The following is a 57,671-nucleotide window of genomic DNA, read 5'->3' as shown; positions in this document are numbered from 1 at the left end:
TGTTGGCACAGCACCAGTATCTATTGGTCCAATGTATGTTTTTAGAAATGTTGCAGAAAAATTAGAAATTACTGTAAATGGCACAGGTGGTCGATTCTGGAAAGGTGGAACTGCGGGTAACCAAAGCTATATGGGAGGATTGATTTATATCTTTCATAATACTATTTTCAATAACAAGGCGGGTATAGATGGATTAGGAAATAAACCTATGAAGAATATTACGTCAAGAAATAATATTCTTGCTGTTAGATCTTCAGGAAACAATAGTATATCAGCAAATGATGGAAATAATAGTTACAATTATGACTTATACAATGGTAAAATACCAAACGGTACAGAAGCAAACGGTATTAAAGGTAATGCAACTTATGAAAATGGTGCTGGTTTCAATTCACAAAATAACACAGGTAATTTTAAATTGTCCACATCTAGTTTAGGGTTTGATGCAGGGATTAAAATAGCCAATTTTAATGATAGTTTTAATGGGAAAGCTCCTGATATGGGTGCTCACGAAAATAATACTTCTAATTTTTCTTATGGCGTAAATGCCAATTTCTTACCTGATTCCTCTCCTACTGATCCTGTTGATCCTATTGAAGATATCACTTCAAGAAATTGGCATTTAGAAAATAAAGCTACAGATCAGTGGGTACGTCCTTTAGACTGTGCTAGTGATATTGGTACTCCATTAGTAGTAACTCCTAAAGGAAACACAGGTAATTGTAGTATGTTTACTTTTGAAGAAACCGACACTGGATATTATTTTATCATTAATAAAGCTACAGAAGGTAGATTGAAATTTTTTAGAGATTCTAATAACGGAAATGATACTGTGCCTGTAGAATTAGTGAGTGATGCCTATACTGGATGGAATCCGCAATGGAAGCTTATCGACGCAGGAGATGGATATTACCGAATACAAAACAGAGTTACGGGCAACTGGATACGTTCTCAGGGATGCTCTGGTGATGAAAACACGTTAATTACTCAGGTGTCTACTGGATTTTCAGGGGATTGTACCAAGTGGAGATTGGTTGATGCAGGGGTCAGAAATAAATCAATAGAACATTCTAAATCATTAGGTAATACAGTATTCTTATACCCCAATCCTGTGAATAAACAATTATTTTTAGAATCTCATAATTCCTTAAAAAATATAGAATTCATTAAAATCTATGATGTGCAAGGAAGGATTACAAAAGATATCTCTAACAGCGAATTAAAATTGAATACCCTTAGATCTATTGATGTATCTGGAATTAAGAATGGAATGTATATTCTGTCTATAGGTTTTATTAAAGGAGAAACAGAAAACTCTCAGTTTGTTATTAAACATTAAACAATAACACTAAACTTTAACTAGCCTTCTTGAATTTTTAATTTTAAAAATTCAAGAAGGCTATAATTTTATAGGTCTTTTAGATTTATAAAAAAGATTTAGTTAATAAGTTTTCTCTCTCATTATAACTTATTTATTGTTTTGCAGTAGAATATTTGTAGATTATCCATACGTCGTTAAAGTCTGAAAATAATAGATAAGTTAAAAGTGCTTTTTTTATTAAAATATTCTTAATTTACAGTTTTAGAATGTAGAATATGTTAATTGCTCGATATGTATTTTTTCTTTTTATTGTGTCAGTTAATGCACAATCTTTAGAACCTCTTCCAGATAAATATAAAAGCGAATCTTATGATTTAAAAAATGATATTTCTAATGTTGAAGAACTGAAAAAACTGAAGCCTTATTACCAGTTAGGAGTTCGTTATATAAAAAAAGATTTAAATTTATCTTTACATTACTTTCGATTATTTATAGAAGAATCCAAAAATTATGAATCAGAAGAATTGTTTGCAGATTCATATTTACGGATTGGAGCCATATTATATGCTAAAGGAGAACTGCAATCATCTCTAAAACATTATGATTCTTCTGAATACTATGGTAAAAAAACTAAAGACACAATTAGTCTTATTGCTACTAAAAATGATAGAGCATTATTATATAAAAACACAGGACATTTAAGGAAAGCTGCCAAAGACTATTTTGACATTCTTAAGTATATTAACAATCAAGAAAAGTATAGATTTGAGGCTATTTTTGTATACAACAATTTAGGGATACTGTATCAAAATCTCGATGAACCGAAAAAAAGTATCGTTTATTTAGTAAAGGCCTTAGAAATAAGTAAAAAAATTAAAAATCAAGAACTTGTATTAAAATCTTTATTGAATTTAGGGAATGCCGAAGCAGATTTAGAGAATTATGACAATGCCTTCAATTACTTAAATGAGGTATTAATTATTGCTGATTCTTTGAATAACCGTAATTTATTAAGAATGGCAAACAACAATGTAGCGTATTATCTGTATTTAGATAAAAAGTATAAAGAAAGCATTTTGTATGCCAAAAAAGCATTAGAATATAGAGCTGGAGATATAAGGTCACTAGGTTCAGATACTTATCATACTTTAGGGATGGCCTATATGGAATTAGGTAATTATAATCTTTCGGAGAGCTACTTATTAAAAGCTTTAGGCATTTCTGAGAAACATAAATTAAAGTCTATTTTTCTAGAATGTAAATTTGGGTTATATCAACTAAAACAAAAAATGAGTGATTACAAGTCTGCTCTGAAATTGTATGAGGAATATGTAGTGATTAAAGATAGTTTTTATGGTGGTATGGTTAAAAAAGAAATAAAAAACATGGAATCTAACCTAATACTCGAAGAAAAAGAGCAGGAACTTCAGAATTTATCTCTTGAAAAAAAGATAAATGAAGATCTATTTTCTAAAAAGATTAGAACTATTTTACAAATATTAGGATTGATGATTTTCGCTTCAATAATTCTAATCCGTTTTTATTTTTTGAAAAACAAGGCTACCATAGCAGAAAATCAAAAAAAGCTTACAGAGAGTAAGATGCAGCTTCTGCGATCTCAAATGAACCCTCATTTCATTTTTAACACGATTGGGGGTATACAAAACTTTATACTAAAATCAGAGAAGTATAAAGCGTATGATTATCTAACAATGTTTTCAGAATCTATTCGTTCGATTTTTGAAAACTCAGAGAGTCCTTTTATTCTTTTCAGTAAAGAAATAAAGTTAATTAGAGGGTATGTAAACTTAGAAATTATTAGATTTAGGAATAAGATTGAATATATCGAGGATATTGATAAAAACTTATTAGAGGAAGATGAAATGGTGGCAGCTATGATGTTACAGCCTATTGTAGAGAATGCAATAATTCACGGGTTAAGTAATAAAAAAGGTTCGGGATATATTAAGTTCAAGGTTATAAAAGAAAAAGAATATCTTACTTGTATTGTACAGGACAATGGAATTGGAATAAAAGCTGCTCAACAAATCAAAAAAAACAGACCAGAAAATCATCTTTCAGTGGCAACGATAAACACAAATGAACGTATGAAGATTTTAAAAAAAATGGGATATCAAAGATCTCAAGTTACCTATCAAGATCTTTATAATCCGGAAGGAAAACCGCAAGGAACTAAAGTAACAGTTCTTCTGCCTATAAAAAAATAGTATGGAAACAAAAATAACTTCATTGATTGTAGATGATGAATTAAATGTTGCTGAAAATTTGGCAGGGATACTACGAGATTTTTGCCCAAATATAGAAGTCGTAAAAATTTCAACGACTATTTCTGAAGCAAAAAAAGATATCGCAATTGTGCAGCCTAAGTTGGTTTTTTTAGACATTCAGATTGGGACAAGAATGATTTTTGAAATGCTAGAATCCATAGAAATTGATTTTGAGATTATCTTTATTTCGGCTCATAATTATGCACTAGATGCTTTTAAATTTATGGCTATTGACTACCTCCTTAAACCTGTAGATATAAAAAGTCTTGTAAAAGCTGTAGATCGGGCTATTTTCAATAAAAAAAATCGGTTATTTTCTAAACATTTTGAAGAATTATTAACGATAGTTAAAAAAGATGATAGTACACTGCATAAAATAGCTATACCAAACACTAATGGATATCAAATGATCAGAATTAGTGATATACTGTATTGCCTTGCAGAAGGTAGTTATACACTCATCTATCTTGTCAATAAAAATCATTTAGTTGTTTCTAAAAACTTAAAGTTTTATGAAGATTTATTGACAAGGTATAATTTCATACGTATCCATAATTCTAGTTTAGTAAATAGCGCTTATATCAAAGAAATCTCAAAATCTGAAGGAGGTTTTGTTATGATGGATGATGGTAAAATCCTTTCAATGTCTAAATCTCGAAGAGAAGAAACCTTCAATAAGCTTCATTTGAAGTAGTTTTTAAATTTATCTTTTTGGAATACCAATTAAGAATACACAATTATAAATTCATGAATATCAGTTATCAATTTAGGTTAAGAACTCATCCTTAAGTTACTTAGATTTGGGAAAGAATATAGATTAAATTCACTTTAAATTTTAAAACCTAGATTATTATGAAAACGAAATTTTTAACTTTAGTGGTAGCACTATTTATCGGAGCAGTTTCTTATGCAGGTTGTACAGTAACTACAGATTGTGGTACTTTTGAGTTTCCTAATGAAACTTCTGTTAGTACAAGTACTCAATCTGCTCCTGGAGGAGTATTGATTACCGTTAGAGGAGCAAACGGTAATGTATTACTTAGACAAACATGTCCTACAGGAAGAGTAAGTAGTAATTGTTCTTCTGGTAATGATGGAGATGTAGATATTTGTGATATTTTACCTCCATTTTTAGCTGATCTATATGGATGTAACTAAAATTTGATTAATTTTAATTTTGAAGATTAATAAGATTTGACTTATTAAATCTTTCTACTGACTTCTTGTTCTTCGTGTTCAAGAAGTTAGTTTTTTTAGAACAATAAACAACCCTTAAAACGTGAGTTCGGCGTGATAAGATTCACGTCAGTCAGAGTGTGCACCTCGGGAGATGTATCGAAAACCTGTCTGTCGGATAGCAGACTGGCAAGTAAATTTTCAATCAAAAGCCTAATTTCGATACCTTACACAGGCGGGCAAGCTAATTTTTCTCCTGTCATCTCGAATGGAGTAGAAAAAACTATTAAAAACCACTTAATTTGACGACTTTTTAAAATTAAATGCTTATATCGAGCTCAAGTTTAAACATAATGATTTAAGGAACAAAAACGATCAATAATATAAGCCACTATTATTTCAAATTTCTAATTGCTCAAATAACTTGTTTGTTGAGCTTTTTTTGTGAATTAATTGACATAATCGGGGTTTAATACTATTTATTCATTGGGATGTTTTAATTAAAAACTAAAACAGGATATCTATCAATTCATAGGAAAATAATCCAACAAACAACTTTAGATTTACAGAAGTAAGCTTTTAAAATATCTATAAAGTTGTACTTGCAAAGTTCCTAAATAAATACTCTTAAAAACTAAATTATGAAATTTTTAAAACTAACTTTCATCATTGCCATTGCATTCTCTTTTACGCAATGTGAACAAGAAAATGAAATTGTTGACTCATCAGATGCTACTATAGTAGACAATACAACTTTAGAAAAAATAGCAAAACTAGGTTTTGATACGCAGAATTATCCTGTATTAAAAGACGGAGAATATTATACCGTAGAAGGAGATATCAATATTCCAGAAAGTTACCTTGATGAAATAGACAATCAAAATCAATCTAAACAAAGGCGGTGGGTGAATATAGTCAGCTGCAATGAAATAAGATATATTACAGTATTTAATAACTTACCAGCTGGATCAGCCAGAAATTCAGTGAGTTTGGCTATGAGACATTGGAATGATATTACCAAATGTGATATACGGTTTGCCGCTACCTCTAATATAAATAATGCGGAAGTAATAATAAGTAATGGTCCACTCTCACAAGGTGTGGTAGGAAGAGGCACTTTTCCTTCTAATGGAAAACCGGGGAGATATATTCGATTAGATTTAAATCAGTTTAGCTCCTATAGTTATGCTCAATGGAGATCAACTATTGAGCATGAATTAGGGCATAACATCGGTTTTGCACATACCAATGGATCTGCACAAGGTGGTGGTCCTCTCCCACAAGAAATATTAATTCAAGGAACACCTGTTAACGATCCTAATTCGTTAATGAATGGTCGCCGAGGAGGAACTGTTAGATCATTAACTGGTGATGATAAAAGAGCTGCCAGATTACTGTATAACACCAATTTTTCTGGGAGATTATGTAACTAAGTCTCATAAAACTTTATTTCTTGATCTGGGAATATCGTTTTTCTGTACCGCAAAACAATTCTTTAGCAAGAAGCTAAAATTTTACAAGTAAATATAGAGGTTGTCTGAAATTAATTTTGAGATAACCTCTTAAATATAAGAATCATAAAGAATGCTCTTATAGCGGTAGTTTATTTGATTAAAACTATCAGCATCTCTTTATAAATAACTAAAAAGAAGATACTTGAAAAAAGTAATTATTTTAATACAATTATTGCCTTGCTTTATCCTAGCTCAATCTTATGATTTCGAAAAAGACCAAAACGGACTCGCTCCTGCTAATATAACTGCAGTAAATGGACTAGTTAAGGTTTCAATTCATTCTACAGAAGGTAAATCTATGGAAGGTCTGGTTGCCGGGTCAGGAAGTACTGCAGTTGCCAATATGGACCTGTTTCCTGCAGCGCGAAACTATTCAATTATCTGGAAAGAAACGTATACTGTTGCTAGGAGGTCTGGATTTATTCTTCGTGCAAATGGTTCGAACTCTATAACAACAGGTTTAATGAAGGGATATCTGTTTCAAGTAAACAGCTCAACTAATAATGTCAGGATTTATAAATCAAATGCATCTAGTTTTACACTATTATCTTCGGAAAGTTTGACCGCGCCTGGGGTTAATAGTCCTCGCTGGTATAAAGCTACTGTTAATGATAATGATCTTATTTTAGACTATTCCAATGATGGTATGAGTTTCACTAACCTAATTACTACAACCGACAACACTTATAATTCTGGAAAAGTTCAATATAGCATTGGTTTTGGTAAAGGGAGTGGAAATTTGTATGTGGATGATATAAAATTTTTATCTGTAGAAAATAATTCCATAACAATAAACAATATTAGTCCATATCAGGTTTTTCAGCGAGATCACTTGGGAAAAGCAGATCTATTTATTGAGGGGAATTATAAGGGAAATCCTTCTGGCATAGAAGCAAGATGGAGTAACAGCGAAATCTGGACTTCTTTATCATTAAACACTAATGGTCAAGGCACATTTTCAGGTTCTCTAAAAAACCAGAATCAAGGTCAGGGAACACTATGGGTTCGATTTTCTGATAATATTTCTGTTACTATTCCAGTCAGAAATGTAGGTATAGGAGATATCTATGTCATTGCAGGTCAAAGCAATGCCTCTGGCAGAGGAGAAACATACAATAGTTATGCTCACCCAATACTAAAGGCCATTGTATTCGGCAATGATTATACCTGGAAAGAGCTTACTGATCCAGTAGATAGTAATGTTGGACAAATTGATCATGTAAGTTCCGATGGAGCAGCAAAAGGTTCTCCTTGGCCTTTTATAGCTACACGTATTATGCAATCACAAAATGTTCCGGTTGCGTTTATTCCAGCTGCCAAAGGAGGATCCAGCATTCTGCAATGGCAACCTGATCAAGATCATTCAAACCCTAATACACTATATGGCTCAATGAACCAACGAATAAAAGATACTGGAGGAAAAGTAAAAGGTGTTTTGTTTTTTCAGGGAGAAAGAGATGCAGTTTCAAATACTTCTGAGGTAAATTATGAAAAACGATTAAATACTTTTGTAAGTACAATTGCTTCTGATTTTCCGGGACTCAAAGTCCTAACAGGACAAATTGGTCATGCGAATAATATGGGGTTGAATGCTGTCAGAAAGGCTCAATTGAAGGTAATTAATTCTAATCAAAACGCTCTTTTAGGCCCCGCAACATATGATATAAATTTATCAGACGAAAATGGGGATTTTTTGCACTTTAAATCAGATAAGGACATGTCAGAATATGCTAGGAGATGGTTTATGGCAATAAACGAAGCTTTCTATTTTGGAGACAATGGTTATGGACCAATTGTAGATAAAGACAGTATAACTTATAATCATATTTTTAATAAAATAACTGTTCCGTTTAATGATGCAAAGTTTAGGGCGATTCATAATGAATCCTCAGTATCTCCTGACTCTTTTAAACTAAAAAATAATGGCTTGGTTTCAATCAGTTCTATTAATATAAATGGAAATGTTTTAGAGATAATACCTTCATCAATTTTGGATATCTCAAAACCTATTTGGTTATCTTATGGATTGTTAAATGATGGCGTGAGTAACGCTATATATGACAATGAAAAACTTCCTGCTCAAAACTTTTACGATGTATTGGTACAAATAGAACAAACAGGAAATGAAACTTTTGGTACTAAAAATAATTATTTAATATATCCTAATCCTACTAAGGATGAGTTGTTTATTGCTTTTGGTTTTCCTATTAATCAAGTTAAGGTAAAGATATACAGTAGTATGCAGATAGAGGTTTTGTCAAAATCTATAATAGTGGATAAAGATTTAATAAGACTAAATATCTCAAAATTAAAAGCTGGAATATATTCTATTTTCATAGATACTAAAGAAGGTACGATTTCAAAGAAAATAGTCAAAAACTGAATGAACCTTCTTCCTTGACGAATACAAATAGTTCCAATGAATGAAGATCTTATTTAAGCCATTTAAAAATAGACCATGGTAAGATATAAATATCAAATAATACTCCTTGCACATAATTGTTTTGAATATCTATAGGATATTCCCGATTACCTATGTTTCTATAATCTCCAGTTGTGGATCTTCTCTTTCTAACTATCAATTTGTGTCGAGTAACTATCAATTTACCTTGAAGTAACATTGTTAATTTGTTTACTTTTAATAAAAAAAGAAGAAACTAATGAATAGAAAAGAAAAATTAATGTTGACTTACTTCTGATTATTAGTCCTTTTGTTTCTAAAATGGATTAAGTAGAAAATACAGAATTACTTTAGATAACAAACTAAGCCTTCTATAGTGAAAAGCATTATGAATCACTATAACTATTTCACATTTCAAAGAAGAATTATAATCTTACTTAATAGGTTACATACAAATGTATTTGATTTGTACACTTGATTAAATTCAGAATACCAACAAACTGATATTTAAATCGTAAAGCTTGTTGAAATTGATTATTGATTTCATCTTAAACTCTTTTTATAAAATAATGAAATACGGTCAAATCACATATCATACAATTAGCTCTAATGAGCTCAAAATAGACAAAAAGATATTAGAATTAATATAGGTAGCTAATTTATTATGGTGTTTTATAACAGACCCTAATTAAGTCTACAATCACATACAAATTTCTGTTGTGTCGACTTTTAATAGTATATAGATTAGAGTTATTGCAGTAATAATGTGTAAGTATTAACTTTTTAAAAAAACACCAATATTTTTGGTGCTATAAATGAAAAAGAAAATTAACTTTTAAAATCAAAAAAAATGAAAAATGTATTTAGTAGGCTAAAAATTTTAGCTTTTATCATGGTAATTATCTTTGCTTCCTGTAGTAGAGATGAAGGATTCGATGAAAACACCCAATCGGAAGAATTGCAACAATCAAACCTGGAAGAAAAATATTTTTTAGGTAAGAAAGTAAAAGTTAGAAAAGAAGAAGATGGAAGCTATAGTCTAGGAGGAAGCGATGTCAGACTATTTGAGGAACAATTATCGGATAAACCAGTTGCTATTTCTAAAAATCCTATACCCGGAGCGGATAATCAAAAATTGGTCTTAGGAGGTTCTGTACGCAAATGGCCTAATAACACCGTTGTATATCAGATACAGGGATTAAGTAATAATGTTCGTAATGAATTGCAAAAATCTTTTGATGAATGGACAAGTAAAACAAGTATTAGATTTAAGCAACGAACCAATGAATCTAATTATGTGACCATTAGTAGCAATGGACAAAACTGTAACTGTGGAGTCGCTACCTTAGGTATGAATGGATCAAATGGATTCATTAGACTTGGTAGTGGTTCAACGGCTCTAGTGATCATTCATGAAATTGGTCATACACTCGGATATTTACATGAGCAGAATCGCCCTGATAGGGATCAATATATCATTATCAATTACCAAAATATTATAAATGGAGCTGCCAATCAATTTGGAGTTGATCAAAATGCACAATTGTTAACAGGTACATTTGATATCAACTCTACCATGATGTATGGTAGTTATACGTTTAGTAAAAATGGGCTTCCGACTATTACCGATCGTCAAGGAAATATTTTACCAGCCAGGAGAGCAGCCTTATCAAATTTAGATATTCAGGGTACCAATCAGGCATATCCTGGAGATGGAGGTGGCGGACCTATAGATCCAGATCCTAGTGGGCCTTGTGATGGGGTGTCAGAATGGAACCCGAATACAAACTACTTCGTTGGCGATAGGGTAACCTATCAGGGTAATTTATACGAAAGAGATTTTTTCAACTGGATTTTTATAAGCTCTTGTAATTAAGCAAACTTGAATATTTTACAAGTCTAAATAATTTCATAATGTTTTTGAAATAGGCATATGTAGTTGTCAAAGTAAAAATCTTATGTCATAAAGTCCATTCATTATAATAGTAACCTATTTATCAAGAATAGTTTAATACATCCTAAAACTCGATACTTACAATATTATTAAGATTTCACGAACTCGGGTTTAAGGATGTGTTGAATATTCTTTACTCTAATTAAGAAAATCAATTATGACTACTGTTACAGTTAAATCACTAAACATTCACTTTTAAAACCTAAAAAAATGAAAAATTCAAGTATTTATAGTTTATTGATCTATAGTTGTAGTTCTGATGAATCTTAGTCTAAAGAAATTTATCTATCAGAAATCTCTTCTAATACATTCAACGGAAAGATTATTGAAGAAGTTTTTGGAGTGAAAGGAATAGAGGAATCTTCTAAATTATTTTCTGATTTTTTAATCAAAAATAGAAGCAATAAGAATAGTAAAACTTGGAACAAAGGAAGCAAAAGGAAATATTTTTGATTTCAATGGACCTAGCAGGTCATTTCTTGATGAATTAAGCGTGTTTTTACCAAATGCTATTGACGTAGATGAAGAGAATTTAAGAGATAATATAATGGGAAATGTAACCTTGCTAATAGTCCTGAGAGGAAACCAGTATATTTTATTATTACTTAAACATCGGATCAAATTCTTGTTAAAATTTGGTTCTTTGTCAGGTGCTGCTGCTCAACGTGTAAAGGTAGACAGAAGAGGAAGAATTACTTTTAAAGGAAATGCGGACTTTAGTCCAGAAAGATTTCTTGTTCGTGGCTCAAATAATCTGGATGAAGCATTTCCGCCTTTAGTAGTTATATCTGGTGCCGTTGGAGATTCTGAATACTCTTCGTAAGTAGTACTCTCAGCGGAACAGTGATCAACTGCCAAATAGAACCATAATAGTAATAATCTCGCTTTGAGATAATCTAGAAGCCCTCTTACGCCTTTTAACAACTTTGTGATCTTCAAGCTATTTTTATCAATAATTTGTTCATTTCTATGCAAAAATCATCAATAAGATAAAAAATATCGATAATTCTATTTGTAGAAATCATATGCAGAAAACAATTTAAATGTCTGAATGTTAAATTCTTAAATATGTTTGTTTGCTACTTTTTCTACAATAGAAAAACATTATTTCTTAAACCGAACTCACGTTAAATTATATGATATGTTTTTTCAAACCTAAATATTGACTATAGTCAATATTTGATGGTCGTTTTAGTATTAATTTTGATTTCATTAACCATAAATATAAACACAAATTATGAGGCTTTATTTATCAAAATTGTTTTTGTTTTTGTTTTTGTTCCAAATAGCGAGCTCTCAAGAATGGAAATGGGAAAATGTTAATCTACAAGGAATGGGCTTTGTAACAGGTATTATAGCTCACCCTTTATATGAGGATGTTGTATATGCCAGGACTGATGTTGGAGGTGTTTTTAGATGGAAGAATTCATCATCCGAGTGGGTTCCATTAATGGATGGTAAAAATATAGGTTATAGTGTAGAAAGTATATCTTTAGATAGACAAAATAAAGATATACTCTATGCTAAAATGGGTAATAGAGAAGTTGGGCAATTGTATAAGTCGACTGATTTAGGAAATAGTTGGTTACCTATTCCTTTAAATGTATATGTTGAAGGTAACGGCGAATGGAGGCATTCAGGGGAGAGATTGAGTGCTCATGGGGATTTATTATATTATGCATCTAGAAGAGATGGTCTATGGAAATCTACAAATCAAGGAGATAGCTGGTTTCAAATCTCTAAGGATAAAATTCCTTTTGGAGAAGAAGGAGGACAAGTTTTCTCGTTGATTCATCCTATAGAAAACAATATAGTTTATGTAGGAGTACAAGGATTTGGAATTTATAAAACCGATGATTCAGGTGTTAGTTGGTCATTATTACGAGGAGGTCCAGATATAAAGCTGAAACCTATTCATGGCGCTTTGTCCAATGATGGAGTTCTATATGTTACTTATGCCGATGGTCCTTCTGCTAATCGAGAAGGTAAAGTTTATAAATACTTAGGAGATGGGGATTTGATTGATGTTACACCTTCCATAAAAGAAAGCCAAGGTTTTGCAGGGATATCTGTAAATCCTAATGATAGAAATGAAGTTTTTACATTTCAATGGAATTTTGGAAACAATAAAGGAATGCATAGAAGTATAGATGGGGGTAATTCATGGGATTCATTAACTTTTGCTTCAGATAATATAGAAGAACCAGGTTATTATCCTTCTTGGTCGGCATATACCTATGCTGGTCAAATCTTGATAGATCCAACGAATCCTAATCGTGCTTGGATCACTACTGGTTTTGCAGTTTATAAAACAAATAATAGAAAAGCCTCTAATCCTGAATGGAAGGTTGAAAATCAAAATTTAGAGGAATTTGTATGTATTTCAATCGTATCACCACCTCAACAACCTAAAGAAGTTATATTAGGAGTCGCAGATATGGCAGGTATGTCCCTAACAAAATTTAATGAGGTTCCAAATAATAAATTTTATCCTAATGAATTCGGAATCATATCAGATATTTCTTTTTGTGAGACGGACCCTAAACATATTGCATATGTTGGGAGTTCTCAATACGGTTCTGTTACTGCTTATACGGGTCTATCAAATGATGGAGGGAATACTTGGGAAAATTTTGCATCTATACCGACAAATATGCAGAACGGTAATATAGCATTCTCTTCAAGTAACCCAAATATAATGGTATGGGTACCTATGAGCCAATCGAATTTAGGTTTACCTTCTGACCAATGGCAAGTAGATGCTCGTTATACAACAGATAGAGGGAGAACTTGGAAAAAAAGCAATGGTTTGCCTCAAAGAATAGAATCATTGAGACAATATTGGTTTTGTAGTAAATCTCTTATTGCAGACCCTATTAATGGTAACACATTTTATTTATATGATAGAAAGAATATCTATAAAAGTTCTGATAATGGAGCTAATTGGAATGTTGTTGGAAATGTACCAGTTGATTGGTATCAAGTAGTTTTAAAGGCTAAACCGGGAACTAGCGAATTATATTTTGTGAATAAAAGCGGAGGTTTTTTATATAAGTCATTGGATCAGGGAAAATCTTGGAATCCGATTTCTAATGTAACAGATTGTATAAATTTTGCCTTTGGAAAGAATAAAATTAATGATGATTCTGATGTATTGTATATAGTGGCTTCTATAGATGGTAAAAAGGATATTTATAAATCTGAAAACAATGATGAGAATTGGGAAAACACTAACGCTTATAAAACTTTACCTATGGATAAAGTATCTACAATGGATGCTAGTAAAGATCAATATGGCAAGATATACTTTGGAACAGGTGGAAGAGGAGCTTTTGTAGGTGTTCTTTCAGAATCAACGGAAATTGATCAGACCACATTTAATAATAATGGTGAAAATTGGATTATAAAGGATTTATCTTCTATTGAAGCCGAGAACTTTGATGATGGAGGAGAAGGTATTTCTTATTCAGATATTGATATTGAAAACATTGGAAAACAATACAGAGAAACAAGTGTTGATATAGAAGCTAATAGTAACGGGTTTCATATTGGTTGGGTTAATGATTCCGAGTGGTTAGAATATTCTGTGGATGTGGAAAAAGATGGTAGTTATGATTTTATTGTGAATCTCGCATCTAAGTTTGAAAATCCAGGTAAGTTAAGAATTAAATTGGATGACACTGTTTTAGGTGTAATTGATGTTGAAAATACTGGAGACTGGAAGAAGTTTGAATCTTTTAAACTAGAAAATATTGAATTAGTAAAGGGTACAAATAAAGTTTTGAGATTTGAAATGATAGATGGGTACTTTAATATTGATAGAATTACTTTTTCTTTAATCAAGTCTATGACCAATGGATTTGTAATTACTGCTCTCGGTAGATCTGGAACTGAAAAATTTGATGTTTACGTAGATGATATACAGATTAGTTCGGAAAATCAAGTTACTCAAAATTTTGAAGAATATATGTTTAATTTTGAACCTAAAAGTAAGGTACAAATTCATTTTATTAATGATGGTATCGCTCCAAATGGAATTAATAATGATTTACGAATAGATCATATAAGAGTTGGAGATAAAATATATCAGGCAGAAAATCAATCAATAAATACAGGAGGATGGAATCATGAAACAGAAAATTGTGGAGGAGCTGAGTTAGAATGGTTAAATTGTACTGGTTATATTGAATTTAGCTTAGAAAATCAAAATAGATCTTCTTTATCTGATAACTTAGATTTTGAATTCAAATTATATCCAAATCCCGTTAGCGATATACTACATCTTTCTCTAGAGAATAATCATCAAAAATTACAATATATAAACGACGTTAGTATAATCAATCTCGAAGGTAGAGTTTTATATAAAAAAGAAAAGTTAAACACAATAGATGCTGATATACAATTTAACACATCAAATCTTGAAAATGGTGTTTATTTTTTACGTATTTCTTACTGTAATGGAAAATCTATCGTTCATAGGTTTTTGATGAACGATAACTCATATTAAAAAATTCAACTTAATCAAATATACAAAAATGAAGATAATAAGAAACCTCATGGTTTACTATGTTTACTTTTTGTGACTACAGATAATATAAATTCACAGAATTCCCTCCCGAAACGTTTCTAGAATCAGATTAAATATAAATTTTTAGAAACTCCAGTAAGTTTATCAAGAATTACCGTATAAGCTAGTACACAAATATTAATTAATCTTAAAAACAATTATTTATTGTTTTTCTAAAATCACACAAAATGAAAAGATTTAAATTACCGTTACTAAGTTTATTTGCAGCTTCATTGTTCTTAGCTTGTTCTACAGAAGAACAACCTGAGGAACCGAAAGATTCTAATAAAGGTAATATTATAGCTATTAATGTATATCCAAATGTAACTTTCAAAACTTTAATAAATTCATTATATGTAAGTTCAGAAAATGGAGAAAAACCGGTTCAGGCCGATCGAACACAGACCGGAAGCTGGGAAAACTTTATAATTGAACATTTAGGCGGAAATAAAGTGGCGATAAAAGGAAATAATGGCAAATACCTTAGCTCAGGAAACGCAATGTATCCGCTAACTTGTAATACACAAAATATTGGTGATTGGGAAGTATTTGGTTTAGAATCCTTGGGAAATGATTATTACGCTATTAAAGGAAGTAATAATAAATATGTTATTTACGATCATTCAGGGGATAAATTATTATGGAGTACTTCTTATAACATTGGTGATGCAGAAATTTTTTTAATCAAAGGTGTGCCTTCAACTCCATTCGGACTTAACTCAATACAACTAATAAAGGACGATATGAGATTACCTCATCAAGGCTATCCAAGTGGGGTTCCTATAGAACTAGGCTGGGCTTTACAGCCTAGAATATCTTACGGGAACAATCCTCCGGATGATTGGAGAGCCATGTTTATTTGGGGGCAAGTATATACTGATCCCAGTGGTAATCCTTCTACAAATACCAGATTTCAGATTCGAAATTTACAAGCGTGGTATTTAAGTAAAACAGATGGCAAATGGCGGTTATGGGAAAAAACGTCATCTATTGCTGGAGCTAATTACGCAGAAGATTTTCAAGGAGATATAAATATTCCTGCTGATATTAGAGATGAGTCTAATAACGGAGGTGGAATCTCATCTACATTAAGAAGTGGATTTAATTTTCATTTTTGGCCAAATAAGAACAGAATTAGTATAGATCCTAATGACATTGCTGGAGTTTGGGTGTCTATGGAATCAAGATTAGTTGTTAATGAGATTAATAAACCTGATGATAGAAGAAATGCAAGAATGATGCTAAGTGCTGGTGCAGATTATTGGTCAAGTCTAACTGCAGAATGGGATCAATGGAAAACCAATGGAGATATCGGAATAGGTCGTTTCAGATATATTACAGAAAAGTGGCAGGTGTTTAATATGCATACTTTAAGCGATGCACAATTAGCAAATAATCCTCCTCCATTTGATAATTAATAATTTTGGAAGCAATAAGAAGATTAAATCTTTGTTAGATGGTATCTTAGATCTGAAATATACTAAATTATAAGGCTTATTCAGATAGTACTTAAAGCATTTAATATTAGATTCTATTCATATAAAATTCTTTATTCTTATTGTAGCAGGTTTGGGCGAAGCCCTGCGATTTAAGTGTAGCGTGGTTTGCTCAAAACGGCATTCTTCAAGAAAGAAGTTCAAAATCCTAAAACCTGAAAAGGAAGAAAATAATTACGGTTTTTAAATAATGGTGTGATGAAAGAATATTATTCATTTTTCAGATAAAGAAACGAATATAAATTTTGGTATCGAACCTCAATTGATTTCTTAAAATAGATTTTTTTAAATACTGTAAAGTCTTTAAGAGCTTTTTTAGTTTATAAAATTATTGTAGGTGAAATGAAACTCGAAAATTGATAATTAAAACATTCGAATTTAAAGAAGGATAATAGATCATTCAATAACCTCATTATATGTCCATCTAATAGCATCATCAATGTTATTAAAAATAAAAAAGGGTCTTTGGGCGAAATGCTTTTCAATTTCTATAGATTTTCGCGTAATCTCGTTATAAGAGATAGCACTATATCCGATAAAATTTTCAAGATAAATAAAAGGACATTCTATTTAGTCCAAAGAGTTAATACTGTGAGGATTTATTCTATTCGATATATGTAAATGGAGAACCATTTTTATAATATTTTAATATTAGGGGCATGAGTTGGTTTAACTTTTCAATACTTACAATTTCACCTTCTTTTATCTCCGCTATGATGTAATTCTTGTAGAAATAGAAAAGACCTAAATTGATTTCGAATCTACCAAGAAATAAATTTATATCATTTGTTTTCATAACAATGTTTTGTTAGGCAGTCGAAATATTTTGCCATTATTACTGTCAATATATCTGATTATTAATTATTTAACTTGTTTTTAACCTTGTGAAATAAAACAAAATTTGGTTTTTTTATGAATCGAATTATACAGATTTCTTCTTTTCACCATGAAATTTATGTTATAGACGAAAAATATTACAGCCTAAATATTTTATAAAAAACAAAAGGCTTCCAAATTGATAAAAATGAGAATAAAAAATGCTGATTAAATATTTTTTTAGAAGCTCCAGTAAGTTTATCAAGAATTACCGTATAAGCTAGTACACAAATATTAATTAATCTTAAAAACAATTATTTATTGTTTTTCTAAAATCACACAAAATGAAAAGATTTAAATTACCGTTACTAAGTTTATTTGCAGCTTCATTGTTCTTAGCTTGTAATAATGATGACACTGAGAATGTTGTAGAACAAGTAGTTATTGATGAGGTGGCTGAGGATTCATTAGAAGAAGAAGCTAAATCCAAAGGTTTGTTCCACTCATTTAGGGCTTTAAAGGAAGCCAGAGTTCTTTTAAGAAGTATTCGAAGAGATGGAGGAGTTCCTTATAACTTTTTTAGGCCTGCATTACAATTTACCGATGCACAAAATGTATTTATACCGAGCGTACTAGGTATTGATTATAGAACGGATAGATCTGTCGTGCCCGCTGGGCCTACAGCTAGATTCCCAATGTTTCAAGGTTTGGAAACGTTGCCAGATGGAAACCAAAGAAAAGGTTATTATGTCATAACCGAATCATCTGATTTTTTTATGGCTAAAAAATTAGGAGTTATTTATGCTCCTAGAATGGCGGCTTCAATTGGATCTGGTGGAGAACAAAAAGGTCATTTTAATCGAAGAGGAAGACTTGTTTTTGAAGGATCTGTTGATTTTTCTCCAAAAAGATCCTTAGTAACTGGAGGGACATCTGATGATGGATTGCTATTTGGTTTCCCACCTGCAGAGGTAAATCCTGGTGCAATAGCGGATTCTAATTGGTCTTCTTATGTTGTGCTACCTAGTGGTGTGGTTATCAACGCCCAAATGGTAGCGAACGAAACTGGAATTCATGATAGAATTCCTAACCCTGAAGGAAATGGACAAGAGCAAGAGGATGATTTAAATAATCCAAATCTTGGTATTGGTCAAGCATCGGTTGTTTTACAAATTTTGGATGGATGGCAAAATGGAAAACCATATTTCTTCCATATAGTAACAGATACATCCGATCCAGGTCCTGCGACTATTGAATTGGGAGTTTTTGCACCAAGATTAGCAAACTTACCTACTTTTGGATTATTTCCAGGAGGTTCCATGCTCCCTTTTAGTCCTACAGCTAATGGTAGAACAACGGATACAGATGGTTTAGGAGTGCAAGGTTTAAATACCGCTTCCTTAAGTGATCGACAGGCACAAGATCCAACAAATACTTTCCCAATTGATCCAAGTGACATAAGATATGCACCAATGTGGGATGCACATATTACCGAATTTACTGTTCCCGAAAACGAGCGTCCAATCTTAAAAAGTTTTGATGAAGTAAATCAACTTCTGGAAGAAGGTATTTTAATTCCATTTAGAGGCAATGCCAATCCTAGCCCATTGGCAAATTCATTATCTAATTTACTAACCGCAACAGGAGCAATTATTAACTGCCCAGTAGTTACTCAACCAGAAGAAAGTGTAATTGGTACTAAAATCGGGTTTCCAACTAACTAATTAGAATGGGCACTATCAAGGAAATTTATTAAGTTAGTTTTTGAAAATAAGCCCGATAATCGTAAATCCTGATAAAAATGACTTACAATTATTCGGGCTTGAATTATAATGTTTAATGTATTTCATTATGTCTTTATCGGTATCTCCCAGATAGTTCGTGACGTGCATTGATCGATTTCTAAATTTACTAAAGTAATAGCTGAAAATATTTTAATTTTAAAAAATACTTTGGTTAAGTGGACCTGATTATTAGAGAGAAGTTAAGGTTAGAACCATCAATTTTTGTAAAAATATAAATATTCCCAACAATTGTAGATATAACACAAGCTTAACTTTTTGAATTAGATCAAATTCGAATTAATTTTAGGTTCTTCTTAAGTAGAAAAATGTTATCCTAAGTTGCTCCAAACAAAAAACCAGATCAACGACCTGTTTTTTTGCTGTATGGGCTAGTGGGGATTCGTACTATTGTGTATTGACAGTTTATCAACACTTTTTTTCTTACGTTAGGTTAATATTTAAATCATAGGTTTGTAAATTAATAAGTTGTCCATCTATATAAAAGTTGCAAATCTTTTAATGACTGAAACACTCTAGAACAAAACTAACCTGCTCAATAAGAAAATATCATTAGAAATATAGGGAACTGAACTAAAATCAGTGACTTGCTGGTAACGCGGCTGTAGGTTTTTGTGAAAGACAAAAAATTGAATAACTGCAAGTTTGTTGATGAGAGGTTGTTACTGCTTCAAAAGTACTTTATCTAATTGTTTACAATTTTAGGTTACGCTGTAAACTTTGCTGGTAAACACTTAGTAAAGCATCATCTTTGTAGGTAGACAACCGTTGTTGTTGGATTCTGAATAATTGTAAACGTGATTTGTGCTTATGTTTTCCTTTGCCATTTTTATGATCTTTCCATTCTTGATCTGTTTTTTGAATGAGGATTTGATTTCTAATCTCACGTTTTAGGGTTTCCTGTTTGAGAAACCAATTATACGTTTTTGCAAAACCATTGCGTTTGTTTTCTGGATGAAAATACAAATGTGGGGGCGCTACCCATCGATTTGGATTGCGTTCCAAATAACGTGCAACCATATCTATTCGTTTGTAAAGAATTTCCTGATACCCTTCCCAATCTTTTTGACTTCCTTGTACTTTGAATTTACGATACACCGATGCCCAGATTTGGTTCAGAATTTCTCTTTCCTCAGGCTCACTGAGTATCTTGTCCGGATACAATACGGCTTTGCTGTAGTTCCAGAAATCTTTCACCAATCCTAATAAAAAAGCCGACTCCGACTCCTGAGCGTTTGAATTTTTCGTACGCCTGATTTGTTTTCGTGAGTCGGATGGTCGACTTTCCCTCGTGTTCATGTTTTGTTCCTGGTATGTTCCTGTAACGGAGTTGTGATTTGTGTTGTGAACTTTTTGGTGAATTCTTTCTTCTTTTTGGGTTATTAGCTTATCCACACTGCTATTATTATTTTTTTGTTCTTGTTGTTCATGAACTAAAGGGGGTAAATTTTTCACTCTTTGCTCATAAAGTGAAGATTTTGGTTGTTTTTGAATCTGATTTTCTAAAGATTTTGTTGATAACATTGGGGTAGAGAATACCTCAGGATTTATCCATAATGCAATACCTGTTTTACCTCTATGTTCTTCTTTGATTATAAACCCTGAAGCTTTGAGCCGTTCTTTGTGATTAATAATCGTTCGTACAGTGCAGCCTTTGCAACTGGCAAGGCTTGGATTGTAAGTCGTAAAAGGAGGAAGCTCCTCAGATACATCATTCCCTAGTTGAATCGCGTTGTTAAGCTGTTTTGTATACAATCTCGTTATTAACTCAGCAGTAGCTCTGTGATTGGAATTCAATCTATCTTTGAGAGCAATATGTTTGAAATTATGATTATCTACAAATTGTTTTGTTTTTGTAAACACTTTAGTAAAATCAAAATAGATTTTTGGGCTTTGATTCGTTGAGACTAACATAGGTAAAAGATTTCTCCAAAGAAAAAATATTTAATTCCATCATGAAAGCTTGCTTTTCAAAGAAAGGAACTTGTTGCTAATTTTTGCAATAGATTGTGTCTTTGAGCCTGAAAAAGGTTCAAAATGTATTAAAAATGCAGTAGATTTTAATAGTACAGAAATAAAACTTTAGTGATTCTAAGAGTTTTCCAAGTGAAAATTGTTTTACCTATGTTTTACCCCAAACAAAAAAGCCGACTCGTTAAAGTCGGCTTTTCTTTGCTGTGCGGGCGGGGAGACTCGAACTCCCACACCTCGCGGCACTAGATCCTAAGTCTAGCGTGTCTACCAATTCCACCACGCCCGCATTAAAACTTTTACAAAACTTAGGACTATCTGCAAAAGCGAGTGCAAATATAAACAATACTTTTAAAATAAAAAGTCTCAACAAAAAAAATATAAACTTTCCTATCAATTCTTATATGAAATGATGTTTTGATACATAGAGTTATTTTGGTTTTATACAATAAAGAAACTATTTTATGCTATTATTTCATATAAGAATTGGTATTAGTACTTTTAGACAAAATTAACTCAATCCAAATGCAACATACGAATTCTTACGTTCAAGAACATAAAGATCGTTTCATCAACGAACTTTTAGAACTACTGAAAATACCATCTATTAGTGCAGACTCAGTATATGAAAAAGATGTTATTAAAACAGCTGATGAAATAAAGAAAAGCCTGGAGAATGCTGGCTGCGATCTTGTAGAAATATGCGAAACTCCGGGATATCCGATTGTCTATGGAGAAAAGATGATAAACCCTGATCTTCCTACAGTTTTGGTCTACGGACATTATGATGTACAACCACCAGATCCAATTGATCTTTGGGATAGCCCACCTTTTGAACCAGTAATCAAAAAAACAGAATTACATCCTGAGGGAGCAATTTTTGCCAGAGGTTCTTGTGATGATAAAGGGCAAATGTATATGCATGTAAAAGCTATGGAAATGATGACCAAAACAAATCAGCTTCCCTGTAATGTAAAGTTTATGATCGAAGGCGAAGAAGAAGTAGGAAGTAATAGTCTGGGGTGGTTTGTAGAAAGAAATCAAGATAAATTATCAAATGATGTAATTCTCATCAGTGATACAGGTATGATTGCTAAAGATGTTCCGTCGATCACAACAGGATTAAGAGGGTTAAGTTATGTAGAAGTTGAAGTTACTGGACCCAACAGAGATTTACATAGCGGATTGTATGGAGGTGCAGTAGCCAATCCAATTAATATCCTGACCAAAATGATAGCCTCATTGCACGATGAGAATAATCATATTACAATTCCTGGTTTTTATGATAAAGTAGAAGAACTTTCTAAAGAAGAGCGTGCAGAAATGGCGAAAGCACCCTTTTCTTTGGAAGCATATAAGAAATCATTAGATATTAACGCGGTGTATGGTGAAGAAGGATATACAACCAATGAGCGTAATTCTATACGTCCAACACTGGATGTAAACGGAATTTGGGGTGGGTATACCGGAGAAGGAGCCAAGACGGTTATTGCTAGCAAGGCGTACGCAAAAATTTCGATGCGTTTGGTACCAAACCAGGATTGGAAGGAAATCACTGAGTTGTTCAAGAACCATTTCGAAAGTATCGCACCAGAAGCAGTTACCGTAAAGGTAACTCCGCACCACGGTGGACAAGGATATGTTACACCAATAGATAATATTGGATACAAAGCTGCGAGTATGGCCTATCAGGATACTTTTGGTAAGGCTCCTATTCCGCAACGAAGTGGAGGAAGTATTCCGATTGTTTCTTTATTCGAAAAAGAATTGAAAAGTAAAACCATTCTTATGGGATTTGGATTAGATAGCGATGCCATCCATTCACCTAATGAGCATTTCGGGGTTTGGAACTACTTAAAAGGTATAGAGACAATTCCATTGTTCTATAAGTATTTTACAGAGATGAGCAAAGATAAGTAGGGCGTTACCCTGATTCTAATCAGGGTCGGGCTATCCGCTATATCTTTTTTATCAAGTACCCTGAGGTTCTCGAAGGGTACTTGATAAAAAAGGATGAAAGCCTGTCCTGAGCGAAGTCGAAGGGCTCTTATCCCTAACGCAAATAGTAAGATACCTGTCAGGTTTTAATAGCCTAACAGGTATTTTTTTATTAAAATATTTGGAATTGTAATTTTTTATTCTACATTTGTAGAGTTAATTCTAACAATGTAGAGTAATGCAGTTATCCAAAGCAGAAGAACAATTAATGAAATACCTCTGGAAGCTAGAGAAAGCTTTTATGAAAGATTTACTAGACGCTTTTCCAGAGCCCAAGCCTGCAACGACAACGGTTGCTACTTTGCTTAAGAGAATGGCTGATAAAGGATTTATAGCATATACGTTGTACGGAAAGTCTAGAGAATATTATCCTCTAGTAAAAAAGACAGATTATTTTTCTAAACATGTAAACGGCTTGATAAAGAATTTTTTTAATGACTCCGCTTCACAGTTTGCATCCTTTTTTACTTCAGAAACGAACTTATCAACTTCAGAATTAGAAGAACTTAAAAAGATTGTAGACCAAGAACTTTTAAAGAAACAAAAATGATAGCGTATATAATTAAATCATCACTTTGTTTGATGCTCCTATGGGCATTCTTTAAGCTGTTTCTGGAAAAGGAAAATATTCATTTTGTAAAGAGATTTTACCTGTTATTCAGTTTGATTTTTGCATGTATCATGCCATTGATTACACTTACATATGAAGTTAAAGTCATTGCTCAGCCAGAAATAATTTCAGAAATAGCAACTCCATTACTAATAGAACCTGATACAGAAATTACTCAAACTCCTGTTGATTATCTGACTGTTATTTTGTGCACTATATACGGGATTGGTTTTTTGGTATTTGGTTTCCGATTTATCCGAAATATCACAGACATTTCTAAAAAGATTATAACGAACGAACAACTAAAAGAACCATCACATGTTAACGTATTATTGAGTAATTCAATAGTTCCTCATACGTTTCTAAGCTATATTTTCGTATCTAAAAAAGAATTTCAGGATAAAAATATCCCTGAAGAAGTATTGCTTCACGAAAAAACACATGTATTACAAAGACATACATTAGACATACTGTTTGTAGAGGTTCTGCAAGTAATTTTTTGGTTTAATCCTTTATTTATTTTTATAAAAAGATCAATAAAGCTAAACCACGAGTTTCTTGCAGACCAAAACGTATTGAAACAGCGATTTTCAATACAAAATTACTTTGAGTTACTCCTTAATTACCCCAACAGTTCTAATCAAACTGTATTATCGAGTCCTATTAATTATTCATTAACAAAAAAACGATTACAAATGATGACAAAAGAGTTTTCTAAAAAAAGAACAGTGCTAAAATTGGCTACATTAATGCCTGTTTTAGCACTATGTATACTATTTTTTAATAACGAAATAGTAGCTAAAGAAATAGTGCAGCCGATTGATGAAATTACAAGTCCAGCCATGGTGAATCCTATAACGGAAAATGGGTCTTCTGTTATAGTTTTAAAAGATAAAGAAGAACAGAGTTCTCTAAATGAAAATCAAAACAGTTTTCAGGATGGAGTAACGGATGAAATGGTAAAAGAATATAATGCTTGGGCGAAGGATTTAAACGCTAAAATCAAAGGGAATAAGCCGATTATTGTACAAGAGAGTGAGATTTATCGTATGATAAAAATTTACAGGGATATGACTACAGAGCAGCGTAAAGGAGTTGATCAGTTTCCTGATATACCACCTCCACCTCCTGTATTAGAGGCTCCAAAGGTAATGAAAGGTGAGAAAAGTGATATCCCGCCACCACCACCGCCACCAGAAGCTCCAAAAGTGAAAAAAGGTGAGAAAAGTAATATTCCTCCACCTACACCACCAACAGAGAAAAATGTTATTGAGGGGAAATCTAAAAAAACTAAAAGGATTAAGACTGACAATGGTTATGCCGAAATTCTTTTATCAGAAAAAGAAGATTGGACAGAAGAAGAAAAGGAACAAGCAGAGACTGAAAGAGAACGGGCAGAAATTGAAAGAGAACGAGCTAATCTTCAAAGAGAAGAGGCAATGCTTAGGGCAGAAGAAGCTAGAATGGAGCAAGAAATTGCCGCAGGTAGGGCAAGGCTTAGTGCAGAAGAAGCTAGAGAAGTAGCTGAAAAAGCAAGAGTACTTGCTGTCAGAGAAGCACGTCAGGCAAGATCTCTAGCTCAGGAAGAAGCTAAGTTAACTAGAGAGCTAGCTAGAAAAGAAGCCAGAAATTCTCAAGAGCATGAAGCGTTAAGAGCTGAGCAATCAGCTAGAAAAGCGGCTATGGAAGCGGAAAGAACTGCCAGAAAAGCTGAATTACAATCAAGGTCAGCAATGCTAAAAGCAGAAGCTGAATCCAGAAAAGCCATGAGAAAGGCAGAAATGCAAGCTCGTAAAGCTGAGATGGAAGTAAGAAAAAGTGCAAGACGAGCTGAGATGGAAGCCAGGAAAGCAGAACTCCAAGCTATGAGGGTAGCCAGGAACCATTCACCTGATAAATTAATAGAAAAGATGGCTAAAAAAGATGCTGATTTTTATTATAACGGGAAACAAATTTCTGCCAAAGAAGCGCTTAAACTTGTAGAAGATTCTAATAACAACCTTTCCATAGATGCATCTACAAAAAATGGAAAATCAAAAGTGAAACTTAAAGATTGATCGACATTTGGGGATCATTAAGTATACAAATTATACAAAACCTCACCTCGGTGGGGTTTTTTGCGCAACATTTGGCTTAAAATCAACGTTATACATCTATTATCTATCAAAAAACACCCTTAGATTATGTTAAAACAATTTTTTATTATGTGCTCCGGAGCAGATGCCGATATACTGGCTGATAGCTCTAATGGAGAACAAAACAAGTATGCCGGTATCGGTGCAACCGTATTTTTTACAGCGCTTATGGCGTTTTTAGCAGCTAGCTATGCTTTATACACTGTATTTGATAATTATTTTACAGCGATTTTCTTTGGAGTAGTATGGGGACTACTGATCTTTAATCTGGATCGATTCATTGTATCAACGATCAAGAAAAAAGATAATTTTTTGGATGAACTTTTGCAGGCATCACCTCGAATTGTTTTAGCAGTAATCATAGCCGTTGTTATTTCAAAACCGTTGGAATTAAAGATTTTTGAAAAGGAAATTGATCAGGTGCTGCTGGAGCAAAAAAATGATCTAACATTAGCAAATCAAGAACAAATAGCAACACAATACACACCAATTGTTGAAGGTATTGATACTGAAATAGCTGGTTTAAAACAAGAAGTAACTACTAAAGAAACAGAAGTAAATGAGCTTTATGAAACTTATATCGCAGAAGCAGAAGGCAGAAAAGGAACTGAGCTTGTAGGTAAAGGTCCTGTTTATAAAGAGAAAAGAGAAAAGCATGATGCGATGCTAGCACAGTTGGTAGAGTTAAAGAAAACAAATGCCGAAAAAATCGCAGGTTTAGAAGTACAAAAGACGGAATTGGCATCAGCCTATGATAAACAAGTAGAAGATTCTCAACCTATAATTGATAATTTTGATGGATTAATGGCAAGAGTGAATGCGCTTAATGAATTACCTTGGTTACCTTCATTTTTTATCTTTTTATTGTTTTTGGCTATCGAAACCTCTCCGATTTTTGCAAAATTACTTTCGCCAAAGGGAGAATACGATTTTAAAATCGAGGATGTAGAAGGTGAAATAAAAACCTGGACAGCACAGAAAGCAGATCAACGCAAAATACTGTTGACAACAGATCATACTGTTAATGATAGAGTATATGGTGATATAGCAGAAGAAGATGAATTGTATCAATACAAAAAGAAAATTGCAAGAGAATTAATGCAAAAGCAACAAGATGCTTTTTATAAGAGACAAACAGGAATATTGTAATGTATAATAAAAGACCTAACTGGTTTCTAAAACCTGCTAGGTCTAAAGATAAGTTTTTTCTGTCATCTCGAGCGGAGTCGAGAGCTTCGCAAGTTCATTGACACCTCGACTCCGCTCGGTGTGACATATAGTACTTTGTTTAATGAATAATATTAAAATTTCCGATCAGGGTGATATACATCTAAATTAAGGGACGTTTTTTTATCAGAGATAATTTCAGAAACTAATTTTCCTGTAGCTGGACCCATACTCCAACCCATCATCGCATGACCAGTGGCGATGGTTAGATTTTTGCATTTGCTGGATTTGCCAATATAAGCCATTCCATCTGGAGAGACAGGTCGTAATCCACAAGCAGCATCATTCTTTTCGTCATCAGTAAGAACGATATCCGGATAGTATTTATGAGCTGCATCGGCAATAGCTTGGACTCTTACTTTGTTAATATCATGATTAATTCCTGCAATTTCCATGGTTCCTGCAAAACGGGTAAATCCTTGCATTGGTGTAACTGCCACTTTAGCTTCAGCTAAAATTGTAGGCATTGTAATTCCTAAATCTCTTTTAGCGTTTATTCGATATCCTTTTCCTGCTTCCAGCAGTAATTTGATACCAAGTTTTTTACTTAGTAATTTAGACCACGAACCAGCGGCTAATATAAATTCATCTGCCGTATATGTATTTGAAGAACTTGTTACCGAAATAATTTTACCATTACTTATAGTAATATCATTGATCTTTTCGTTTTTTCGAAAGGTAACACCAGAAACTTCTAGATAAGCTATCATTTCTTCCATAAATAGATGTGGAGTGGTGTGTCCATCACATTCATACAATACCGCACCTTTAGCATGTAGTTGTATGTTAGGTTCCATTTGTTTTAATTCTCCAAGAGAAAGCGTTTTAACAGGTAAGCCTTCTTTCTTCGCAATTTCTCCTACATGAATTTCCTCTTCTAACATCTTGTCGGTTTGACAAAGCATTAATAAGCCTTTTCGTTCTAAATGAAAGTCAAAACCCTCTTGTTCTTTAATTTCGGCATATAGATCTCTACTTAATAGATTTATATCTTTAATAGAGGAAATACTGCGGGCTACATTTTCTGAAGAACACGATTTGTTAAAGGCCCATGACCATTGCAAGAAATGAGAATTTAAGCGAGGTTTTATAAACAAAGGACTTCGGGAATTAAACATCCATTGAATTCCTTTTTTCATTACTCCAGGTGCTGCTAAAGGAATAATATGGCTTGGAGTGAGATAACCCGCATTAACATAGGAAGCTCCAAAATCCATAGAAGATTGATCTATGACAGTTACATCATGACCTTCCTTATGCAGGTAGTATGCCGAACAAAGCCCGATTATTCCTCCTCCTATGATAACAGTTTTTTTCAATGTTTTAATGTATAAATGATACAATGAATTAATTAAATGTTGTGTTTTTTCTAGCTTTGGAAACTACCTTTAGAATTTCTTCTGCCTCATTTAAAAGTGGATCAATTATTTTTTCAGATGCTAATCCTGAATCTTTTAAAACTTCTAACCAAAACACAGTTTCATCCGCTTCTTCAGTTGTGATAGAGATTTTAGAATAAAATTCTTTTTTAGATCGAGCGATACAAGAAGCTCTATAATTAGCAGCGGTTGATGTGGCACTTTTTATAATTTGATAACCAATAACTCTTGTAGCTTCTGATTTTTTCAGATTATTATACATTAAAATAATATCAACGGATAGTTTTTTGGTTCGTTTTTTAAACTTTTCAATGAACTGTTGTTTTTCCATTTTTATTAATTCATTTTTGCATTAATTCATTAGCTCCTTAAATATCTATATAACCTGAAATCCATGTGCATAGGGATCATCTTTATCATCAATAATGATCGTATTGTACCCATAAATTTTTGCCCATCCCTGCACACTTGGAATAATAGCTTTTTGATTATCGAGCTCGGTTTCCTCTTCGATTCTTCCTATAAACTTAGAACCAATAAAACTTTCATGGATAAATTCTTGTCCTTTTTTTAATTTTCCTTTCGCATATAATTGCGCCATCCTTGCAGAGGTTCCTGTTCCGCAAGGAGAACGATCTATCGCTTTATCTCCATAAAAAACTGCATTTCTTCCAGAAGAACTGGGATCGATTGGATCTCCGGTCCAGAGAATGTGACTAACATCCCTAATAGTTTCATTTTCTGGATGAATAAAGCGATCTGGATATTCTTTATTGATTCGATCTCGAATCGTCTGGGAGTATTGGATTAATTTAGAAGCGGTGAAGTCCTGTATTCCATTAAAATTTTTCTGAGGATCTATAATGGCATAATAATTACCTCCATAAGAAACATCAAAGACAATTTCGCCTAATTCCGGACAATCAATCACCAAATTTTCTTCGGCTAGATATGATTTTACATTTTTGAGTTTTACCCAATCTACTTTACTTCCATTTTGTTGATATTCGATTTCGACCAATCCTGCTGGAGCTTCCATTCTTATTTTGCCTGGTATTTTAGGTTGAATTAAACCTTCTTCGATTGCAATCGTAATAGTACCAATAGTTCCGTGACCACACATCGGTAAACAACCTGATGTTTCAATAAATAAGATAGCAAAGTCATTTTTGGAATCATGTGGTTCAAATAAAAAGCTGCCGCTCATCATATCATGACCACGAGGTTCAAACATTAACCCAGTTCGAATCCAATCATATTCTTTTAAGAAATGCTGTCGCTTTTCACTCATAGAACTTCCCTTAAGATCTGGATGTCCTGTGGTTACAACTCTTACCGGATTTCCGCAGGTATGTGCATCAATACATGTATACTTCGTTCTGGACATGATTAAATAGTATCATGAGTTTGTTTACCATTTACTAAACGAGATATCTTTAGAGGGTTTTCGTTCTGAAGTTCTTTGGGTAAAAGAGAATTTGGCCAGCTTTGATAGCTTAATGGTCTTACCCAACGTTTTATAGAATCTATACCAACAGCTGTAAATCTACTATCTGTAGATGCAGGATATGGACCTCCGTGAAGCATAGCGGGACAAACTTCTACACCAGTAGGTACACCATTGAATATAATTCTCCCAACACGATTCTGTAGTGCTTCGATTACAGAAATATAGGTATCGGCTTCTTCATTTTCTGCTAGTATTGTTCCCGTTAACTGACCTTCCAGATTATTAATGATGTTTTCTAATTCGCTTATATCTGCGCATTGGACTACCATAGAAAAAGGACCAAATACTTCCTGATGTAAAGTAGCGTTTTCTAAAAAGGTTTTTCCTTCTACAGTAGTTACTGTTTGTCTTGCATGATTAACAGCGACATCATTTTCATACTTGGCAGTTACCATCAATCCATTTTGTTGTAAGGCATTGGCTTTGTTTTTTTCATAATTACCAATGATATTCGGATGTAACATACAAGAAGGTTCAATCTTTACGATTTCATCAGAAAGAACGCTTATGAATTTATCAAGCGCATCACCTTTTATTCCTAAAATCAAACCAGGGTTTGTACAAAATTGCCCTGTTCCTAATGTGATGGATTGTGCGTATGTTTTAGCGAGACCTTCACCTTTAGATGCTGTTGCTTTAGGGAGCAGTATAACAGGGTTTACGCTTCCCATTTCTGCAAAAACAGGAATAGGTTCTGGTCGTTGAGATGCTAAATCAAAAAGAGCTCTTCCTCCGTTAATACTTCCTGTAAAACCGACAGCTTTTACTTTTGGGTGTTTAACTAATTGAACTCCAACTTCAATTCCTGAGCTATTGAGATTAGAAAATACACCATTAGGCATTCCGGTTTTTTGTGCGGCTTTGATAATAGCTGATGCAACTAATTCGCCTGTTCCAGCATGCATAGGATGCGATTTTACAATTACAGGACATCCTGCTGCCAATGCAGCGGCAGTATCTCCTCCTGCAGTAGAATATGCTAATGGGAAATTACTAGCTCCAAAAACGACTACTGGACCCAATGGAACCATCATTTTACGAATATCTTGTTTTGGGATTGGTTTTCTTTCCAAATCCGAAGTATCGATTGTAGCTTCTACCCAAGAACCTTTGGCAACTAATTCTGCAAACATTCTTAGTTGTCCTATGGTTCTGCCACGTTCACCTTTTGCTCTGCCTTCTGGTAATCCTGTTTCTGATATATAGGTTTCAATAAGAGTTTGATCCAATGCCAAAATTTCGTCGGCAATAGCATTTAGAAATTCAGCTTTTTTAGTACCAGAAACTTTTTTGAAGGATTCAAAAGCTTTGGAAGCCAATGACACTGTTTTTTCTATTTCCTCTGAAGACGCCTCATAAAACACAACTGCGTTTTCAATGTTCAGTTTGGGATTAAAAGTGGTATATGTTTTACTTCCTTCAGAAGAAAGTTGATTTCCTATATAGTTTTTACCAGTTATCATGGGTATTGAATTAATGAGTTAGTTGTATGATTTTTTAATAAGCCAAAGCTTTATAATCTGGTAAAACAGGTCTTGTTTTTATTCCATTTTCAATAACCTCCAACACCTTTTTACGTTCTTCTCCAACCAGAGGAAGTCTGGGAGCTCGTACATTCTCGGTACCAATTCCGGTAGCAACTTCTGCTAGTTTTATGTTTTGTACTAATTTAGGGTTTATATCTAATTCAAGCAATGGTAAAAACCAACGATAGATAGCTATTGCTTCTTTAATTCTTCCCGCTTTTTGCAGTTCATAAATTGCTACGGTTTCTTTAGGAAAAGCACAAACTAATCCAGCAACCCATCCATCCGCACCCATCAATAAACTTTCGAGTGCTAAGGTATCTACTCCACTAAGAATTTTTATACGATCTCCAAATCGATTTTTTAAACGAGTAATGTTAGAAATATCTCGGGTAGACTCTTTTACTGCCTGAATATTATCCAGTTCGATAAGTTCTTCGAACATATCTAAGGTCACTTCAATTTTATAATCTACAGGATTATTATAGATCATAATAGGTAAATCGGTACTTTCTGCAACTTCTTTAAAATAAGTCACTGTTTCTCTATCTCCGGCTTTATAGCGCATCGGTGGTAGCATCATTAACCCATTTGCTCCATCTTCTTCGGCTTTACGAGCCGCTTCAATAGCGCCTTTTGTGCTTTGTTCTGCAATATTAATAATCACCGGAATTCTACTTTTTACAATATTTACCGTAGTTTTTACCAATGTACTTTTTTCAGAATTATCCAGAGTACTGGCTTCTCCTAAAGTTCCTCCTAAGATAATACCGTGAACTCCAGCATCTAGTTGTGCTTCGATATTTGTAGTAAACATTTCCAGATCCAAAGTATCCTCATTTGTAAACTTTGTAGTAACAGCTGGCATTACGCCTTTCCAATCTATAACCATTCCTTATAATTTTGGGTCAAATATATTGTCAATTTAGATGTAAGGATATCTCGAAATTATCCTATAGTAATACTATATTATCTCCTATTGTGTTAATTTGCTTAATTATGATTAATATTGAAGTAGATATTGCTATAATGAAAGTTTTACCTTTTAAAATACCAAAATCTTCAACGGATACTTTAATCGTTCAAGAAGATAAGGAAATTGTCTTATATGATAAATTTCATCAGCATGAAGAAATACAGATTTCTATTATTATATCTGGAGAAGGTAGCGTTATAGTCGGCGATACAATTACTGATTATAGACCTGATGATATTTTGGTTTTTGGTAGCAATGTTCCTCATGTATTACAAAGTGCAGTGTCAGATCAGGAATCGTATATGATTTCTCTTTTTTTTACTAAGGAATCTTTTGGGAATATGTTTTTTGAGCTCCCTGAATTTGAAGATTTATCGAATTTTTTTAGAAGTTCGGTATACGGAATCCGAGTGCTTTCAAAAAAACAAAAAATAAAAAAGCAATTCCTTAAAATTCTTAAGAAAGAGGAAAGACTAGATCGTTTTACCATTTTTCTGAAGATCTTAAAACTATTAAAAACAGCAAAGATCGAAACCATATCTTCATTTATTTCAAAAAGAGCGTATACAGATAATGAAGGGAAGCGTATGGCCAGAGTTTTTCAGACGGTGATGAATGAATTTAATAGAGATTTTTCACTTAAGGAAGTAGCGGATCTCGCTCATATGACTCCAAATGCCTTTTGTCGTTATTTTAAACAGCGAACAAACAAAACGTTTTTTCAATTTTTGATCGAAGTCAGAATTGAAAATGTTTGCAGATTACTATCTAAAGAAACAGAGATTACTATATCCGAAGCTTCTTATAATAGCGGCTTTAAAAATTTATCCAATTTTAATAGAAAGTTTAAGGAAATAAAAGGGATTACTCCTTCTAACTATAAAAAGAGATTATACGATTCCCATTTTGTTCAATAGAAAGGAAGCATTCATATTTTGACAAATACCATCTTTGAATTTATAATCAAAATATAGTTCATCATCTACAATTTGCGCATCAAAGAATCTGTTCTTTACTTCTTTTAATTCTGATGCTATTTCGCATAAGCTTAAATCGTGAGTGGCTATAATTCCAGTAGCGTTGGCTTTGACCAATCTTTCTACAAATTTACGAGATCCTGCTGCTTTATCTTTACTGTTTGTTCCCTTTAAGATTTCATCAAGAATGATAAAATATTCATCATTTTGCAATGCATCAACGATTTTTTTAAGTTGTGTTAGCTCTGAAAAGAAATAAGAAGCATCATCACTTAGTGAATCTGAGGTTCTCATACTTGTGATCAATTTGATAGGTCGATATATACAAGATTTTGCACAAATCGGCAGACCGATATTAGACATTACAATCTGTAATGCTACGGTTCTTAAAAATGTACTTTTTCCAGCCATATTAGCGCCAGTAATGATGAAAAATTCTTCTTTGGAAATAGTAATGTCGTTATCTATTCGTTTTTCTGCATTTAGCATAGGATGTCCTAATTCCTGAGCATTAAGAATTATACCTTCTGTAGTTAGTTCCGGATATACATAGTCCGGGTTGTTAAAAGCAAAATTTCCTAAGGAGTTATAGGCATCAAAAAACGCAATAACTTCGAACCATTGATCTACTTTATCATGATGAGTAGCTATCCACTTTTCAATACGGTAACACTGAAGGATATCCCAAAGAAATAGACCATTAGCTAAAACTCCAAACATCATATTATTTCGTTGATCTAAAGCATTGAGGATACTTGCAAACTGTTTTAATATTATAGATGCTTTTTCTGTTTCATTGATTACATCTTGCTGCTTTTCTTGAAGTAAAGTAGCTTCAAAATTACTTTTCTCGATCTGATCGACCAATTTATAATATTGTTCGAAAGTATCTTTTACTTTATTGGACTTGCTATATAGGATGTTGATTTTTTTAAGTTGAGATCCTGTAATTCCTAAACCAATAAAAAACCAAAGTAAAAAGACTTGGAATGTAATGATTTCCAGAAACAATAAAACTAACATCGCCACAGAAATTATAGAAACAACAGTAGGAAGTATTCGCATTATTTTAGGAACAAAAGGAACATAATGTTGTAACCATTTTCGGATGGTAGAAACTGAAGCCGATACGTCAACCAAAGATGCAATAGCACTAAATTCCTGACGCCATTCAGGTAGTTTAGACAGGTTTTTTATAGCTTCTTGTTTACGTTGTATCTCTTCAATATTGTTACTTCTTAATATTGCAGCTAATTTGTTTTTTCCTGCAGCTGTTGTCGTTCGATTAGTATATTGAAAGAAAGATCGATCTCCAAATAAATCGATATCATGGCTATATGGATGTGAAGGGTCAATATATTTTTTCCCAGTTGATAATTTATTATAATCACCGTCAAAAACATCAAGCTCCAGTTGGTTAATATCAATCAATTTCTGAAGCTTATTTTTTATATAAGACAAATCTGTGTGGCGATTTACCAGAATAATAAATCCTGTTATACCTATTACGATACTTCCTATTATAATTTGAGTATTGGGATAACCAAAATAGATACCTGCTGCAATACCTAGAAATACAAATAGTCGAATTGTACTGGAAACCGCAAGTTGTTTCTTTACTTTTTTTAATGATATCTTATGGAGATCAATTTGGGATCTATAAAATTGTTGTGGGTCGTTCATATTATATATTGGAAAAGAAAATACACTAATATAAGTTATGTTATCTCGAGCGAAGTTGAGAGATCTTTATCAGAAGTTTTCAAAACATTTTTACTACACTCAATGTGTTACTATTTTTCTTTTTTATTCCTTCTTTTTTAATTTATAAATTTTCTAATTCTTGCTTTGCTTTTTTGGTTAAACCGCTTACTACTAAGTCATAAGAATGATCAATCAATTCGCATAGCATATTAGTAGCTAAATTGCCTGAAAAGTTAACAGTATTCCAGTGTTTTTTGCTCATGTGGTATCCAGGCTCGATTTCTGGATGGAATTCTCTAAGTTCAATAGATTTATCTGGATCACATTTTAGGTTTACACTAAAAGGAAGTCTATTCAAACCTGTTAATGCAAACATCTTTCCCATTACCTTAAAAACTAGTGTTGTTTCGTCGAAAGGGAATTCTTCGGTTACTCCTTTTTTTGATAAACAATACTCTCTAAAAGCTTCTATATTCATTATTCTATGTAATTATCTATTGATGTTACCTTTGCCCATAATCATCTTTGGATCGGGTAACACATCAAATCCAAATTGTTTATATAATCCATGAGCATCTGCTGTGGCAAGCATCCATCGATCCACCTTCTGCAATTCTGGATGTTCTAAAATTGCTGTCATTAATTTTTTTGAATACCCTTTTCCTCTATGGTTTTCTGTAATGAAAACATCCATTAGATAACCAAATACAGTGTAATCAGTAAGTACTCTGGCAAAACCAATCTGTTGTTCATCTAAATAAACGCCAAAATTAAGGCAATGTTCTGTTGTTGTTCTTACTTCTTCTTTCGTTCTTCCTTTTGCCCAATAGGAATTGGTCAAAAATTGATGAATAAAGTCGATATCTAATTTCGAATTTTCTGTAGAAATTATAATACTCATCAGTTTTAATTTATAAGCTTTTGTTCAGGATCATTGTTTAACTCCAGTGCAGAATAATCTAATGTCCAACCAATAGATTCTGCAACAGTTTCCATAAGTGAAATAACAGTGAGTAATTCTCTGCCAGCAGATTCGATTAATCCGCTTTCGGGTATTTTATCGATAATAAATTGCTTAGCTTCTTGATTGATATCAGTAAGATCATTAGAAGTCATCGGATTAAGCCAGCCTTCTTTTTTATCATAATATTTAAAGTCGGTTTCTATGGTTAGTAGTTTTGGTTTTGGAAATTGAGTTAGCACGATTCTTTTGTTTTTAGTATCGCTATCTAATTTTATTTTAGAAAGATCAAAACCTACATGTGCTTTTGCATCGATAAGAATTAAGGCTTTTTTCTTTCCTCTAATGGTTTTAAAGAATTTTTCTTTTACACTTTCATAATGATAGATTTCGGCAAAATCACCTTCGACAGTAACAAGCTTACAAACACTTCTAATTTTTTCCATTAGTATAGTGGATTGAGACTGTATACTAGCCCTTTTTTTAGCCACATTAAATCTGGAAAAAATAAAATATGCCAAAACAGAACCAATCAATAAACCAATAAATAATAATTCCATATTAATTCTTTTTACCTATCTCGCCAAGGTGCGTAAATTTAAACCCTTTTTCATATTTTAATCCATAACCTAAAATTCTATCAAAGGCGGCATGCGAAAATAGAATAATTCCACATAGTTGTATAAGCTCGTTTGATAAATATATTCCAACGCAATACATGAAAATAGCTAAACCTTTATGATGAAATATATTGTAAACGACAGCGCCAATTTTATTATTAACAAGATATCCTAACATTCCTATATCCGGTACCAAAAATAAGGCCAGGAATAACCACCAAGAAAAAGGTAATAGGCTGAATAGATAAATTCCTAGCGCTAGCATAGCGAGTTCTTCTAGTCGTAAAGTAGTCTTCATTATGATTTCAGTATTTTATATAATACAGGTTTGCTTGGGGAAGCGTCATTCTCAAAGGATGCGATCTGAAGGTTTAAAATGTAATTACCATCTAGTATTTCGTTTTTTACAAAAATCATTTCAGTGATAGTGGCTTCAAGTCTCGGTGCTTCTGGATAGTTCCAAAAAGCTCTATGCGCTAATAGTTTACCCTCATCTTTTTCTTTGTCGACTGATGGCAAATCAATCAAGAGGTGAGCAATTCCTATTTCACTTATATACAACGCAGCTTCTTCTGATACATACGGCCAGTTCGTATGAGAATATTGTTTACTACATTTTTCTTCGGTATTAGGAAATGTTCGAATAATTAAAGCCTGCGGATTAGTTTGTAAAGCCGTTTTTATTTGATTTTTAGTAATTACAAAGTCGTCCTCTTGTTTCTCTGGGTGTATGGTCACAAGTTCAGCCGTAAAAAAGAATTGTTTTAATGTTTGATTAATACTGTAAAACTCGTTGGTTATATGTCCAATACATTCTGTATGTGTTCCGTGACCGTGTGGATTAAAGTAGATGTTATTAAAATTTGTAGAGGCACCTTCAGAAACTTTTCCTATCCAATCTCCATCTATAACAGGTTCAATTTTTGGAGCTGGAATATACCAGGCATTCACATTTTCATCGGTCGCTCTTAACGGGATTGATATGTCAAGAGATTCAGATAGATCAACTCTGTATGTAACATTTTTATAATGTATATTAGTAATCATTGAACTGCTAATCTGTATTTTTAACTACAAGAAACAGATAGTCTCCATCTGTGTTTTCATAGTTTTTTATAATATCGTTTATTTTGCCTGAATCTATATCTTTTTCTAAGGCATTTAGACCATTTTCTACTTCTAAAGCATTAGAAAGGGATGAGAAAGATGATATTCCATGCCTTACTTTAGGATTGAAATATAGTTTTGGATTGTGTTTTCCTGAATATAGGAAAAGATCTTCTAGATCGGGTTTAATAAAATACTTTTCTGTTTTCTCTACAACCAATCCATTTTTATGTAGGCTCTTTTCGACAGCTTCTAAAGAAGGCATTTGAGTCATGGAATCTTCTAACATTTTAGGAAAATAATAGCATAACCAATATCCTTTCATTTGTTTTGGAGTAGCTGTGAAAATAACAATATTCCCTTCTGGTTTTAAAACCTTATGTAGTGATGCAAAGCCTTCATCCAGATTATTCCAATGATGAAGGGTCAAGCTTGCTACTATTCCATCAATACTATTTTCTGGTAGATCTAAGGTTTCAGCCTTTCCAATTTTCCAGAGTACATTATTGCTAGGAGTTTTAGCCTTTTCCAGCATTTCTGAAGAAGGGTCAACACCTATAAACTGATATCCTTTTTTGTCAAATTGTTTTGTGTAATTGCCTGTACCGCATCCAATATCTAAATAAGTCCCTTTGGTTGAAGGGGTTAGGAGTGCAAGTAATCTAGTAAAAAGATAAGGGTCAGCAGTACGAGTGGTATTATAATTGGTTCCTATGACATCATATTTTTCTTGCATTACCTAGATTTTAATTTAGGAGAATAGATTACCCTAAATTTAACAAGAAAAGATCACTTGCGATACCATCACTTAAAAACTTTCCTTTTTTGGTGACTATTAATATATTTCCATCAAGAAATAAAAGATGCTCATCAAGATGTTTCTGCGCTTGTTTCAATAAATATTCTTTATAGCTAAGTCCAAAATCATTTTCTATTTTTTGCAGAGATACTCCCCAAATAGTTCTCAATCCGGTCATTACATACTCATTATATTTATCGGTAGTAGTTAGTGTTTCAATCTCTCTTGGGAGTTTATTTTCCTGAAGTGCTTTGATATATTTTATGTTGTTGTTAATGTTCCAGCTGCGCTCTTTTCCGTTATAAGAATGTGCAGAAGGACCAATGCCTAAATAATGCTTGCTTTGCCAATACGCCGTATTGTTTTTGCTAAAATATCCTTGCTTTCCAAAATTAGAAAATTCGTAATATTCGAATCCAGCATGTTCCATCGTTTCCACAAGAATATCGAAATGTTGCTGAGCCAGTTCATCCTCTACGGGAGCAATGATTCCTTTCTCAATGAAAGAGGATAAGGCTGTGTTAGGCTCTACTGTTAATGCATAACTGGATATATGAGGAATTCCAGTATCTAATGCTATTTTTAGGTTTTCCTGCCATCGTTCTAAAGACATTCCTGGAATTCCATAAATAAGATCTATTGATATATTATCGAACTCGCGAGTTGCAAGTGACAAACAATCCAAAGCTTCCTGAGCATTGTGAGCACGATTCATGAGTTTTAGATCTTCTTCGAAGAAAGATTGAATACCAATACTTAGTCGATTTACTTCGGTAAGCGTTAACGATTTTATATATGCTTCTGTCAGATCATCGGGATTAGCCTCAACCGTGATCTCTACATCATCAGCAACAAGATAGTTTTCATAAATAGTATCAATGATGAATTTTAATGCAGGAACTGTAAAAATACTTGGAGTTCCACCACCGAAATATATAGTTTCAATCACTTCATGATCATCAATTTCTGATCTTCGTAATTTGATTTCGTTACATAATGCAAAGACCATCTGGTCTTTCTTCTTAGTAGAAGTGGAGAAATGAAAGTCACAGTAGTGACAGGCTTGTTTGCAAAATGGGATATGTATGTATATGCCGCTGATAATTTTCGAGTTTTAGAGTTATGATATACGATTCTAACTTGCACATCAAAATTCGTAATTTGTAATTACTTTTTCACTCTTTTTTCATTCTGTTTTACGAAAGCTGCCCAACCTGTATAACTTTTACCTACAATATCGACTCTTCCCATATTGTAAAAATGACAAACTGCTGCTGCTAATCCATCTGTAGAATCTAGATTTTTAGGTAATGTTTTTAATTTTAAAAGACTTTGTAACATTTTAGCTACTTGTTCTTTACTAGCATTACCATTACCAGTAATGGCCATCTTTATTTTTTTTGGAGAGTATTCTGTGATAGGAACTTCTCTACTTAATCCTGCTGCCATAGCTACTCCTTGAGCACGGCCAAGTTTTAACATGGATTGCACATTTTTACCAAAGAATGGGGCTTCGATAGCTATTTCGTCAGGATGATAGGTATCTATGAGTTCAACAGTTCGTTCGAAAATTAGTTTTAGTTTTAGGTAATGATCATCATATTTGCTAAGCTGTAACTCATTAAGTTGTAAAAAAGACATTTTCTTCTTCACTACTTTAATCAACCCAAACCCCATAATGGTGGTTCCTGGATCAATACCCAATATTATTTTTTCGCTTTCCAACTAACAATGAATTTTTACAAAACTAATGAATTAAGAATAAGAAGTGGTTCTTAATTTACACGAATTACAATGGGTAATTTATAACGTGCAGTTACTGGAGTGCTGCGAGTATGTGCAGGTTCTACCTCTGGAAGATTATCAATGCTTTCCTCCAGAATATTCTTAAAATCAGGGATCTGAGATGCAATAATATTTGGAATCGAAAAATCTTCGAGTTTAATCTCTCCATCTTTAGTGATTAATAATGGAATCCAGATGGTGTCGTTAATGGCTTGTTTTACGGTGATCGTTTGATTCGCTAGATAATCACCAACTTGTTCATTTATAGTTCTTTGAAAACAAAGTTCCAGCTCATCTTCGGATACATGATTACAAGCCTTAAATAATGGAGGTTCGTCGACTTGGTTTTTATCAATTTCGCTCCACTTTTCCTTTAATACTTGTTCATGATTCTCTTTTTTAACGACCAAATCATCACAAGAATATACTGTGAAAATCAAAATAAATATATAATAAACCCTTTTAATCATTGATAATTTTATTCGCTGTAAAAATACGTGATGTATTTATAAGCACATAAAATTAAAGTTTTTTATTCAGAAGTTTATACCCAATTTTAAAGCAGGAATGGTATTAGGTGTATAATTATTAAAAAATTACATTTAAATGAACTATGAGTTACTAGTATCTTCTTTATTAATTTCTTTGAGAATCGTTTCTAGATCTTCGATATTCATATCGTTTTTCTTTACAAAAAAGGAGACCATATTTCTAAAAGACCCATTGAAGTAATTGTTCATTAACTTATTTAGGGATTGATTACTATATTCCTCTTTTTTGACTAAAGGAAAATACACGTATCCTTTACCTTCTTTACGATGAGAAACAAATTCTTTGTTTTCCAAAATTCTAATAATCGTAGAAATCGTATTATATGCTGGTTTTGGTACAGGCATTTTATCAATAATTGCGGCTACGTTTCCTTCTCTTAGTTCCCATAAGAGTTGCATTACCTCTTCTTCTGCTTTGGTGAGTTGCTTCATTTGTTAAATTATATGACGTATTATGTTTAGTTTATTATTGGATTTTTAATATGTAAAGGTCTTCTTTATACTGATCATTAAAATGAGAAAGAAACATTGCTTTAGCTTCTTCTAAAGTATCATATTTTTTCAGATATAGATACAAGTATGAATCTTTTGGGTTGACAAAATAGTTAGGTCGAATTCCTTGCTTTTCTAATCGTGTAATCCCCTGATCTAAATGACTTCTATGTTTATAAATGTTGGTTATCAGATAGTATCCATTTTTTATAGCATGGCCTTCTATATTAGATAAAGTTTCTGTTAGAACAGTATCTTCATTAATCGGGATTTGAGAATATGCAGACGCTTTTCTTGTTTCCTTTTCTGAAGGATTCTCAATATTAAAAACTATTGGGAGGGAGTATATGACATTTACTTTTTCTCCCTGAAATTCTCCAGGGATCATTTGTGGCAAAGAACTAATTACTCTATTAGCCTCTTCCTCTAGCTCTATTGCTGGACCTCGCGATTGTACATCTGTAATTCTACCTAATGTGTCAATCTTAAACCTAACATAAATCTTATTCACTCCTGTTAAATCAATAGCTTCTGCTACTTTAATATTAAAGTTTTTATTTACAAATTGTTTGATCTCCTCGGAAACACATTTTTTAATCAAACTTTGGTCTGTAAGGTTTTTACAATTCTGTGTTTTTGGAACTTTGTCTACACTAGCGAAAGGGATGTTTTGTTCTCTTTGAATTAAGATATGTCTTACATCAACTCCGTCTGTCTTAATCTTTTCTACGGTAAGAATATGCCATCCAAAAGGCGTTCTAAAGGGCTCAGAAATTTCTCCTTCCTTTAGATTAAAGGCAACTTTCTTAAAGTTTTTATGAAAAGGAGTGTCTTTTTGTACAAAATATAACCCGCCATTTCCTTTGGATCCAGGATCCTCTGAGTATAGCACAGCTCGACTAGCAAAGCTTTTCCCATTATTAATAACATCATTTTTGATCTCCAGTAGTTGATTTACAATTTTTTGATCCACCTTTGATAATGAGTCTCTATTGGTAGTTTGAATAGATTTCAGAATACTTTCGTTACCAGGCTGTTCTACTGCCGTTTTAGAAACTTCCTTTTCATTGGTATTATTATCTACTATAGAGTTGTTAATGATGGATTCTTCCTTCTCAGGAATTCTGTTATCAGTTTCTTCTATGGATAATGAATTAGTTAATTCATGAATTTCATTGGTGATTTTTTCACTGGATATATTGGCAAGGGAAACTGCTTTCTGAGAAAAAGCAGTAAAAGTTACCATAACGCCTACCAAAGGTATAATAGCCAAATATTTAAGTTTAGCGTTCGTTTTTGATTTTGTTTTTTGAAGCATGATGATTCTTTTTTTAAGTAATTTGTGATTGAAGAAATTATTGGCAAATTTCACATTATTGGTTTGAAAATTGGTATTCAATAACTGTTCGTAATATTCTCGTTTACCTAAGAGTTTAATTGCAGATGCATCAGAAATATATTCATGTAAGGCAATAATTCTGGAATGGTAGCTATAGATCATAGGATTAAACCAGAAAAAGATTTTAATGACTTCAAACCATATTAGATCTAGTGTGTGTTTTTGTTTCAGATGCACAATTTCGTGTACTAAAATTTGATCTTTTTCTGAATCAGATAATTGATTACCAATATATATGGTGTTCCAAAAAGTGAAAGCATCTTTACTATTGATCAACACTCGTACAGGATAATGGTTGACACTTCCTTTTATAGAATTCTTCTTTAAGGATCGAATAGTTAATATTTTTCTAAAAAACATAAATACAGCAATTAAAACTCCAATTGTGTACAGAACTAACCACCAATTTATATCTAGAGTTTGTACTGAAGTTGATTTTACCACCTCAATTACGTTATTGTTTATAGTGTTTTCTCCAATAAAAACCGTGGGTAAATTAATTGCATAGTCATCCGGAATTGTCTCCTGTATACTTTTTACCTTTATAAATGGTAATGTTAATGAAAGTGCTGAGGTACCTAAAAGATATACTCTGTTTACCGTAAAAAAGGTATCCTTTTTATGGAAAAGATCATACGCTAATAAAAATATTATCTGAAACAGTATGGTTTGAATGGCATATTGAAGCATATCTTTTAGTATTAGTTATTTATAGTTTGTTCTATCAATTTGTGTGTTCTTCTAGCATATCTAATGTAATAGCATAAGAAGGTACGTTGATGCCTTCTGGTGTTTTAATCACATTAAAATCGAGAATATCCTCTCCTTTTTCTACCATTAATTTCTTTTTAAAGGAAAGTTCACATTTTCCATCTTTTGAGTTTTCCTGATACCCCTCTCCATAAATAATTTTCAAGTGGTATGTTCCACCAGGAATATTTCGAGCATAATATTGTTTGTTTTTAGGTAAATATAGTGTTCTTACGACTTCAGCATTTTCGTTGGAGACTATGTCAACAATAATGTCAGCATTCTTTCCACTGGTAAATTTCAAGTAGTTGTCAATTTTATAATCGTATTTAGTATCTCCTTGGTTTGCGCAGTGAGGTTCAACTTCTTTTTGGGAAATTTCATTTGCTCTTGGTGATATTTTATCACGATACTGTTCCGCAAGTTTTTGAGCGACTTCCAGGCTTTTTTCGTCTCCACCCGTATTAATTGTTGATAGAGAATGATCATTTTTGTTTTGCGAATCTCTGGGTATAAAATCTATTTCTAACGAATATGAAGGAACGTTTTTTCCCTGATCAGTTACAATCGCTGTAAAATCAAGAATATCCTCTCCTTGTTCAAATAATAGTTCTTTTTTAAAGAAGCCTGTACAAGAACCATCAACATCTTTTTCTGCATACTCTTCGCCATAAACAACATCTATGCGATATACTCCTTCAGGAATATGTCTTATGAAAAAGGTCTGAGATCTCGGTATAACGGCTTTTCTGATAACTTCTGACGTCTCTAAAGAAACTATCTTCGCTAGTATTTCTGAGTTTTCACCAGTAGTAATTTTTAAATAATTGTCTAATTTATAATCATATTTAGAGTCTTTGTTTAGACAATCTGGTTGATTACGTACTGAAACATCATTTTCCATTATATTTTCATTTTCCTGAGTTGTGGAAGGTGGATTGGATGGAGCTCCTTCAGAATCTTTACAAGAAGTATAGGTTAGGATTCCTGTAATTACTGGGATTAAGAGTAGATATTTAAATTTGGCAATGGATTTTGATTGGGACTTTTGTAACATAAGTATTCGTTTTTTGATTAATGATTGATTGAAAAATTGATTAATGAATGTTATTTTTTCTGTCTGAAAAGCAGCATTAAGTAGTTGTTCTATATAGTTTCTTTGATTGACTTTACTAATTGTAACGGAGTCTGCGATATATTCATGAAGCAAAGTGATTCGCGCTTGGTATATATAAACCAGAGGGTTCCACCATAGTAATATCTTTAATATTTCTATACCTATTTGATCGATGGTATGTTTGTGGTTTACATGAACCAGCTCGTGTGAGATGATGTTTTTCTTTTCTTCATCTGTTAAAGAATCTCCTAAAAATATAGTGTTCCAAAATGAAAACGCATGAGAACTATTAGGAAGTATTACAATTCTTTTGTCAAATACCTTAGATATATTAGAAACATTCCTTAGGATATGTAGTTTATGAAACTTAAGAATAAGATGTACTAAGCTGATTAATATTCCAAAAGCATATATAATCATTAACCAATTTACCGAATGAGAAGATGTTTGTGTAGTGGCTTCGGTTTGATTAATATTGGTAATAATGGTTTCTGTAGAGGCTATAATAGTTCTCTCTATATTCGATACATAAATTTCCGCTGAACTCGAATTTAAAAAATCAAGTTCTATAAATGGTAATATTAAAGATAGAAACGGAGCAACAAGGAGATATAATCGGTTCCAATTAAAAAAAGTGTCCTTTTTATGTAAAACATCATATATCACAAGAAACAGGAGCTGAAATATTAAGACTTGAAGTAGGTAATGGAACATATTTTTTCTTTTAAAAAAATGTCAGAGTATAATGTCAATTCTAAATCTGTATTATTAGTCATTAGAAGAATAAAGCAGATTAAGATTGACGACTCTAATATTATTTAAGTAAACTACTATATATATTCAACTAATATTTTAGTTGAATGGCAAATATATGTATTTTTTTGTTTTAACTAAAAATTTAGTTGAAAAAATGTTTCACTTTTCTTGAGTATGTTTTTTGTAAAATCTCTTTTAGTGAGTATTAAAACAGCTTAAAAGGGTCGGGTTATAGGTTAGTGATCGTGTTTTTAATTTCAAACTGAATCAATATATTGTAAAAATCTTCAGGATCTATATCCTTTTCCGATGTCGAAGTTGCGGCAATGATATCAGGAAATGACATTAATGTTCTAAAAGCTTCTTTTTCTAATTCTGGAGAGAACCCTTTAACTTGTATGTCATTAATTTGCCCTTCATTAGAGATATTAAATCTCATATAAATACGATTCAGACCAGATTTCGCATAAGAAGATACAGATAAAATATTGTAGTTTTTTTTAACATATTGTTCAATGTCATTGCAGACACAATGTTTTCGAACACGTTCTATGATTTTGTCTTTACATTTAGTCGTAGTAGGTTTGTTTTGCGCATAGAAATTAAATCCAATTAATAAAATAGGGATAACTTTCAAGAAATGTTTCATGATGTTGGAGGGTAGATTAGTTGGTTAAAAGTTTATACTTGCCATAACAAAAGTAATTCGTCTATACCCTTTAGATGTTATCTAAAGTTTAATTATTAAGTTGAATAATAATTTATTTAACCGTAACAAAAATTAATATTCTGAGTCTAATTAGTTACTATGGATATAGCATTAGTAATTATTGGTTTTATTTTATGCCTTGTTGGTATTATTGGGAGTTTTCTGCCGGTATTGCCAGGGCCATTAACATCCTGGATTGGTTTGTTAATACTTCATTTTACGGATGTCATTCCTCAGAACTGGACTTTTCTGGGAATTACATTAGGAATTGCAATATTAGTCTGGGTATTGGACTATGTTGTTCCTGCATGGGGGACAAAACGCTTTGGAGGAACAAAATATGGAATGATAGGTAGTTCTATTGGACTTATTATTGGTTTGATATTTTTACCTCCTTTCGGTATAATCATAGGTCCTTTTGCAGGTGCTTTTGTTGGGGAGTTGATTAAAGATAGTAATGACTCTTCTAAAGCGTTAAAAGCTGCTTTTGGATCTTTTTTAGGGTTTCTTGCCGGTACTTTTGTGAAATTTGTAGTGTCTATTGCATTTATTATTCTGTATGTAAACAAGGTTTGGGAATATTGGGGAGAATTGTTTTAATATAACATTTGATATTCAATGTCAATATATCAAGTGTACTAAATAAAAAAAGAGCGTCTCCACGCTCTTTTTTCTTCACACAAATCATCTTAATTTAGGGGCTTATTCTAAAATTAAAACTCACTTTTTATAAAAACTTTCATCTTGGGGATAATGAAAGCACTAACTCATTTTCACTTTGTAAAGATACTGAAAAATTCGTAACCACCAAACTTTTTGTGTATTTTGTCGTATAAAAATCACGTTTTAACATTTTTAATTCGTTTTTTATGATTAAAAGTAAGATTAATCTTACTTTTTTAAATAACACATTCAACTTTTGGGGTTAAAAGCTTATTTAGAGGTTTAAATGGCTGTGTCGGATTAGAATTGTCGTCCCTTTATCTTATTAAATAAAACAATTAATAAACTTAAGCTTCCTGTGCTAGGTGAAGCTTAAGTTTATTCTTCGCTTTTTACTAAGTTTAGAACTTTATTTTAGTAGTTGGCTAGTTTAAACTAATATCATTTTTTCATAAGAAAAGCTACCAGTTTTTCATCAAGCTCTGTTGAAAATTCGGAGTTTGTAAAAAACACATATCCTATTTTCTTCTCTTTGGAGAATTGATATTCGCAGGTAAAACTCAAATTACCACCACTATGACCATATAGAGGGCCATGCATCGTAGGATTGACTACCATTCCTAATGCCCATGAACGATTATCTTGATCTTCACCTTCCTCTTCTTCAGGATTTTCTACGTGTACTTTAAACATTTCATCGAATGTATTCTTTTCTAAACCTTTTTCTTGCATTAAACCAATAATGAATCCAGCATAACTTATTGCTTCGGTCTGAAGGCTATAGGAAGCTCTAAAATTAGGTTTCTTTTTGTTCGCTCCCCAGCCAGGGTTTACTTTTCCTTCAAAATGACCTGATGCTCTATTCTTTGTTACGTAGTCATTCCAAACGTAATAAGCGTTATGCATGTTTAAGGGAATAGCAATTTCTTTTTCAAAAACTTTTTGAAGATCGTTCCTTTCTATATTTTTTAAATGCGCAAGTACATCTGCCAGGTATTCGAATCCTTCTCCGGAATACTTAAATCCTGTTCCAGGAGTAAACTTAATATCCAGTTTTCCATCTTCATTAAAAAATCGCCAATTGGGAAAACCAGAAGTGTGGCTTAATACCATACGAGCTGTTATAAGTTTATATCGCTCATCATGGGCTATATCGGGATAAGGTAAGTAAGTGTATAAAGGAGTGTCTAAGTCCAAAATACCCTGATCTACCATTTTTAATGTTAGATACGCAAATGGTGTTTTGGAGGTTGAACCTGCATCAAAAAGTGTTTTTTCATTCAGTTTTTCTTGAGTGTCAACATCTTTTAGTCCTAAAGCACGATGGTAAACTATTTTTGCGTCATTTATTATAGCGATCGATAGCCCTGGGATTCCTATGGAGTCCATTTGTAATTCCAGAAATTGATCCATTTCCGAAAATGAGATACTTTGTCCGCTGAAGGATGTAATAACATTGGCGCTAATTTTTTTATCACTATTCTTGCAAGAAATAATAGCGCTAAAAAAAAGTACTGATAAAAAGAAATGAAAGTGTTTCCGCTTTGTAAGTTTCATAATACTCTATTGTTTAGTTTAATTATAGAGTGTTATAAATAATGTTTGTTACAGTTTCACTACTTAATCTTGATCCGTAATAATCCTTATAAATTAAAAAAAGCCTCTCCATTTTCAGGAAAAGCTTCTCATTGGTTTACTAAACCACCCACGCAACAGGCGTGGGACAACACAACTTCGTTAATTGCAAAAAAAAGCTTCAATGGTAGTTGAAGCTTTTGCAATTTTGCGGTCTGGACGGGACTCGAACCCGCGACCCCCTGCGTGACAGGCAGGTATTCTAACCAACTGAACTACCAGACCATTGCCTTATTGCGGATGCAAATATACACCTCATTTTAATACTCACAAATGTTTTTTCCATTTTTTTTGAGTTAATTTTCTTTATTTTAGACAAATTTCTGCCTTTCAACTAAATACGTGGTTAAGATTTTGTCGAAATCCTTTGTAATATCCGCTTCCACATATTTTATTTTATACTGTGAGCATTTTAATTTAAGATCATAAAAATAAGATGAGACAGCTTTCTGATAATTTTCTTTGATATTGTCTGCATATAAGTTTACGTGTTCACCAGTTTCTACGTCGATAAATCGAGTAGGGCGATTACTAAAGTCAAAATTTAACTCTTTTGTACTATCAAAAGTATGGAACAATACTACCTCATGTTTATTGTATTTAAGATGTCTTAAAGCTTCAAATAGTTTTTCAGGACTTGATGTAGCTTGTAGCATATCCGTAAATAAGAATATTAATGATCTACGATGAATTTTTTCCGCTATCTGGTGTAAAAATTTATAGGTGTCCGTATTTTTTGTGTCGGGTGTAGAGGTTACAATTTGACTTAGCTTACTTAAAAGCATTTGGTGGTGTCTTTCACTACCTTTTTCTTGAGTGTAATAATCATAGGTGTCACTATAAATACTAAGGCCTATTGCATCTCTCTGCTTCTTTAAGATATTCATTAAACAAGCGGTTGCTAATGCAGAAAAGCTAATCTTATTTAATGATCCTAAGTGATGTTCCTTTACCTCGGGATAATGCATAGAAGAAGAATTATCAATAATTATATGACATCTTAGATTGGTCTCTTCTTCATACCTTTTAGTAAATAGTTTATCCGTCTTGGCATAGAGTTTCCAGTCAATATGTTTTGTGCTCTCACCATTGTTATATACTTTATGTTCTGCAAATTCTGCAGAAAACCCATGAAAAGGACTTTTATGCATTCCGGAAATAAATCCCTCGACTACTTGCTTAGCTAAAAGCTCAAGATTAGTAAAACCTCCAGTTTTATTTATTTCATTTTGGATATTCATCATCCTTCTTGATTATTAAGGGGTACGGAATTAATTTTATGCAAACAATATACGTATAACTAATCTATTTTATATAAAAAAAGGGTTGACAATCCGTCAACCCTTTTTTGTTTGTTATATCAATTCTTAGATCAATGAATCCAGAGCTTCTGCATATACATTTTTAGGAGAAACGCCAACTTGACGACCAACTACTTCACCGTTTTGGAAAACTAGAACAGTTGGGATATTTCTTACACCGTACTTAGCAGCAAATTCTTGGTTTGCATCTACATCAACTTTACCTACAACGGCTTTTCCGTCATATTCTTCACTGATTTGCTCAATAATTGGGCCTACCATTCTACAAGGACCACACCATGCTGCCCAAAAATCAACTAATACAGGTTTATCGCTTTTAAGTACTACTTCATCAAAAGTAGCATCTGTTATTTCTAATGCCATAGTTATTTATTATTTAAATTCTTATTCATTTTTAATTTCACAAAATTAGTCAATAATTATCCCAAAGCTTACAGTCATAATATTTGTTTTGACTATAGGGTTATTGAATATCCTGATACCAAATATAATATTAAATTATTCCGGCTAACAATAATTCTTTAACGTATTAATAAATTTATTTGTTGTTTAGAATAGAATTGGTGTACGATTAATTCAACTTTGAAAAAAAAATTAACATTATATTTACAGCTGTAATAAACAGAATGAAAGAAATTGAACTGTCATATTGTAATCTCATTTTTAAAAAATCTCATGCGATTTTAGTAATGAAAGCAAATTCTGCTATTACTATGGAGACTGCAAGAGAAATTACAGATCATCTTGAAGCGTATTATAAAGGAAAGAATTTCATATTTATTACACATAGGAAATATCCTCACGATATAGATCTAAATGTTTACAACGGGCGAATATTAAAAAATATGATTGGTTTTGCTATTGTTTCTGAAAATCCTGAGGAAATAAAGAGGGCTATGCAGGAACAACCGTTGTGGAACGAAGCTTTTACTTTTTTTAAAGAACTTAATGAGGCTGAAGATTGGGCACTTAGTTTTTTTGATTGAGTTCTTCTGATTTTTCACTTTTAACTATATAAAAAAAGCTTCAACAAATATTTGTTGAAGCTTTTTGATATTAAATTAAAGAAAAACAAAATAGTTTATTCTTCAATCTTCTTTTTAGTTATTTTGAGGTAATCCAATTTGTGTACCAATAACACTTGCATCTGGTTGTGTAATTACAGGACAGTTTATAATAGCTCCTGTTGCCGTTAGTAAATCCGATAAAGAATTGGCAAGTGGACTAGGGTTAGCATTTCCTCTGAAAGGAATTAAAATGCCTTCTTCTAAAAGTTGATTTACTTGATCAAAACTTCTTAGTATTGGGCGATCTGCTTCAGGAACTGTAAACTCTGTTACGTGTGCGTCCCACATTGGTGCATATCTTTCGTCTCTTGGGTCAATCGGAAAAGTATTTGTTGGATCTTGTACTTGTTGATCGCTTAAAGAAGCCGTATTCAAGCCTTGTACTCCAAAACCATCTGTATCCGTTGTTCTACCATTTGCTGTAGGGCTGAAAGGCAGCATAGAACCACCTGGGAATAATCCAAATGTTGGTAAGTTAGCCAATCTTGGAGCAAAAACTCCTAATTCTATCGCAGCAGGTCCTGGGTCTGAAGTATCTGTTACAATATGAAAGTAATATGGTCTACCATCTTGCCATCCGTCCAAAAGTTGCATTACAACTGAGGCTTGATTAGTGGCTAAATTAGGATTGTTTAAATCATCTTGATCTTCGATGCTGTTTCCATTCGGATTTGGAATTCTATCATGAATACCGGTACTGTTGGCTACCAATTGAGCATTAATAACTACACCACTTGGTAATACTACATATGATGACCATTTAGAATCTGCTATCGCTCCGGGATTAGCTTCTGCAGGGGGAAAACCAAATAGCAGTCCATCTGGAGCTCCTGCAACTAAAGATCTTTTTGGCGAAAAATCTACTGATCCTTCAAAAACTAATCTGCCTTTTCTATTGAAATATGCTTTTTGTTCTCCTCCTGACCCTACTGATGCAGCCATTCGAGGAGAAAAAATAACTCCTAATTTTTTAGCCATAAATTTGTCTGAAGCTTCTGTTATTACATAGTATCCTTTTCTTAAATTTCCATCAGGTAAGGTTTCCCAGCCCTGGAACATAGGAAATCTAGCTGTAGGCCCAGCGGGAACAACAGACCTGTCTATTCTGAAATCAATACCTAAAACACTTGGTAAAAAAACATTTTGTGCCTCTGTGAATCTAAGAGCAGGGTTAAATACATTAAACGGAATTCCTCCATCTCTACGAATGCTACTAAGTAAGATTTTTGCTTCTTTTAAAGCTCTTAGTGATTGAAAAAACCCTTTGGATTGAGCTTCTTTTTCTAAGGCATCTTCTGCCGTTTCGCTCGTTGTTAATTGATCTTCTGTAACTACGGTGTCATCCGTACTGCAGGCTATAAATAATGAGATAGTGAAAATACCTAAAAGTATGGTTTTAAAATTTTTCATTTTTTGTGTTTTTAATAGTTATATTCTGAAAAAATAAATAGGAAAACAATCGGCCAATCGTTTAAATAAGGGTCTTAAGATCTTACATAGTTTGAGACGACATCAATATTTTGTACTTACAAAGAGAGATCTTGAAATGAAAAGAATAATGTTTGTTTAAAATTCGATTAATTGAATAAACGATTGATAAACAGATAATTGCATGTTTTTCTGAATGAAAAAATAGTTTTGAAAGCCTATATTTTTAACAAATAATTATCATGTTTTTTCACTTTTTAAGAGTGTGTGAAAATTTTACAAATGTTAGATAACTAACATGTAAAGTGGATGCTTTTGTTTTTTTTATAGGGACGAATTGAAGAATCTATATGTTATAGAAAATCTAGTAATGCTGAACTTTGTTCCAGAAATTAATTTAAAATTTTAATTCAATTTATAATATACAGAATCATTTTCCAGAGCCATTAACAGTTCTTGAGAAATATTGACTTTTTGTTTTCTACTAGGCATATGTAATTTTAATTTTTCAGCCATTTCAAATATTACAAAGTTTAAGGTGTGATTTCCAGAATGTTCTGTTAATAGTTCTTTAAGCCCATCAATTCTCTTATCAGAAAGGTCATTGATATCTAACTGAATAGTTAATTTTCTAGCGTAGGTTTCCATCACATCGTGTAGTAATTGAAAACTATTGAACTGTATTCTTGGGTCACCTTTTTTGCCGGTATCTCTATTTACCCATCCTTCTTTTATAAAGGCTTTGGCGTATACAAATGTGCTTTGTACCAAGAAAGGTCTATGTTTTAGGTAGTCTTCTCCAAAAATTCTAAATTCGTGAGCGGTATTATAATCTTCTATGCTAAAAGTGGCCCAACCTTTTCCATTTTTAGAGGTACGGTGCTCTACACCAGTGATGACACCTCCAAATGAGATTTCTCGATTTAGATTGTTTTCTAAGTCGGCAAAATTAAGAAGTGATCCATTGCAGAAATATTTCATTTCATATTTAAAATCATCCAATGGATGACCAGAAAGGTAAATACCTACTACTTCTTTTTCTCTAGCCAGTTTTTCCATAGTTCCCCATTCTTCGCAAGGAGGAACTACGGGTTCAGGAATCTGCACATCACTAGCTTCTCCAAACAAACTTACCTGAGATGAATTTTCATTTTCCTGATATTTTGATCCATATTTCATCGCTTTTTCAAGGAATGTAACCCCATCTCCATCTTGATGAAAATATTGACCTCTATGTGTTTCGGCAAAAGAATCAAAACCGCCAGCTAGTGCTAAACTTTCAAATGCTTTTTTGTTAGCGGCACGTAAATCAATACGTTTTGCCATATCAAAAATAGATTTATAGTGTCCATCTTCCTTTCTGTTTTCTACGATAGTGGCAACAGCTCCTGTTCCAACACCTTTGATAGCTCCCATTCCAAATCGAACTGCACCATCCTTGTTTACAGAGAATTTTCTGTAGGATTCGTTAACATCAGGACCTAATACGTCTAATTTCATACGTTTACATTCTTCCATAAAGAAAGTAACCTGTTTGATATCATTCATATTATTAGAAAGCACAGCAGCCATATATTCTGCTGGATAATGCGCTTTTAGGTATGCAGTCTGATAAGCTATCCAGGCATAGCAAGTTGAGTGAGATTTATTGAAAGCGTAGGCAGCAAAAGCTTCCCAATCTTTCCAGATTTTTTCCAGACTTTCTTCAGCGTGACCTTTGGCAGCTGCTTGTTCAATGAATTTAGGTTTCATCTTATCAAGAACAGCCTTTTGTTTTTTACCCATTGCTTTACGGAGTACATCGGCTTCACCTTTAGTGAAATCTGCAAGTTTCTGAGATAATAACATTACTTGCTCCTGATATACCGTGATTCCATAAGTCTCCTTTAGATATTCTTCACAAGCTTCGAGATCATAAATAATTTCTTCAGTACCATGTTTTCTATTAATAAAACTAGGAATATATTCTAAAGGACCTGGGCGATACAAAGCGTTCATTGCGATAAGATCTGCAAAAACAGTAGGCTTTAGTTCCTTCATGTATTTTTGCATCCCGGGAGATTCATATTGGAAGACTCCAACAGTTTCTCCTCTTTGGAACAATGCATAGGTTTCCTCATCATCCAATGGGAAATTCTCTGGATCAAGATCTACATTGTGTTTAGCTTTTACAATTTTTACAGTGTCTTTGATTAAGGTTAATGTCTTTAACCCTAGGAAATCCATTTTTAGTAGTCCTGCATCTTCTACAACAGAGTTGTCAAATTGTGTACAATACATATCCGAGTCCTTGGCTAAAGCAACAGGAACGAATTTGGTAATATCATCAGGTGTTATAATCACACCACAAGCGTGAATTCCGGTATTTCTAACAGAGCCTTCTAATATTCTTGCTTGATTTAGTGTTTCTGCTTCCAGATCACTTCCTTCGGCTATATTAAGTAGTTCGTTTACTTTTTCTAATTCATCACTTCTGAATTTTTTCTTAAGTACCGCTTCTTCAACACCAAATATTTTACCTAATTTGGACATATTAGGGATCAGCTTGGCAATTCTATCAGCATCTCCAAGAGGAAGATCCAGTACACGAGCAGTATCTCGTATAGAAGATTTTGCTGCCATCGTACCATAGGTAATAATCTGTGCTACCTGATTTGCTCCATATTTTTCAATTACGTAATCCATTACACGTCCACGTCCCTCATCATCAAAATCAATATCAATATCGGGCATACTCACACGATCCGGATTTAAGAATCTCTCAAAAAGTAGATCATACTTTATGGGGTCAAGATTAGTAATCCATAAACAATAGGCAACTGCAGATCCTGCTGCGGATCCACGTCCAGGACCTACTGAAACTCCCATGTCTCTTGCTGCACGTATAAAATCTTCTACAATCAAGAAGTATCCTGGATATCCGGTTTTTTCAATTACTTTTAATTCAAAATCTAGTCGTTCATCAATAGAAGGAGTAATTTCTCCATACCTTATTTTTGCACCTTCATACGTAATATGTCTTAGATACGCATTTTCTCCTCTTTTCCCTCCATCAACTTTATCTTCTTCTGATTGAAATTCTTCAGGAATATCAAAAGCTGGTAATAGTACATCTCTGGCAAGTACAAAAGGTTCTATTTTATCAACAACCTCTTGTATGTTAATAATCGCTTCTGGAAGATCTTTGAAGAGATTTTTCATCTCTTCAGAAGACTTAAAATAATATTCTTGGTTAGGCAACCCATATCGATATCCTCTTCCGCGACCTATTGGTGTAGCTTGTTTTTCTCCATCTTTTACGCATAGGAGAATGTCATGAGCGTTGGCGTCTTCTTTCTCACAATAATAGGTGTTATTAGAAGCGATGGTTTTAATATTGTGTTTTTTAGAGAGATTAATTAAAACCTGATTTACGCGATTTTCATCTTCTTGATTGTGACGCATGATTTCTATATACAGATCATCGCCAAACTCTTGATGCCACCAAAGCAATGCTTCTTCGGCTTGTTTTTCTCCTATATTTAGTATTTTACTTGGAACTTCTCCATAAAGATTTCCAGTAAGGACTATAATGTCTTCTTTATATTGTTTAATAACCTCTTTATCAATTCTAGGAAGGTAGTAGAACCCATCAACAAAACCAGTGGAAGACATTTTTGCTAGATTATGATATCCATTTTTGTTTTTTGCAAGTAATACGATTTGATAACCGTTATCTTTTCTGGATTTGTCTTTATGGTTTTCGCAAACAAAAAATTCACAGCCTACAATAGGTTTTATCTCCACTCCTGTAGGTTCTTCTCCATTTTCTAGAGCTTCTTCGTTAGCTGCTTTTACACTTTTGTTATGATTCATAACAGCTGATACGAAATGAAAAGCCCCCATCATATTCGCATGATCGGTCATGGCAACAGCTGTCATTTTATGTTTAGCTGTTTCTTTTACCAAATCAGGAATACTGGTAGTAGATTGCAATACTGAAAACTGAGTATGATTATGAAGATGTACGAAGTTAACGGCATCAAGAGCTGCAATATTATCTTTAATCTCTTGTTGAGAAATATCAGAGCCGCCTTGTTGATCTAAAGCCTCCTGAATTTTTTGTGAGGCTTTTTTTAGGTTTATATGTTTTAGGCCTATTAGCTGAATAGGCGCTGGATTGATTTCTTTAAAGTTTTGGAAATAATCTGGTTGAACGTCCAGTTCTTCCTGTGTAAAAACTTGTTTACGGATTAATTCTAAAAAACATCGAGTAGTAGCTTCTACATCTGCAGTGGCATTATGTGCTTCTCCAAATGCAGTTCCAAAAAGAAATTCGTGTAGCTCTGTTAATGTAGGAAGTTTAAATTTTCCTCCACGACCTCCAGGAATCTGACATAAACTAGCAGTGGTTTCTGTACAGGTATCAAGTACGGGTAATTCTTGTAATTGGTTTTCAATACCAAGTCTATAGAACTCAGATCCCATAATGTTGACATCAAACCCTACGTTCTGACCTACAACAAATTTGGTTTTAGACAAAGCAATGTTGAATTTTTCTAAAACTTCTGCTAATGTAATACCATCTTGATCTGCTAACTCGGTAGAAATTCCATGAATTTTTTCAGCGTCATAAGGAATATTGAATCCTTCTGGTTTTACTAAATAATCCTGATGTTCGATACAGTTACCCATTTCATCATGTAACTGCCAAGCTATTTGTATACATCTTGGCCAGTTATCGGTGTCACTTATTGGAGCATCCCAACGTTTAGGTAAACCTGTTGTTTCGGTATCAAAAATTAAATACATAAAAAAATCAGTTTCGAGAAAGTTTAATCTTCCAGAGGAAGTGATCTCCAAAAATAACTAAAATGATAAGCTGATTGATTAAAAGTTATTCCAATTTATCAACTATCAGATATTGGACTCTTTTAATAAATGAAAAAAGTAATGCAAGAGAAGTGTTGTTTGAATTTGTGAAAAAATAAAAAGCGTTCACCAATCATATTAGTGAACGCTTTTCGAATTATAGTTGAGTTGTGATTAATATCCGTATTCGAATAATCCTTCTGTGACAACTATTCCACTTGTTGTGGTAAATTCAAAACTACCATCAATACATTTGGATTCAGTGTCATGTGATGTAATAGTAAGTGTTCCAGTTATTGCAGATGCTTTAT

General features: G+C 32.8%; 45 protein-coding genes and 2 tRNA genes (2 of these 47 only partly in view). 18 read left to right on the top strand and 29 right to left on the bottom strand.

Going from position 1 to position 57,671, the window contains the following annotated elements; all coding sequences use genetic code 11:
* The 10 genes from Q0829_RS17375 to Q0829_RS17330 form a co-directional block, all read left to right on the top strand.
* Positions 1-1,339: the 3' portion of a T9SS type A sorting domain-containing protein gene (locus Q0829_RS17375; RefSeq protein ID WP_298545579.1), read on the top strand. The gene continues 1,031 nt to the left of window position 1, outside the view; only the last 1,339 of its 2,370 coding nucleotides appear in the window; its start codon lies off the left edge, out of view; the stop codon is at positions 1,337-1,339.
* A gap of 257 nt (positions 1,340-1,596) precedes the next feature.
* Entirely contained in the window at positions 1,597-3,549 is a 1,953-nt protein-coding gene (locus tag Q0829_RS17370) for a tetratricopeptide repeat protein (protein ID WP_298545576.1), read from the top strand.
* Position 3,550: 1 nt separating this feature from the next.
* Positions 3,551-4,303, top strand: coding sequence for a LytTR family DNA-binding domain-containing protein (locus Q0829_RS17365; protein WP_298545574.1), 753 nt, complete (start codon positions 3,551-3,553; stop codon positions 4,301-4,303).
* Between the two features lie 158 nt (positions 4,304-4,461).
* Positions 4,462-4,767 carry a hypothetical protein gene (locus Q0829_RS17360; protein ID WP_298545572.1) on the top strand — a complete coding sequence of 102 codons (306 nt, stop codon included), beginning with the start codon at positions 4,462-4,464 and terminating at the stop codon, positions 4,765-4,767.
* Positions 4,768-5,426: 659 nt separating this feature from the next.
* Complete coding sequence (locus Q0829_RS17355) at positions 5,427-6,218, top strand: M57 family metalloprotease (protein ID WP_298545570.1); 792 nt, start codon at positions 5,427-5,429, stop codon at positions 6,216-6,218.
* A 223-nt stretch (positions 6,219-6,441) separates the two neighbouring features.
* Complete coding sequence (locus Q0829_RS17350) at positions 6,442-8,682, top strand: sialate O-acetylesterase (protein WP_298545568.1); 2,241 nt, start codon at positions 6,442-6,444, stop codon at positions 8,680-8,682.
* Positions 8,683-9,550: 868 nt separating this feature from the next.
* Entirely contained in the window at positions 9,551-10,576 is a 1,026-nt protein-coding gene (locus Q0829_RS17345; RefSeq protein ID WP_298545566.1) for a M12 family metallopeptidase, read from the top strand.
* Between the two features lie 571 nt (positions 10,577-11,147).
* The gene (locus tag Q0829_RS17340) at positions 11,148-11,477 is read left to right on the top strand and encodes a hypothetical protein (protein ID WP_298545564.1); all 330 of its coding nucleotides are present in this window, start codon (positions 11,148-11,150) and stop codon (positions 11,475-11,477) included.
* A 414-nt stretch (positions 11,478-11,891) separates the two neighbouring features.
* Entirely contained in the window at positions 11,892-15,161 is a 3,270-nt protein-coding gene (locus Q0829_RS17335; RefSeq protein WP_298545561.1) for a carbohydrate-binding protein, read from the top strand.
* A gap of 248 nt (positions 15,162-15,409) precedes the next feature.
* Positions 15,410-16,639 carry a hypothetical protein gene (locus tag Q0829_RS17330; protein ID WP_298545559.1) on the top strand — a complete coding sequence of 410 codons (1,230 nt, stop codon included), beginning with the start codon at positions 15,410-15,412 and terminating at the stop codon, positions 16,637-16,639.
* A 682-nt stretch (positions 16,640-17,321) separates the two neighbouring features.
* Here Q0829_RS17330 and Q0829_RS17325 read toward each other — a convergent pair.
* Positions 17,322-17,513 carry a hypothetical protein gene (locus Q0829_RS17325; protein WP_298545555.1) on the bottom strand — a complete coding sequence of 64 codons (192 nt, stop codon included), beginning with the start codon at positions 17,511-17,513 and terminating at the stop codon, positions 17,322-17,324.
* A 364-nt stretch (positions 17,514-17,877) separates the two neighbouring features.
* Here Q0829_RS17325 and Q0829_RS17320 point away from each other — a divergent pair, with 364 nt between their 5' ends.
* Complete coding sequence (locus tag Q0829_RS17320) at positions 17,878-19,257, top strand: hypothetical protein (protein WP_298545552.1); 1,380 nt, start codon at positions 17,878-17,880, stop codon at positions 19,255-19,257.
* A gap of 771 nt (positions 19,258-20,028) precedes the next feature.
* Here the strand turns inward: Q0829_RS17320 and Q0829_RS17315 are convergent.
* Complete coding sequence (locus Q0829_RS17315; protein ID WP_298545549.1) at positions 20,029-21,249, bottom strand: hypothetical protein; 1,221 nt, start codon at positions 21,247-21,249, stop codon at positions 20,029-20,031.
* A 264-nt stretch (positions 21,250-21,513) separates the two neighbouring features.
* A tRNA-Leu gene (locus Q0829_RS17310) sits at positions 21,514-21,595 on the bottom strand.
* A 236-nt stretch (positions 21,596-21,831) separates the two neighbouring features.
* On the opposite strand from Q0829_RS17310, the gene Q0829_RS17305 reads away from it, so the two are divergent.
* The 4 genes from Q0829_RS17305 to Q0829_RS17290 all read left to right on the top strand — a co-directional run bounded on the left by Q0829_RS17305 (position 21,832) and on the right by Q0829_RS17290 (position 27,198).
* Positions 21,832-23,226, top strand: a complete 1,395-nt coding sequence (locus Q0829_RS17305) for a dipeptidase (protein ID WP_298545545.1) — start codon at positions 21,832-21,834, stop codon at positions 23,224-23,226.
* Between the two features lie 256 nt (positions 23,227-23,482).
* Positions 23,483-23,854 (top strand): BlaI/MecI/CopY family transcriptional regulator, encoded by a 372-nt coding sequence (locus Q0829_RS17300; protein ID WP_118460108.1) that lies wholly within the window; start codon positions 23,483-23,485, stop codon positions 23,852-23,854.
* Positions 23,851-25,971, top strand: coding sequence for a M56 family metallopeptidase (locus Q0829_RS17295; RefSeq protein ID WP_298545544.1), 2,121 nt, complete (start codon positions 23,851-23,853; stop codon positions 25,969-25,971). Before Q0829_RS17300 ends, Q0829_RS17295 begins: the two co-directional genes overlap by 4 nt.
* Positions 25,972-26,097: 126 nt before the next feature.
* Positions 26,098-27,198 carry a DUF4407 domain-containing protein gene (locus tag Q0829_RS17290; RefSeq protein ID WP_298545541.1) on the top strand — a complete coding sequence of 367 codons (1,101 nt, stop codon included), beginning with the start codon at positions 26,098-26,100 and terminating at the stop codon, positions 27,196-27,198.
* Positions 27,199-27,350: 152 nt separating this feature from the next.
* On the opposite strand, the gene Q0829_RS17285 is transcribed toward Q0829_RS17290, so the two are convergent.
* The 5 genes from Q0829_RS17285 to Q0829_RS17265 are packed head-to-tail and all read right to left on the bottom strand — an operon-like array spanning position 27,351 to position 32,583.
* Positions 27,351-28,595, bottom strand: a complete 1,245-nt coding sequence (locus tag Q0829_RS17285; protein WP_298545539.1) for an FAD-dependent oxidoreductase — start codon at positions 28,593-28,595, stop codon at positions 27,351-27,353.
* 28 nt (positions 28,596-28,623) lie between these two features.
* Entirely contained in the window at positions 28,624-28,986 is a 363-nt protein-coding gene (locus Q0829_RS17280) for a four helix bundle protein (protein ID WP_298545537.1), read from the bottom strand.
* A gap of 45 nt (positions 28,987-29,031) precedes the next feature.
* Entirely contained in the window at positions 29,032-30,042 is a 1,011-nt protein-coding gene (locus Q0829_RS17275; RefSeq protein WP_298545535.1) for a 4-hydroxyproline epimerase, read from the bottom strand.
* Between the two features lie 2 nt (positions 30,043-30,044).
* On the bottom strand, positions 30,045-31,628 hold the full coding sequence (locus Q0829_RS17270) for an aldehyde dehydrogenase (NADP(+)) (RefSeq protein ID WP_298545532.1): 1,584 nt from the start codon (positions 31,626-31,628) through the stop codon (positions 30,045-30,047).
* Between the two features lie 34 nt (positions 31,629-31,662).
* The gene (locus Q0829_RS17265) at positions 31,663-32,583 is read right to left on the bottom strand and encodes a dihydrodipicolinate synthase family protein (protein ID WP_298545529.1); all 921 of its coding nucleotides are present in this window, start codon (positions 32,581-32,583) and stop codon (positions 31,663-31,665) included.
* Positions 32,584-32,690: 107 nt separating this feature from the next.
* Between Q0829_RS17265 and Q0829_RS17260 the strand changes: the two genes are divergently transcribed.
* Positions 32,691-33,584 (top strand): AraC family transcriptional regulator, encoded by an 894-nt coding sequence (locus Q0829_RS17260; RefSeq protein WP_298545527.1) that lies wholly within the window; start codon positions 32,691-32,693, stop codon positions 33,582-33,584.
* Here the strand turns inward: Q0829_RS17260 and Q0829_RS17255 are convergent.
* The 14 genes from Q0829_RS17255 to Q0829_RS17190 all read right to left on the bottom strand — a co-directional run bounded on the left by Q0829_RS17255 (position 33,558) and on the right by Q0829_RS17190 (position 46,334).
* The gene (locus Q0829_RS17255) at positions 33,558-35,327 is read right to left on the bottom strand and encodes a DNA mismatch repair protein MutS (RefSeq protein ID WP_298545525.1); all 1,770 of its coding nucleotides are present in this window, start codon (positions 35,325-35,327) and stop codon (positions 33,558-33,560) included. The two genes, Q0829_RS17260 and Q0829_RS17255, sit on opposite strands and share 27 nt — an antisense overlap.
* A gap of 142 nt (positions 35,328-35,469) precedes the next feature.
* Entirely contained in the window at positions 35,470-35,826 is a 357-nt protein-coding gene (locus Q0829_RS17250) for an MmcQ/YjbR family DNA-binding protein (RefSeq protein ID WP_298545523.1), read from the bottom strand.
* Between the two features lie 12 nt (positions 35,827-35,838).
* A complete protein-coding gene (locus tag Q0829_RS17245) occupies positions 35,839-36,249 on the bottom strand; it encodes a GNAT family N-acetyltransferase (protein WP_298545520.1) in 411 nt (136 codons plus the stop codon).
* Positions 36,250-36,254: 5 nt separating this feature from the next.
* The gene (locus tag Q0829_RS17240) at positions 36,255-36,869 is read right to left on the bottom strand and encodes a DUF4230 domain-containing protein (RefSeq protein WP_298545516.1); all 615 of its coding nucleotides are present in this window, start codon (positions 36,867-36,869) and stop codon (positions 36,255-36,257) included.
* 1 nt (position 36,870) lies between these two features.
* The gene (locus Q0829_RS17235; RefSeq protein WP_298545515.1) at positions 36,871-37,227 is read right to left on the bottom strand and encodes a DUF4260 domain-containing protein; all 357 of its coding nucleotides are present in this window, start codon (positions 37,225-37,227) and stop codon (positions 36,871-36,873) included.
* Complete coding sequence (locus Q0829_RS17230) at positions 37,227-37,976, bottom strand: cyclase family protein (RefSeq protein WP_298545513.1); 750 nt, start codon at positions 37,974-37,976, stop codon at positions 37,227-37,229. The genes Q0829_RS17235 and Q0829_RS17230 overlap by 1 nt, the downstream gene beginning before the upstream one ends.
* Positions 37,977-37,983: 7 nt before the next feature.
* A complete protein-coding gene (locus tag Q0829_RS17225; RefSeq protein ID WP_298545510.1) occupies positions 37,984-38,772 on the bottom strand; it encodes a class I SAM-dependent methyltransferase in 789 nt (262 codons plus the stop codon).
* 28 nt (positions 38,773-38,800) lie between these two features.
* Positions 38,801-39,937 (bottom strand): radical SAM family heme chaperone HemW, encoded by a 1,137-nt coding sequence (gene hemW / locus Q0829_RS17220; protein ID WP_298545650.1) that lies wholly within the window; start codon positions 39,935-39,937, stop codon positions 38,801-38,803.
* A gap of 65 nt (positions 39,938-40,002) precedes the next feature.
* A complete protein-coding gene (ruvC, locus tag Q0829_RS17215) occupies positions 40,003-40,560 on the bottom strand; it encodes a crossover junction endodeoxyribonuclease RuvC (protein ID WP_298545508.1) in 558 nt (185 codons plus the stop codon).
* A gap of 50 nt (positions 40,561-40,610) precedes the next feature.
* Complete coding sequence (locus Q0829_RS17210) at positions 40,611-41,090, bottom strand: hypothetical protein (RefSeq protein ID WP_298545506.1); 480 nt, start codon at positions 41,088-41,090, stop codon at positions 40,611-40,613.
* A 141-nt stretch (positions 41,091-41,231) separates the two neighbouring features.
* A complete protein-coding gene (locus tag Q0829_RS17205; RefSeq protein WP_298545504.1) occupies positions 41,232-41,603 on the bottom strand; it encodes a BlaI/MecI/CopY family transcriptional regulator in 372 nt (123 codons plus the stop codon).
* A 34-nt stretch (positions 41,604-41,637) separates the two neighbouring features.
* Positions 41,638-43,752, bottom strand: coding sequence for a peptidylprolyl isomerase (locus Q0829_RS17200; protein ID WP_298545500.1), 2,115 nt, complete (start codon positions 43,750-43,752; stop codon positions 41,638-41,640).
* A 34-nt stretch (positions 43,753-43,786) separates the two neighbouring features.
* Entirely contained in the window at positions 43,787-45,643 is a 1,857-nt protein-coding gene (locus Q0829_RS17195; protein ID WP_298545498.1) for a M56 family metallopeptidase, read from the bottom strand.
* Positions 45,644-45,914: 271 nt separating this feature from the next.
* Entirely contained in the window at positions 45,915-46,334 is a 420-nt protein-coding gene (locus Q0829_RS17190) for a hypothetical protein (RefSeq protein WP_298545495.1), read from the bottom strand.
* A 159-nt stretch (positions 46,335-46,493) separates the two neighbouring features.
* Here Q0829_RS17190 and Q0829_RS17185 point away from each other — a divergent pair, with 159 nt between their 5' ends.
* Complete coding sequence (locus Q0829_RS17185) at positions 46,494-46,994, top strand: DUF456 domain-containing protein (RefSeq protein WP_298545492.1); 501 nt, start codon at positions 46,494-46,496, stop codon at positions 46,992-46,994.
* Positions 46,995-47,498: 504 nt separating this feature from the next.
* Here the strand turns inward: Q0829_RS17185 and Q0829_RS17180 are convergent.
* The 4 genes from Q0829_RS17180 to trxA all read right to left on the bottom strand — a co-directional run bounded on the left by Q0829_RS17180 (position 47,499) and on the right by trxA (position 50,377).
* Positions 47,499-48,614, bottom strand: coding sequence for a serine hydrolase domain-containing protein (locus tag Q0829_RS17180; protein WP_298545489.1), 1,116 nt, complete (start codon positions 48,612-48,614; stop codon positions 47,499-47,501).
* 229 nt (positions 48,615-48,843) lie between these two features.
* Positions 48,844-48,917, bottom strand: a tRNA-Asp gene (locus Q0829_RS17175).
* An 86-nt stretch (positions 48,918-49,003) separates the two neighbouring features.
* The gene (locus tag Q0829_RS17170) at positions 49,004-49,933 is read right to left on the bottom strand and encodes a DUF58 domain-containing protein (RefSeq protein WP_298545649.1); all 930 of its coding nucleotides are present in this window, start codon (positions 49,931-49,933) and stop codon (positions 49,004-49,006) included.
* A gap of 126 nt (positions 49,934-50,059) precedes the next feature.
* Positions 50,060-50,377 (bottom strand): thioredoxin, encoded by a 318-nt coding sequence (gene trxA, locus Q0829_RS17165; protein WP_027394894.1) that lies wholly within the window; start codon positions 50,375-50,377, stop codon positions 50,060-50,062.
* Between the two features lie 263 nt (positions 50,378-50,640).
* Between trxA and Q0829_RS17160 the strand changes: the two genes are divergently transcribed.
* Positions 50,641-51,000 carry a hypothetical protein gene (locus tag Q0829_RS17160; protein WP_298545480.1) on the top strand — a complete coding sequence of 120 codons (360 nt, stop codon included), beginning with the start codon at positions 50,641-50,643 and terminating at the stop codon, positions 50,998-51,000.
* 114 nt (positions 51,001-51,114) lie between these two features.
* Here Q0829_RS17160 and Q0829_RS17155 read toward each other — a convergent pair whose 3' ends face one another.
* The 3 genes from Q0829_RS17155 to Q0829_RS17145 form a co-directional block, all read right to left on the bottom strand.
* Entirely contained in the window at positions 51,115-52,491 is a 1,377-nt protein-coding gene (locus Q0829_RS17155) for a hypothetical protein (protein ID WP_298545478.1), read from the bottom strand.
* A gap of 423 nt (positions 52,492-52,914) precedes the next feature.
* The gene (gene dnaE, locus Q0829_RS17150) at positions 52,915-57,300 is read right to left on the bottom strand and encodes a DNA polymerase III subunit alpha (RefSeq protein ID WP_298545475.1); all 4,386 of its coding nucleotides are present in this window, start codon (positions 57,298-57,300) and stop codon (positions 52,915-52,917) included.
* A gap of 234 nt (positions 57,301-57,534) precedes the next feature.
* Positions 57,535-57,671, bottom strand: partial view of a DUF6252 family protein gene (locus tag Q0829_RS17145; protein WP_298545472.1) — the 3' portion only. 748 nt of this gene lie beyond the right edge of the window; only the last 137 of its 885 coding nucleotides appear in the window; its start codon lies beyond the right edge, outside the window — the gene reads right to left on this strand; the stop codon is at positions 57,535-57,537.

Source organism: uncultured Aquimarina sp. (assembly GCF_947492405.1).
Classification (GTDB): Bacteria; Bacteroidota; Bacteroidia; order Flavobacteriales; family Flavobacteriaceae; genus Aquimarina.
The sequence above is the reverse complement of the archived record's forward strand: the minus strand, read 5'-3'. Positions and strand labels throughout refer to the sequence as shown.

What these genes read in the sequence shown, in the direction of transcription:
- Q0829_RS17210 (WP_298545506.1), bottom strand. Translation starts at nt 41,090, where the DNA reads ATGATTAAAAGGGTTTATTATATATTTATTTTGATTTTCACAGTATAT.
- Q0829_RS17260 (WP_298545527.1), top strand. Translation starts at nt 32,691, where the DNA reads ATGATTAATATTGAAGTAGATATTGCTATAATGAAAGTTTTACCTTTT.
- Q0829_RS17280 (WP_298545537.1), bottom strand. Translation starts at nt 28,986, where the DNA reads ATGGAAAAACAACAGTTCATTGAAAAGTTTAAAAAACGAACCAAAAAA.
- Q0829_RS17265 (WP_298545529.1), bottom strand. Translation starts at nt 32,583, where the DNA reads ATGGTTATAGATTGGAAAGGCGTAATGCCAGCTGTTACTACAAAGTTT.
- Q0829_RS17300 (WP_118460108.1), top strand. Translation starts at nt 23,483, where the DNA reads ATGCAGTTATCCAAAGCAGAAGAACAATTAATGAAATACCTCTGGAAG.
- Q0829_RS17335 (WP_298545561.1), top strand. Translation starts at nt 11,892, where the DNA reads ATGAGGCTTTATTTATCAAAATTGTTTTTGTTTTTGTTTTTGTTCCAA.
- Q0829_RS17225 (WP_298545510.1), bottom strand. Translation starts at nt 38,772, where the DNA reads ATGCAAGAAAAATATGATGTCATAGGAACCAATTATAATACCACTCGT.
- Q0829_RS17155 (WP_298545478.1), bottom strand. Translation starts at nt 52,491, where the DNA reads ATGAAAAATTTTAAAACCATACTTTTAGGTATTTTCACTATCTCATTA.
- Q0829_RS17320 (WP_298545552.1), top strand. Translation starts at nt 17,878, where the DNA reads ATGAAAAGATTTAAATTACCGTTACTAAGTTTATTTGCAGCTTCATTG.
- Q0829_RS17275 (WP_298545535.1), bottom strand. Translation starts at nt 30,042, where the DNA reads ATGTCCAGAACGAAGTATACATGTATTGATGCACATACCTGCGGAAAT.
- trxA (WP_027394894.1), bottom strand. Translation starts at nt 50,377, where the DNA reads ATGGCATTAGAAATAACAGATGCTACTTTTGATGAAGTAGTACTTAAA.
- Q0829_RS17180 (WP_298545489.1), bottom strand. Translation starts at nt 48,614, where the DNA reads ATGAAACTTACAAAGCGGAAACACTTTCATTTCTTTTTATCAGTACTT.
- Q0829_RS17305 (WP_298545545.1), top strand. Translation starts at nt 21,832, where the DNA reads ATGCAACATACGAATTCTTACGTTCAAGAACATAAAGATCGTTTCATC.
- Q0829_RS17200 (WP_298545500.1), bottom strand. Translation starts at nt 43,752, where the DNA reads ATGCTTCAATATGCCATTCAAACCATACTGTTTCAGATAATATTTTTA.
- Q0829_RS17235 (WP_298545515.1), bottom strand. Translation starts at nt 37,227, where the DNA reads ATGAAGACTACTTTACGACTAGAAGAACTCGCTATGCTAGCGCTAGGA.
- Q0829_RS17355 (WP_298545570.1), top strand. Translation starts at nt 5,427, where the DNA reads ATGAAATTTTTAAAACTAACTTTCATCATTGCCATTGCATTCTCTTTT.
- Q0829_RS17370 (WP_298545576.1), top strand. Translation starts at nt 1,597, where the DNA reads ATGTTAATTGCTCGATATGTATTTTTTCTTTTTATTGTGTCAGTTAAT.
- Q0829_RS17290 (WP_298545541.1), top strand. Translation starts at nt 26,098, where the DNA reads ATGTTAAAACAATTTTTTATTATGTGCTCCGGAGCAGATGCCGATATA.
- Q0829_RS17295 (WP_298545544.1), top strand. Translation starts at nt 23,851, where the DNA reads ATGATAGCGTATATAATTAAATCATCACTTTGTTTGATGCTCCTATGG.
- Q0829_RS17205 (WP_298545504.1), bottom strand. Translation starts at nt 41,603, where the DNA reads ATGAAGCAACTCACCAAAGCAGAAGAAGAGGTAATGCAACTCTTATGG.
- Q0829_RS17250 (WP_298545523.1), bottom strand. Translation starts at nt 35,826, where the DNA reads ATGAATATAGAAGCTTTTAGAGAGTATTGTTTATCAAAAAAAGGAGTA.
- Q0829_RS17360 (WP_298545572.1), top strand. Translation starts at nt 4,462, where the DNA reads ATGAAAACGAAATTTTTAACTTTAGTGGTAGCACTATTTATCGGAGCA.
- Q0829_RS17330 (WP_298545559.1), top strand. Translation starts at nt 15,410, where the DNA reads ATGAAAAGATTTAAATTACCGTTACTAAGTTTATTTGCAGCTTCATTG.
- Q0829_RS17245 (WP_298545520.1), bottom strand. Translation starts at nt 36,249, where the DNA reads ATGAGTATTATAATTTCTACAGAAAATTCGAAATTAGATATCGACTTT.
- Q0829_RS17255 (WP_298545525.1), bottom strand. Translation starts at nt 35,327, where the DNA reads ATGAACGACCCACAACAATTTTATAGATCCCAAATTGATCTCCATAAG.
- Q0829_RS17365 (WP_298545574.1), top strand. Translation starts at nt 3,551, where the DNA reads ATGGAAACAAAAATAACTTCATTGATTGTAGATGATGAATTAAATGTT.
- Q0829_RS17315 (WP_298545549.1), bottom strand. Translation starts at nt 21,249, where the DNA reads ATGTTAGTCTCAACGAATCAAAGCCCAAAAATCTATTTTGATTTTACT.
- Q0829_RS17230 (WP_298545513.1), bottom strand. Translation starts at nt 37,976, where the DNA reads ATGATTACTAATATACATTATAAAAATGTTACATACAGAGTTGATCTA.
- Q0829_RS17170 (WP_298545649.1), bottom strand. Translation starts at nt 49,933, where the DNA reads ATGAATATCCAAAATGAAATAAATAAAACTGGAGGTTTTACTAATCTT.
- dnaE (WP_298545475.1), bottom strand. Translation starts at nt 57,300, where the DNA reads ATGTATTTAATTTTTGATACCGAAACAACAGGTTTACCTAAACGTTGG.
- Q0829_RS17270 (WP_298545532.1), bottom strand. Translation starts at nt 31,628, where the DNA reads ATGATAACTGGTAAAAACTATATAGGAAATCAACTTTCTTCTGAAGGA.
- Q0829_RS17185 (WP_298545492.1), top strand. Translation starts at nt 46,494, where the DNA reads ATGGATATAGCATTAGTAATTATTGGTTTTATTTTATGCCTTGTTGGT.
- Q0829_RS17195 (WP_298545498.1), bottom strand. Translation starts at nt 45,643, where the DNA reads ATGTTCCATTACCTACTTCAAGTCTTAATATTTCAGCTCCTGTTTCTT.
- Q0829_RS17325 (WP_298545555.1), bottom strand. Translation starts at nt 17,513, where the DNA reads ATGAAAACAAATGATATAAATTTATTTCTTGGTAGATTCGAAATCAAT.
- Q0829_RS17345 (WP_298545566.1), top strand. Translation starts at nt 9,551, where the DNA reads ATGAAAAATGTATTTAGTAGGCTAAAAATTTTAGCTTTTATCATGGTA.
- Q0829_RS17190 (WP_298545495.1), bottom strand. Translation starts at nt 46,334, where the DNA reads ATGAAACATTTCTTGAAAGTTATCCCTATTTTATTAATTGGATTTAAT.
- Q0829_RS17160 (WP_298545480.1), top strand. Translation starts at nt 50,641, where the DNA reads ATGAAAGAAATTGAACTGTCATATTGTAATCTCATTTTTAAAAAATCT.
- Q0829_RS17240 (WP_298545516.1), bottom strand. Translation starts at nt 36,869, where the DNA reads ATGGAATTATTATTTATTGGTTTATTGATTGGTTCTGTTTTGGCATAT.